Genomic DNA, 57671 nt, shown 5'->3' on the forward strand with positions numbered 1-57671 from the left:
TCCCTCACGTTGGATAAAGCGGCAAGAATGGTGTTTCCAGGAAAAGGAGGCCAGTTGGCAGGCTACGTTGCGCAAGGAGTGATTGTTCCGATTACAACCACAATCAGCGCAGACAATCAGATGGCCGCTGACTATGAAATTCCGGCTGGAGGGTCCGCAATCATTACCGTAGGAAATGATCTGGTGCTTTGGACGAAACACTTTACCTCGTACATTACCTATACGGCATTAAGCAGCGGAGGCGGTCATGAGGGCAACCACAGCAATGGAGAAGGTAAGCCAGCCAATCCGCCAGTTAACCCACCGGTCAACCCGCCGGTCAACCCGCCCGCTACGCCCGATGGCGCACAGGAGCAGCCAACGGAGAGTAAAGGAGATCTGACGGATTTAAAAGGGCATTGGGCGGAGAAAAACGTTCAAGAACTGATCAAAACTGGAGCCATTGAAGGCTATCCGGATCATACGTTCAAACCGGATCGTCCGATTTCAAGGGCGGAATTTGTGTCCATCATCGTTAAGGCTTTCAAGCTCAAAGGGCAGAACAGCACCGTCTTTGCAGATACCGGCAGTCACTGGGCTAGCGAGTCGATTGCCATAGCAGCTTCGCTAGGTATCGTTTCAGGCTATACGGAAACAACATTCGGACCGGATGATGACATTACTCGCGAGCAGATGGCCGTCATCATTGTCCGTGCTGCGCAAATCAGCGCTGTAGAGGCAGGATTATCCTATGCGGATGGTGCATCCGTATCCGAATGGGCGAAAGCTGCCGTCGCTGCTGCTACAGCGAATGAACTAATGGAAGGTTACCCGGACGGTACGTTCAAGCCGCAGGGGCAGACTACCCGTGCAGAAGCCGCAACGGTCATTCTGAGAGCTCTTGGCATGAAGAAATAAAACAGTAAAGTTCTATTTATAATGTTAGCGAGGGCTGTCCCAAAAACCATGAAAATGGCTTGGGACAGTCTTTGTATTTGTGCCAAAGAGCAGGCGTAGGCTTAATGCTGACACCTAAATAAATGAAAGATAATAATCGTACAAAGGTTATCAATTTATAGATAACGGTTTACAATTAAAACATGATAGGATTTGAAAACACTTACATTAAAGAAAGGAGAAAAAACCATGCTAAGAAAAGCAGCGCTGGCCATCGACACCTTATTTGAAAATTTGGCTTTAGTGGCGCTAACCTCCATGACACTCATTGTTTTTGTTCAGGTTGTTACGCGAAAGCTGTTCAATTTTGTGTTTTTCTGGTCGGAAGAAGTGACCTTACTATTAATGGTTTGGTTCTCGTTTATGGGGTTTGCACTCGGCTTTCGTGAGAAGCTGCATATTGCGATGGATAGTGTAACTCAGCATTTCCCAAAAAGAGTTAATAAAGTGCTGGGGAAGATTATCGATATTTGTATCTTTGGGTTTGGACTTTACTTGGTTATGAATGGGTGGCAGTTTACTGAGTTAATGAATCAATCCACTTTGCCTGCTACGAAATTACCAACAAGTTTCATGTATGTCGTGATGCCGATCTCCGGGATTATGATTTGTATTTACTCGACACTACAATTACTCGGTATTCAAACGATTCGTCATAAAGGTATTGAGGAGGAAGTTCAGTAATGAGTACAACGTTGGCCATACTTATTTTGGTAATTAGCTTTGTAGGCCTCATTGTACTGAGGTTTCCGATCGCCATTACGCTGGCAGGTTCGACACTAATTACACTAATGTATTTGAATGTACCTTGGATAGTTGTTGGACAAACGATGGTTCAAGGCATTAATTCCTTTCCGCTGCTGGCCATACCATTCTTTATCCTGGCAGGACAAATTATGAGCGTAGGCGGTATGGCGCTTCGGATCGTTAATCTGGCACAAATATTTGTCGGCGCGGTACGAGGCGGTCTAGCACTCGTGAGCTGCGTAGCTTGCATGTTTTTCGGCAACATTTCGGGTTCTGCTGCAGCAGACGTCTCTTCTGTCGGGTCTGTCCTCATACCGGCGATGAAGAAAAAGGGATACGACGCTGACTTTGCCGTAGCTGTCACCACATCGGCATCCATTCAAGGAGTCATTGTACCGCCGAGCCACAACCTCGTTATGTATTCGCTTGCTGCTGGCGGCATTTCTGTTTCGGCCCTGTTCTTAGGCGGGATTGTTCCTGGCTTGATTCTTCTCTTTACCTTGATGGTTGTTTCCTACGTAATAGCAAGAAAACGCCAATATGTTAAAGGGGAGCCGGTCAAGTTAAAGGATGTTCCCAAAATTCTGCGTGATGGTTTCCTATCGTTGCTTACAGGCGTTATTATTCTAGGAGGAATTTTATCCGGATGGTTTACCGCTACGGAGGCGGGAGCGATTGCCTGTGCCTATGCATTTATTCTTACGTTCTTCGTATACCGTGACGTACCGTTGTCCCAATTCTGGGTTGTCATGAAAAGAACGCTTCGTACCGTTTCAATGGTGCTGTTCTTAATCGCGGCATCCGCATCATTCGGGTATGTGTTAGCGTTTCTGAAAGTACCAGCATTGGTAACGGATCTATTCCTGAGTGTATCAACAAACCCAATCATCATTTTGATGATGATCAACGTGCTGCTGTTGCTGCTCGGTTTTCCTATGGACATGGCACCTATGATTTTAATTATGACACCGATCCTGCTTCCAATTGTTACGTCGCTTGGCATCGATCCGGTTCACTTTGGTCTGATCTTGATTCTAAATTGCGGCATTGGATTAATTACGCCACCTGTCGGAACCGTCTTATTCATTGGATGTGCCATAGGCAAAGTATCTGTAGATCGAGCTACGAAAGCGTCATTGCCATTCTTCTTTGCGATGATTGCGGTATTGCTGCTCATCACCTATGTGCCCCAGATTACACTTTGGCTGCCGAATCTAGTACTTAAATGAGATCCCGGAAGATAGTTTTACCTCTGGTATGTAAACGCTTAAATGCGTTCCACATAAAACAAATTATGGATTAAAGGGGAGACTTACAGTGAAGAAAGGTAAATTTGTTTTAGGCGTTACAGCTATGGCGTTAATGACGGGAACCATAATTTCCGGGTGCAGTGCGAACCAAGATGCCAAAAGCAATGCCCAGGGAAGTACAGGGGAGACCAAGAAGAGCTATACATTCCGACTGGCTGACTCACAACCACCTGATTATCCAACAACAATGGGTGATAAAAAATTTGCTGAATTGGTGAATCAGAAATCGGACGGGCGAATCAAGATTGACGTATTTCCATCCGCTCAATTAGGCGAGGAGAAGGCGGTTATCGAGCAAGTACAATTGGGTGCGCTCGATTTCACCCGTGTAAGTACAGGACCAATGGCAGAGTTTAATAAATCGCTCGGCGTATTTAGCTTGCCTTATATCTTCGACAATGATGAGCATGAGTGGAAATTCCTGCAGGGCGCTGATGGTCAAAAGCTACTTGACGGACTTTCGGCATCTAAGTTTGTTGGACTTGCTTATTACGACTCCGGTGCGCGCCACTTTTATTCGCGGAAACCGATCACCAATGTTAGCGACCTTAAGGGGCAAAAAATTCGTGTTCAGCAAAACAAAATTAATATTGATTTAATCGAAGCTCTTGGAGGCAGTGCAACGCCAATGCCATTTGGAGACGTATTCAATGCACTGCAAACAGGGGTTATTGATGCAGCGGAAAACAACTGGCCAAGCTTCGATACTTCCAATCATTATCAGGTTGCCAAAAATATTGTTCTTGATGGACATCAACGCGTACCGGAAGTCCTGATGATGAGTAAAGTAGTGAATGATAAATTGTCTGAAGAAGACAAGAAGATTATTAAAGAAGCAGCCATGGAATCAGTAAGCTACCAACGCGACCAATGGAAGCAATATGAGAAGAAATCGGAAGATAAAGTGAGAGCTGCGGGTACGAATGTCGTGGAAGTCAAGGATTTAAAGCCATGGCAGGCAGCAGTAAAGCCGGTTATCGACAAGTACCGTCCGGAGTATAAGGATGTCCTTGATGCCATTGATAAAGCTCGTACAGCGAAATAAGATACTCGGCATCAAAGCGCATTTTACTGTTATGAGTAAAAGTAGTAGGGGCTTCCTAGTGAAGCCTCTTTCTAGATGTTGAGCTAACACTTAAGAACAGGTGAACTGTAAAGGATGATAAAGGTGGAACTATGCAAATAAAATGGCAGATCGGAATGAACATCGTACTGCGTTATTTGTTTTTAAAAGATCAATCCTTAATTACGAAGCTACTTGTATTCTCAGGGTTATTGGTCGTTGTTCAAATGGTTACAGTAGGTAGTATTTCTTATCTCCGTTCATCTCAAGTGTTAGAGCGAGAAGCCGGAGATTATAGTTGGCAAATTATTGAGCAAGTAAAATCACATATCGAATATTACGTTTTAGACTTTGAAATCGGTACGTTGAAAATGATTAATCATCCAGATATGGGATCTTTCATGAGAAAAGGGATATGGGAAGAAGGGGAAAAAAACAAGCATTCGTAACTCGCTACAAACTCTACTTAACAATACTTCTTATTCAAGATCGGACATTTCCGGGATCACAATAATACTTGATAATATGGAACCTGTAGCTACTTCTTTTGGGAAGAGTATAGAGCCGATGGCCGATCTGTCACAAGAGTATTGGTACAAGTCGGTTCCCACTAACGGAGAAGATTTGCTAGTCAGTCGATTTGTTAAACTACAGGACAGGAATGAACCTGTTATTTCTATCATCAAAAAACTTGTAAATCCGTATACACTGGAATCATTTGGCTTAATTATAACGGATGTTAACTTCAGAAGGCTGAAGGATATTGCTGAAAAAGTGATTATCGGGCGGACGGGAGCTATGTATATTCTAGATTCGCAAGGGCATTATGTTTATCACCCAGATGTTAATGAAATAGGCAAGAAGGCAAGTATTGACAACTTGACTGAAATGCTGAAGCAGGGTAAAGGCACTCTGATAAATGAAAAAAAGGACGAGTTTGTGACTTATAGTAAATCACAATTTCTCGGGTGGACCTTGTATATGGCTGTGCCTTATTCAGAACTCAGTCAAGGTACGGGGTATATAGGGAATACGATTGTATGGACAACCGTAATCACGCTATGTATAGCTTACATATTTGGGGTAGGCTTTGCATCCAGCATCATTCGACCTATTCGTAATTTGCAGCATTTCATGAAAAAAGTGGAGATCGGTGTTTTCTCACAAAAGGTTGCTGTCGAATCCAGAGATGAGATCGGGATGTTAACAAATGGTTTTAATAAAATGGTCGAAAAGCTGAAGAACCTGTTGGAGGAGATTTATTTTTCGAAGCTCAAAGAAACAGAGATGTCTCTGCGACAGAAGGAAACTGAACTTAAGGTGCTTCAATCACAAGTAAATCCCCATTTTCTCTTTAATTCGCTGGAAACAATACGTGGCATGTCCTTAGAATATGAAAAGGAAGATATTGCGGATATGGCATTATCACTTGCAAAATTACTACGCTATAATTTGAAAGAAACATCCCAGCTAGTCACGGTCAAAGAAGAACTATCGGTTTGTAAAAGGTATTTACGTATTCAAAAGTATCGTTTTGACAATAAGTTGGAATATGATTTTAATATGCCCGACTGGGTCCTGGAGCAGAAAATTGTAAAGTTTTCTCTACAGCCAATTGTGGAAAATTGTGTAATTCATGGTATTGAGCCTAATCTGGGTACAGCAAAAATTTCGATCTCAGCTACAAGCCAATTGGATCATAGCTTTCATATCACAGTGAGCGATTCTGGGGCGGGAATTGAGCAGGAGTTACTTAGATCCATAAACGAAGATTTGCAGCAAAAAGATATTTTATCTGGAGGATCCCATATTGGCATTATCAATGTACATCGGCGAATTGAATTGTTGTGCGGCGAAGGGTACGGATTATTTATTGAAAGCAAACAGGGGAAAGGTACCTCGGTGAACATAAAGTTGCCTAAAAGCGAATATTGGGACCGCTTGAATAATAAGGAATGTGCTACAACTGTAGAAATTCAATAAAGTTCGATGATTTACAAAGGAAATCATATTGTTTGGGGTGTTACAATAAGTTGATTAGATAATTATGAAAGCGCTATTATGTAAAAGATTATTCGGATCCGATGAAATTTCTCCTTAATCGATTCCGAAAAAAGTGATTGTGAAGGGGAGAGACCATGCACACAATTTTGGTCGTAGATGATGAAAAATGGATACGGACCGCATTGAAGCACTGTATTGAACGTACCGGACTGCCGTTCTGTGTAATTTGTGAATGTGCCAATGGGCTTGAAGCACTAGATTGGTTAAAAGAAAATGAAGTGGATTTGGTTATTACGGATGTTCACATGCCTGTTATGGATGGGCTAACGTTGGTAAGGGAGTTGTATGACGGTAACAAGGGTCAGGCAATGGTTGTTGTTAGCGGTTATGATGATTTTGTATTTGCCCAAGCGGCCATAAGGTTTGAAGTTAGAGACTATTTACTAAAGCCTGTCGGTATTGAGGATATGAATGCGTGTTTAAGCAAAATACTAGAACGGATAAAGAAGGAATCTAAACAAGATGTTACAAACGAATCGCGTAGTTTATCTGAACTGACTTCAATCGAACAAGTTATTCAATTCGTTGAAAAAAGTATGCCAAGAGATGTGACGCTTAACGAAGCAGCAGCTAAGGTTCATTTGAATCCAAGCTATCTAAGTCAAATGTTTAAACAGAAAACAAAGGTTAATTTCGGGGACTACGTGCTAAATCTCCGGATGGAAGAAGCCAAAAAATTATTGAGTCAAACATCGCTGCGAATTACTGAAATCTCAGATCGATTAGGATATACAGATGTTTCGTATTTTGGGAATGCCTTCAAACGAGTTTCGAAACTAACCCCTTCGCAATACAGAAAAACTTACGAAGAGCTGAAAGCTGTTATTGTGGAGTATTAAAACTCTGTAGATATTCAAGATATGTCCGTAAAGATTGAAGGTTTAATTCAAATACTCTGTTTTATAATGAAGGAGCGAAAGATACAGAGGGGAGTTTCAATCTCGCCTAACTTTCGCTAAATAAAAGCATGAAAGGATGGGGGAATCCTCCATCCTTTTTCATTAGGAGGTGCCGTGATGAAGACCATTATCATTCTGATGGATTCTCTGAACAGACATTACTTAAATTGCTATGGCGAGACATGGGTGCAGACGCCAAACATCGATCGGTTGGCAGAGCGAGGGGCAGTGTTCGATAAACATTTTGCCGGATCACTGCCCTGTATGCCCGCCCGTCGGGATATCTTTACTAGCAGACTTAACTTTCTTGAAACACCATGGAGTCCGCTTCAACCCTTCGATGAATGTTTGGTGCGCGAGCTGCGGAAGCAGTGCAGCACATACTGTCATATGATTACCGACCACTTTCATTATTTCGAGTGGAACGGTATGGGTTATCATACTGGTTTTAATACTTGGGAATTTATTAGGGGGCAAGAAGGCGATCATTGGCATCCCAGAGTTCAGGATCCGGTTATCCCGGTATATCGCGGGAAGAACAGAAGGCAGGATTGGGTAAACCGTTCTGCCATGAACTTGGAGCGGGAAGAAGATTATCCAACACCCAAATCGTTTATGAGAGCAATCGATTTTCTTAGACACAACCATGATCAGGATAACTGGCATTTACATGTAGAGGTATTTGATCCTCATGAGCCTTTTATATGCCCACAAAAATATGTAGATATGTATGAGGATACTTGGGACGATAGGTATCATTTTGATTGGCCAAGTTATGGGCCTGTTGATCACGATCACGAAGGAGAAGATGCGATTCAGCACATCCGCAAATGCTATGCAGGCACATTGACGATGGCAGATTCTTGGCTGGGTCAATTGATGGATACGATGGATGAGTTGGACCTATGGAAAGACACTGCCGTTATTTTAACAACCGATCATGGGCATTTGTTAGGCGAGAATGGTTACTGGGCCAAAAATTATATGTTTGATTATGCTAAATTGGCACACATCCCACTTATCGTTTATTCCCCTCATGCAGCGAACAATGGCAAGCGAGTGGATGCCCTTACTACGACGATTGACCTAATGCCTACGGTGATGGAGTTTCATAGAGCCGAGCCAACCCGCATGATGCAAGGCAAGTCACTTGTACATTTGCTTAATGACGATCAATATCAATGCCACCATGATGCTGTGCTATACGGATATTTCGGTAAGGATGTCAACCTTACGGACGGCAGGTATACCTATTGCCTGCAGCCTATAGAAGGAAGTATCGTTCATCACCATACGGCTATGCCGGTTGGATTCAGATCTGACCCCGAACGTTTCGCCCATGTAGAAGTAGGAAGTTTTCTTAAGCAATCGCCACTACCGGTTTATCGCTTTACGGAAACATCACGCAGGCATCATAATGCTACTGGTTCTGCACTTCTTTATGATTTGATTAAAGATCCGGATCAGCAATCTCCTATATGCGACCAAGAGTTGGAGGAAACAATGAGGAGCAAAATGAAGGAGCTTCTGATGAGATATGATGCGCCAGCAAGCCAATATGTAAGAATGGGTCTTCTTTAATCTGAGTGAGATGAATAGGGACCGGGACCCGTTGGGTTTCCGGTTTTTAATTTTTTCTTGTAAAATTCCACGTGAACATATGTGTCGCAGTCTCATAATTCGGTTAAAAAGCAGATTTGATTAAATAACAAAAATCGTACAGAAAGACCTAAAGATCCTTAAGGCCTGGAATGGAGGAATCGCAGTACAGTGAAAGCATCCATGGAGCAAAGCTTTTACAAGAAATGAAAGCGATTAATTTTGAGCGATCATTCCCTGTCAGCAAAAAACTCCAAATAAAATTTCTAAAGGAGGAAATTGTTGCAATAAGGACAAAAATAATGACTCGCGCTACAGTCCCACAGGCTTACGGCGGTAATTACGCTCTTGTTTGAACAATCATTTTGTGTTGAGTAACTATTTTTTAAAGCGGTTACAAAAAAATAAAGATTGTACATTTTTATAAGATTCTTCAAAAGATAGAATGAGAAAAAAGGAAAAAAACCAATACAACCCATCAGGGCTGAAGGGTCACAACACGATGATATGATTCCAAGGAGGATTGTACATGGTCAAAAATAAGTTCAGACATCTGCTGCTTTTTCTTGCAGTACTGCTAATGCTGCCACAATGGAGCGGAATGGCTGCGGCGGCAGAACCGAAGACAGCCAAGATGGATTCGACATTCGCGCAGGAGGGAAAGAATGTGTCGGATTTCTACAATGTAATCATGCAGACAGGAGCCGATCCGTGGGTTTATAAGCACACAGACGGCTACTATTACAACGTATTTTCGAACTCCAGTGGTATCGTGATCCGCAGAGCGAAAACGATCACCGGCATTGAGGCTGGTGAGAGGAGCTTGGCCTGGACGCCGGTTAAGGGCAGCATGTACAGCTCCAATGTTTGGGCGCCTGAAATGCACTATCTCAAGGATACTGACGGCAAATCCAAATGGTATATTTACTTTGCGGCTGACAACGGAACTAACGCAAACCACCGTATGTACGTGCTGGAGAACGACAGTGAAAATCCGTTAACCGGCATCTGGGAATTTAAAGGGAAGATTACTGATTCTACCGACCGTTGGGCGATTGACGGCACTGTGCTGACCGTAAATGAGAAGCACTATTTCATCTGGTCCGGTTGGGAAGAAACAGACGGAAGCTTCCAGAATTTATATATTGCGCAGATGAGTGATCCTCGGACTATCAGTTCAGAGCGGGTATTGCTCTCGACGTCTGAGTATGATTGGGAATCGTCCCCGGCCAGAATAAATGAAGGTCCGGAAGTCACGATCAAGGGCGACACCATCAATCTGGTCTATTCTGCAAACGGAAGCTGGACAGACAGTTATTGTCTCGGGCTGATCACGGCCAAGATCGGCGACGATTTGATGAATCCCGACTCGTGGGTGAAGAAAGACACACCGATCTTTTCCAGCGCCAATGGCGTTTATGGCCCTGGCCATCACAGCATCGTCACGTCTCCTGATGGCACAGAGGACTGGATCATCTACCATGCCGCCCGCTGGTCGGGATCGGGATGGACTCGCAAAGTTCACACGCAGAAATTTACTTGGAACGCAGACCATACGCCGAACCTGGGAGAGCCTGCCGATCCGAACAAACCGATTGCCAAACCTTCAGGAGAGCCGGTTCGGAAGCGCTATGAAGCGGAAAACGCACTGTTGGTGAAAGCTCTGAACGGTGAAACTTCTCCTGCTGTCCGGTTGGAAAGCACCGCTTCCGGCGGGATGAAGATCGCCAATCTAAAGAACGCTAACGATTATGCCCAGTTTACCGTAAACGTGCCGGAGGCAGGATTTTATCTGCTGTCCGTGCGCAATGCCAACAGCTCACCCAATGCTGCCGATGCTTCCCATATCTTGTCGATCAACGGGAGTTCCGGCGCCAATTTGAACATCGTCTATTCCGGCCTGAATCGTTGGGGACTCTCCACAGCGAAAGTCTATCTTAGAGAAGGCAACAATATCCTCCGCTTCTCGAAGGGGAACAACTTTGCCGAAATTGACAGCATGGATATATGTAAATTGGATGCATCGGAAATGTTATTTGATGCCCCAGGTTACACGTTGGGGTTGGGTGAAACACGCAGCTTGCCCCTGTATACCGTAACAGGCACTACCTATACCACTGTTGACACAGGAGCAATCTTCAGTTCTTCCGATACGAAGGTCGCCGTGATTGACGGAGGCGTTAGAGTCAAGGCTGTAAGTGCGGGCAGTGCAACAATCACCGCCACATATAATGGAAAAGCGGCCACAGCTACGGTTACCGTTGTTGCGGAGCCTAAAGCTGTGCAGTCCGTTGTCATCAGCGGATTGGACAGCATCCTGACCAGCGGGCAGACAAGCGGGTCAGTGCAGGTAACGGCACGCTATAACAACTATGAGGTTCAGAATGTGACAGCGGCTACCCAATTTACCAGCAGCGATCCTGGGGTGGCCAGGATTGATTCAGATTCTGTAACCCAATGGGTATATGCAGTTAGACCGGGCACAGCGCTTCTTACAGCCGAATACAACGGCAAAAAAGCAGCGCTCAACTTGAACGTTATTGCCGCTTCCGATGCGGTTCAGGTTACCTCTGTAGTAAAGATTCCTTCCGGAGTGGCTCCTAAGCTGCCTAGCGTTGTTGATGTTGTCTACAACAGCCAGTCGAAGAAAGCCGAGGTTGCCAGTTGGGAGCTGGAGGGACTTGATTTCAGCACGCTTGGCACCGTTCAGGTGCCTGTCACCCTAAAGCTGGATGGCCGTGATGTTCCTTCCACCATTGCCGTAAATGTTATTCCGGGATGGGGCCTTGACGAGATTGTGAATCAGCTCCGCGACAAGCTAACTAATTTCTCTTATCCTTTGGGCAATGGGCTGGGCAACTATAGCCAATCCAAGTATGATGCCTTCGTGGCCGAAGTCAACAAGGCGGAAGAGATGGCCGTAAACGCCGATTTGAGCAAAGAAGAATTTGACGAGGAACTGGATAAGCTTACTCAAGCGGAAGCAGCATTGTTAAGCTCGCTGAACAGCATTCAGGAAGGAGTACTCTATAACGCTTACCGGGATTTCAGCGGCGATACGGTTGGCAAGTACCCTTATGGCATTACCACCGAAGATTTGACCAACGGGGCTGCCGCAACTGTGCAGGAAGAGGCAGGGAATAAATTCCTTCGTCTGACCACAACCGCTACTTCAGGCAAGGCAAACTTGTTTCTGCCGTATGCAGGCGAGGTAAAGGCTGAGGCAGATCAACGCATCGTCATTGAATATCGCGCCAGACTAAACACCAGCTTCCCGTACGCCAATGGCGCCATGATGCGAAATGACAGCGGTACGGGCAATTATTCCATGGTCACGGCTTTTGATACGGGTAAAATTATAGTCCAAAACGGACCGTCTGCGAAGGTCAAAGTCAAAGATTTTCAGAACAATACATGGTACAAAATCAAAATGGTGGCGAACGGGGACGCCAAGACTTATACCGTCTATGTTGACGACGTTGAGGTGGCCACTGACTACAACTTCCGCCATACAGGCGGCGACAAGCTGACCGGCCAGCGGTTCGGTATCGATGGCTATGCCAACGCCTCCATCGATTTTGATGATTTTAAAGCGATGGTTACTGGTGGGCCGAAGACTGCGCCCGAGGGACTCAAGATCACCAATGAATCAGCGGTTGGGGCTAAGGATGGACGCATCACGGGGGTCACGTCCTCCATGGAATGGTCCTCCGACAATGGGAGCACCTGGTTAAGTGTCGAAGGGGATGCCATCGCGAATCTCTCACCCGGGACGTATTGGGTTCGTTACGCTGAGACTGTTACCCATAAAGCCAGTCCACATGTGGTCTTGGACATTACGGTCTACACTCAGTCGGTGCAAGTCACCGGGGTGAGCCTGAATCAGACCATCGTTCAACTGTATACCAACCATGGAGACTCGTATGTCCAGCTCACCGCAAATGTGGAGCCTGTTGATGCAGCCAATAAGACGGTGACTTGGAGCAGTTCCAATCCGGCTGTAGCTACCGTGGATCAACATGGGCTTGTGACGGTTCATGCCTCGGGTAAATCCGTTATTACGGTAATCGCTGAAGACGGCGGCTCTACAGCTTCTTGTATTGTCACTGTGGGTGTATATGATAACGACAGAGAGGATAGCGGCCGAGGCGGCAGCAATTCCGCCGTCCCAACTGCGCCATCTGCTGGGGTCAAAAACGCGGATGGCAGCACGACTACCACCATAACCGATCAGACAACCGGTGCATTGACGGAGACTACGGTCTGGCCGAATGGCAGCAAGCGCGAGACCGTGAACATGCCGGGTGGAAGCAGCCGCCTGGTCACCACGGATACGCAGGGAGTCAAGGTAGAGACCGTCACGACTTCTCTAGGGGGAGTAGCTTCCACTATCTATATACCTGAAGGCGTAGCACAAGCGCGAGTCACGATTCCGTTCAAGAATGCTTCTGCATCCACGGTAGCCTTTGCGGTTCGGGATAACGGAACTAAGGAAGTGATCGGAACGGTCATTACTGAAGCAGGATTGAGCTTTACTGCCAAGGGGAATATGACTGTGAAGCTGGTCGACAACAAAGTTATTTTCCGGGATGTGCCAAACAGTCATTGGGCTGCGGAGGCGATTGCCTTCACAGCAAGCCGGGAATGGCTGCTCGGAACGGAGCAGGGAGTCTTCGCTCCCGAGGTTTCCTTGAGCCGAGCTATGTTATTTACCGTGCTGGCCCGCCTGCATGGCGTTGAAACCGAAGGTGGGGAATATTGGTACAGCAAGGCGAGAGACTGGACTACCACATACGGATTCAGCGATGGCAGTACCCCAGAAGCTTCGATTACACGGGAACAACTGATTACTGTCCTGTACCGTTACGCCGGACAGCCTGCTGCAAGTAGCAATGGCAAGAGCTTTGCGGACAGCGGCGATGTGTCCGCCTGGGCGACTAATGCCATCGATTGGGCTGTATCGACAGGTATTCTTAACGGTAAACCGGGGAACCTTCTGGAGCCTGCCGGTACTGTTTCCCGGGCGGAAGTATCCGCCATGCTTGCACGCTTCATAGCGTGGCGCAGCAACTAACGCGGTTGAGTGGATCACAGGTAAAAAAGACCAAGGGGCAAGCGGGAACCTCCGCCCGGCCCCTTGGTTTTTTGCATCCAGTGCTGGTGGATGTGTTGGGTAGATTCTCACTATTAACAAAAATCGTACAGAAAGACCTAAAGATTCTTAAGGCTCGGAATAGACAAACCGCGGTACATTATAAGCATCACATCGAACAAAAACTTTCAGCAGGAAAGAGGGGGAGCCATGAAAACTACGCCTGCCGCCGTAGGAACGGTTAGAACACCGGCGGCCAAAGAGGCTTTTTACCAGACAAAACGGTTTCGGCAAAATATTCCGCTATTTGTCATGCTTATACCGGGAGTTCTTTATTATTTGATATTCCGTTACTTGCCAATGGGCGGTCTTGTGATTGCTTTCAAGAACTACAATTTTCACGATGGCATATGGTCAAGTCCGTGGGTAGGGTGGAAATATTTCGAGATTTTATTCCAGTCCCGCGTCACGCTGCAAATTATCTGGAATACCCTTACCCTGAGCGTTCTGAATCTGGTCTTTGGATTCCCTGCGCCGATTATTATTGCCATTGCCTTGAATGAGGTACGGAAGAGCTGGCTAAAACGCTGGATCCAAACCATTATTTATCTGCCGCATTTTTTGTCCTGGGTGATCGTTGCAGGTATTATCCTGACCCTGTTCTCCATCGATGGGGGCACCATCAACAAGCTGTTGGGCCATTGGGGGATGGAGCCGGTGCCTTTCCTATACCGCTCAAACTCATGGATCTCCATCTTTATCGGCTCTGGCATGTGGAAGGAGATGGGCTTCGGCGCTATTATCTATCTCGCTGCTCTCTCTGGCATTGACCCCAGCTTGTACGAATCCGCGGGGCTGGATGGGGCAGGCAAGCTTAGGCAGATTTGGCATATCACCCTGCCGGGCATTCGTTCTACGATTATCCTGCTGCTGATTCTTGGAATGGGTCGCCTGATGGAGGTTGGGTTTGATCAGGTTTACAATTTGCAGAATCCCACTGTCATGCAGAATGCGGAAGTAATCAGCACCTATGTGTACAAAGTGGGTCTGCAGCAGGCGCAGTTTGGTCTGACCACAGCCATGGGCTTGTTTGAATCCTTTGTCGGCCTGGTGCTTGTGCTGTCGGCCAATGCATTGGCCCGTAAATTTGATCAGGGGTTATTCTGAAGAAAGGAGGGAATTCCTCTTGAAGGAATCCACAGGCGGGAAAATTTTTGTAAGTTTTATTTACGTGGTATTAATCATTATTTCGCTCACCTGCATCCTGCCTTTCCTGCATTTGATTGCGCTGTCCGTGAGCTCGGGGCATGCGGTTGACTTGGGTCAGGTGTGGTTCTGGCCGGTGGGGCTTGACTTCACTGTTTATAGATACTTTTTTGAGAACACACCGGCCTTGCGAGCCTTTACCAACAGCGTGATCATTACCTTATGCGGCACGGCCTTGAGCATGCTGGCCACAGTGCTGACGGCCTATCCCTTATCTCGCCGTTACCTGTACGCTCGCAAGCCGATCACAACGGCCGCATTGTTCACCATGCTCTTTAGCGGAGGCATGATCCCGACTTATCTGGTCATGAATAGCCTGCATTTGACCAATACGTACTGGTCGCTTTGGCTTGGTGGGCTGATTAGCACCTATAACATGCTGATTATGAAAAGCTATTTTGAGAGCACCCCGGGAGAAGTGATGGATTCCGCCCAAATTGACGGTTGCGGCGAGGTCCAGCTGCTGTTGCGCATCCTATTGCCTCTGTCTCTTCCCATGCTGGCTACGCTGACGTTATTCTACGGGGTGGGCTACTGGAACATGTTCATGAGCGTTATTCTTTACATCAGTAAGACGAATTTGCAAAATCTTACTGTCATCGTACAGGGGATGCTGCAAATTCAGGGGAACTTTAATATGTCGGCAATGGATATGATGCAGCAGCAGGAAATGGTTTCCGAAAAGCTGAAAGCAGTTGGGGTTATGGTTATGGTTGTGCCCATGCTGGTGGTATACCCGTTCCTGCAGAAGTATTTTGTCAAAGGTATTATGCTTGGCTCTATCAAAGGTTAGCAGCAACAACGAAATCAATCATAGATTGAGGGGGATTCCACATGTTTAGACAAACATCCGCACCAAGAATGAAGATCACGTTGGCACTGGGACTGACGGCGGTTATGGCAGCAGGGGCAGCTGGTTGCAGTCAGAAGGAAGAGGGGACAAAGGGACAAGCCGAAAGAAAAGCGACAATTACCGTTTCCAACTATGACAGAGGCAATATTCCCGCAGCGGAGGGAACGGTTGAGGAGAACCGTTGGACCAAGTGGATCAATGAACATTCTCCCGTTACGGCCAAGTATGTGCCAGTGGCCCGGGCAGAGTCGGTCAAGAAGCTGAATGTGCTGTTCGCATCGGGCAGTGCACCGGATATTGTCAATGACTTTGATACGGGATTCCGGAATTCCCTGTACCAGCAGAAGCAATTGCTGCCTCTGGACGATTACTTGCAATATGCGCCTGAATACCAGAAGCTGCTGGAAAAGTACCCGCAGCTTCGCAAGATAGGCACCAAGCCGGACGGCAAGCTTTACGAAATCGGTAAAATTAATGAGCCCCATTTGCAAAGTGTGGCCTTTATCCGGATGGATTGGCTGAAAAAGCTGAATATGGAGGTTCCGAAGACCACCGACGAATTGCTTGTCGTTTTGAAAGCATTCGTTGAGCAGGACCCTGACGGCAATGGGAAGAAGGATACTTACGGAACCAATATGAGCTATACTTCGGACGGCATGGTGGATTCCATGTTCGGCTCGTACGGCTGGAAAATCTCCAATGATGATAAAATTATCAGGACTTGGGAAAATACGCTGGAGTCTCTTAGATTCAAGAAAAGGTTATTTGAGGAAGGGCTTATCGATAAAGATTACCTAGCGGACAAGAATGGGGCCAAAGCCAAGCAGGATTATCTGAATGGGAAAATAGGTGTTTATCTTCCTCCTGTTGTCAGCAACTGGTTTGAGAGTACGGTAACGGACCTCCAAACGCTCCGCAAGGTTGTTCCGGGAGCGGAGATCGCGCCGATGGCAGAACCTAAGTCACCCATGGGGCAATTCGTTCATCATGTGGTAAATCCGGTTCAGATGACCACGGTAATCAATGCTGATGCTAAAGATCCGAAAGCCGCTATGGAATATATTAACTTCATGATAAAGCCGGAGAACAGCCTGATTCTAAAAAAAGGAGTGGAGGGAGAGCATTGGAAAAAAGGTGCGGACGGCTTTCCTAAGGTCATTGATCCTGCGAAGAATGCCAAGGAACTGGATTGGGCCATGGACTACACTATGTTCTACTCGATCCCCGAGAATCCGCTTCTTATTTCTACCACTGCGTTCGACGTGAGTGATCCTGACCAAAAGGCAGGTCTGGACATGCTGAAGAAAGCCGACGAGTTTCTGCTTAATCCCGAGGCCCAGTATCCGGCGCTAAGTCACTACGAACATATGCCTAACTTACCGAGCGATTTGGTCGTGATCAATACCAATATCGACAAGGAAATGAAGGACATCTATGCCAAAGGCATTATCGGCGGGGCCAAATATACCCCTGAGCAGGCCGCCGCAGATGCCAAGGCTGCCTGGGAGAGAGGCGGAGGCAAACAGATCGAGGAATTCATGAATACCTGGTACAAAGAAAATAAGGACAGAGCTTTTCTGGGTAAGGATATCCTGGAAATGGTCCGCTCCCAACACAAATAAGAGCTGAAGTGCCTAGAATAATAAGATGAATGCGGACTTGGTCCGGCAAAGGCCGGGCTAAGTTTGCTTTCGGAACATTGTATATGAGAAGGAGTATATGAATCATGACAAATGAAGTGCTGCTTCAAAAAATTGCATTGGTAGTAGACAAACTTATGAATCTGGGCGGCAGCGACTATGAAAAAGATAAAACCGTGGTCCAGGCTGATACAAGAAAAGGAATTGTCCAACGGGATTTCGGAATTGAGGAATGGGACTGGCCACAGGGTGTTGGTCTTTATGGTCTGTACAAGCTGCAAAAGTATTACAGCGATCATCGCTATCTGCCGTTTTTACAGAACTGGTATTCCCGCAATTTGGAGGTTGGTCTGCCGTCAAAAAACATTAATACGACCGCTCCTTATCTGGCTCTGGTTCTGCTTCTAGATCAGCTTGAGCCTTCCAACCAGCTGGAACAGCTATGCAAGGATCATGCGGACTGGCTCATTCATGAGCTCCCCAAAACCAAAGAAGGAGGGTTCCAGCATACCGTCACTGCCATTGGCAATCGTGATGGAATCCACTTGCACAATGGGCAGTTATGGATTGATACGCTCTTTATGGCGGTTCTGTTTCTGAACCAGGCTGGGCGAAAGTTCAACCGGCCGGAGTGGGAGCAAGAAGCCCTTCACCAGATTCTGCTCCATATCAAGTACTTGTTCGACAAACATACCGGACTGTTCTTTCATGGCTGGAGTTTCGAGCGCAATGATAATTTCGGCAGCATCTTCTGGTGCCGTGGCAATTCCTGGTTCACCTACGGCCTCGTGGATTATCTGGAAACCTGCCAGGATACGATGAACCCGGGAATCCGTCAATTTCTGGTTGACACGTACAAAGCTCAGATCAATGCTCTCGTTCCGCTCCAAGCTGCGTCCGGTCTCTGGCACACAGTCCTGCAAGACACTACCAGCTATGAAGAGGTATCCGGTTCGGCCGCAATTGCTGCGGGTATCCTAAAAGGCATAAAAGCGGGTATTCTGGAATCCACCTATCAGGCTGTTGCAGACAAGGCTATTCAGGCTGTTTGTCTAAATATCAGCGGGGATGGAACCGTGCTGAATGTGTCGGCTGGAACCGGTATGGGCATGGATAAAGATCATTATAAAAATATTACCATCATGCCGATGGCATACGGGCAGTCCCTTGCTCTTATTGCGTTGTATGAAGCCTTAACATAATAGGGGTAAACCGGACCGGAGCGTGATGCGCTTTCTTCCTACGCAGACAGGTGAAATGAAAACCTTGTTTGCTTGGAAGGAAGCGTTTTATAATACAAGATGAAATTCAAGGGGGAGGGGAGCCGACTGCATCCAACAAGCTGGCCTGGTAATATAACCGGAAAAATAAAGGGCAGCTTCAAGTTTAAACTGATCGTGCTGCTCTCGTGTATGGTAACACTTGCCTTCGCCTTGGCAGGCTGGATGGTTTACCGGTCAAATATCCAGTTAATGGAGGGGGAAATCAGCAGGCAGTTCTCCATCGCCAACGAACAGGCATTGGCCCGATTGGAGATGTCCTTCCAGGAAATCAACCGAGTATCCCAATCCATTATCCTGAATCCGAACATCGAACTATTCCTCAGGGAGAACACCGTTCCCGCAAGCGATTCTTACACCCAATTCAAGAACCGTAAGTATGTGGAAGAGCAGTTGAATATGCTGCTGGTGGATGCACCGTCCATCCGTTCCGTTTTCTTATATAATGAGAACGGGGAAATGACGGTTCTCTCCAAAACCGGTGCGTCGGGAGAGCCGGGAACGGAAGACTTGACCAGAATGATGGAAAAGCTTAAGCCCAATCGAGGGAATATGGTCTGGGGCCGGGCCGAGGCGGCCAGCACCATTGATCCCGACGGCCGCAGAACGGTTCTGGTTGCTGCAAGACGAATGCTTAATGAGAAGCTGATCCCGTATGGCACTATGGTATTGGTGATGGAGGAGAGCTTGGTATCCAAGGTGCTGCGAGATCTTACGGAGAACGGCAGTGGCAAGGTGCTGCTACTGGAGCCTATGGGCGGCATACTTTACTCCAATACCGACCAGAGCGAGAAGGAGCAACTCTTGCAACTGACAGAAGCGAATTATCCCCGTTATGTCAAAATGAATGGCATCAGCTATCTGTTTGTCCGCCATGAGTTGATTCCGGCAGGATTTACCCTATATGGAGGGGCTTCCTTGCAAGAGATACAGCGGAAAAATAAAGACATCATTCAGGTATTGGCATTTGCCGGAATCGGTGTGATCCTGCTAAGTGCTCTGCTGATTACGATTTCCACCCGGACACTCCTGACTCCTCTGGCCCATCTGATGCAGGGACTGAGGTTACTGCGTTCCGGTGATTTCACGGTCCGTGTCAGAGTGGATTCCGGTGATGAGTTGGGCTATATCGGAGACAGCTTCAACAGCATGGCGGAGCAAGTGAGCGAGCTGATCAATAAGGTATATTTGGCGCAAATCAGCCAGAGGGAATCAGAGTTGAAGGCCATTCAGGCACAGCTGAATCCTCATTATCTGCACAACTTGTTCAATGAGTTGTATTGGAAGTTGTACAGCGACGACCAAGAGGAGGCGGCTCTTCTGATCAACGCCATCTCGGAGATGCTGAAGTATTCCCTTAAATCTATTCAGACGGATACGACTCTTGGCGAAGAACTGCATCAAATTCGCAATTACATCAAAATCCAGACAGAGCTGTTCACCGGCGAGATTGAAACCATTATTCAAGCGGAGGAGTCTTTGCTGAATTTGCGAATGATGCGATCCCTTTTGCTGCCGGTGGTGGAAAATGTTTTTGTGCACGCTTTTCGTGACATGGAGAGTGACCGAGTACTGCGGATTAAAGCGTTCCTATTACATGAGGCGCTGCATATCGAGGTAGCCGATAATGGATGTGGCATGGATAAAGAAACCCTCAGAATTTTGACAGAGGAGAAGACTGATCTACCGGACGGCAATAAGACGGGAATCGGCTACAATAGTGTGTTGCGGCGCATTCAACTGGTATACGGACCTGCTTATGGAGTGGAAATTACCAGCAGTAAAGGTAAAGGAACGCTTGTTCACATGTCGCTCCCTATTAAGTCTGGGACACTGGAGAGTCATGAGGAGGGAACGGATGAAGGGTAAGATGTTTATTGCAGAGGACCAGCCCAACTTTCGTAAGGGATTGCAGAGACTGGTGGGGAAGCGGTCTGCTGAGTGGGTGGTAATGGGGGAAGCGGGAAATGGCCGGGACGCCTTGTTAATGATGGAGAAATGTGTCCCGGATCTCTTGTTAACCGATATCCGGATGCCCCATATAGATGGTCTGCGGCTGGCAGAAGAAATCAGAAACCGCGGTTGGCTAACGAAAATTGTGATTGTAACCGGATTCAAGGATTTCTCCTATGCCCAGTCCGCCGTCAAGTTCGGGGTACTGGACTTTATCACGAAGCCCTGTGTGGAATCGGATATCTTAAGCGTACTCGACCGAATTTATGTGCAGCTGATTGAAGAAAGCCAGTCCCAGCTCTTGGTGGAGGGATGGAAGCGCCAGCATGAAGACAGCGAGCTACGCTCGGCGATCATGGGTATGCCCTGCAACGGTGAAGAGGTGGAGGCTCTGTTGAAACGGATGAAGCAATGTGAGCTGCACTTTCTCCATATTCCTACCTATTTCCCGCCAGAGAAACATTATTCAGATCAGGATGTGCCGCTTTTGCAGTTTGCTTTTGCAAATATAGCTGGGGAGCACTTGAATAAATGGTTTCCTGATGGCTTTCGCCTGTTTCCCTTGAACGCTTCGGAGTGGGCTTTATTGGTGGATCGGAGTGCTTACCGGCCGGATGCACCCTCCTCTTGGCTGCAGTTAATCACCGATTCAATCCATCATTATCTGAGGCTGGCTCTTGAATGCAACGGACAAGGGCTATGCGCTAGTACGGAGGAATTACATCAGGGCTACAGACGATATTGCCGGGATGGGGATAGGGACCATGGTTCTGCCAATGATTCACTTCTCAACCAGACAGCGCTTTACGAGAAGGAGAAGGAAATTGTAACTTGGCTTATGTCGGAGGATAACAGTCTGCTGAGCAGGGAGATGCAGGGGCAAGCCGTCCGGATTAGCTATTTACCCCCGCAAACCGCAAAAATCGAAGCGCTATTGTTGGCTGCTGCCATTCTCCGGCTGGTGCAGGTCCGGTTTCCCGAATGGAAAATGACTGTTGGGCCTATAAAGTGGGATTCTGTCTACAAATGTGCGACGCCCGAGGAAATTGCTGCATGGCTGAATGGATATATCCATGAATTCTTGCAGTCCTACAATAACTGGCTTGCTAGCAAGAATGATAATCCGGTCAAGCAGGCCATTCGGTTTATTGAAGAATCATACATGGGGGTATGTGGCTTGGCTGAAGTGGCAGCCCATGTGCATCTCAACCCTAGCTATTTTAGCAATCTGTTTAAAAAGGAAACTGGGGAAAGTGTAACCGTCTATGTCCAGAACCTGCGCGTACAGAAAGCGAAGCTTCTGCTGAAAAGCACAGAAATGAGAATATTCGAAATTTCCGAGGCCACCGGGTTCAACGATTCTAATTATTTCACACACATATTCAACAAAATAGCTGGGGTCTCCCCCAAGGAATACCGCAAGCAGATGGCTGGCCAGTGACATTCTGAACGGCAGATTGCGCAGCAGGCGAAGCGGGTAGTGCATTTTCGGGATGGGAAGTTGAGTGAGATTGGATAGGATGAGGGCCGGGACCTGCAGGGGTTCCGGTTTTTGCTTTTGTTAGTATAGCCTCAAAACATTTCAAATTGACACGTTTTAAACCTATGCTATTCTTAATAGAGAACCCCCACATTGATTTCTTATATGTATGTCTCTCTCCACGAACTTCAGATCTAACTTTTTGCATAATAAATGTATCCACTTAAAAAGAAAGGAAGTAATCACGTGATGAGTGGTTTCTCGAAGTATATAGCCGGGATTTCCATTAAAAACAAAATATTCATAGCGAATATATTAATCATTGTCGTATTTATTTCCACTCAGTCATACTTTGCCAACACGATTTCACAGAAAGCTCTTATCGAGAAAGAAATCAATAATTCATCCCGAGAGCTTGTGCTCATCAAAAACAACCTTCAAACTTTGGTAGCCACAATTGAAGACTATTCCAAAATCTTGGCCAGCGATTATCGATTGCAGAACGTCCTTTATAACGATTTATTATTAAATAGTGAGTTTCATGCAAGCAGGCCGGTTGAAGGATTAAATAACCTTTCCATGAAAAAGACCCTTTCAGAAACGATCAGCAATATTGTGGAGCCTAACACAAAAATTAAAGCGGTAAGCATTCTCACCTCGAATCATCACTGGGTGGACGTCGGGTTTGCCGATAATGCATATGCTTCCCGTATATTCGGTGATGATTATGGAGCGGATGATCGTTACTACTTACCCACTTGGACGAGCTTGATCAAATTCGGATTCTTGTATGAAGGTGAGCACAACGTAATTGCGGTTTCCAAATCGGTCATTCATAAAGATACCGGTAAAATGGTTGGCAGAGTTTTTTTATATGTGAAAGAAGCGACGATTGCTTCCATTTACGAAGGGGAACATAAGGGAGGGGAATTTTATATCGTCGATTCCGCGGGCCGAATTATTTCCTCGCAGAATAAAGCCATGTTATACCGGGATTTCAAGGAAGCCGTCTCCATAACTATTCCCGAGAATGGTAAGGATACAGCATTTACCCAGGGCAGCGGAAGCCAAGAAATGTTGATATTCACCCAGCGCTTCGAACCGTTGAAATGGACAATTGTAAGCGTTATCCCTATGGATGATATTTCTTCAGATCGGAAACAAATCAATCAATTGATGATCGGGATTGGCGCAGCATGCCTGCTATTAGCATTAATTGTGTCCTTTCTATTGTCGGGATCGATTACGCGACCCATCTTCCAGCTTGCTAAGACTATGCGAGAAATCCGGACGGGGAAGATGCAAGTTAGAAGTACTTACCAATCCAAAGATGAGATCGGATATTTAAGCGAGGGCTTTAATAACTTAATGAATCGCATTGAAGCGCTTATGGCTGAAAATGTCGAGAAACAAAGGACAAAGGCCGAGATCGAATTTAAATTGCTGCAATCGCAAGTAAAGCCCCATTTTTTATACAACACGGTTGAAACCATTATTTCGCTCATTAAGTTGGGCTTAGGGAAGCAAGCCATACAGGCAGCCCAATACATGGCGAATTTCTATAAGATTTCGTTAAGCAAAGGTAACGACATCATATCGATAGGCGAAGAGATGCGTTTAACGGAAAGTTATTTGGAAATTCAGCAGCTGCGTTATGTGGAATATATGTCGTATACGATGGAAATTGATAATGAAATTCTGGCGTATTCGATTCCGAAGTTGACCTTGCAGCCCATTGTGGAAAATGCCATCTATCACGGATTAAAGCTCAAAAAAGAAAAAGGAATCATACGTATTACCGGAAGGCGAAGCGGCAGCAATGTGGAAATTGAAATTTACGATAACGGGGCGGGTATGCATAATAATCAAACCAAGGTGATATTGGCGGGATCCAGTGTTCTTGATGAAGCTGGAGGTTTTGGGATTAGCAGCGTATCCAATCGAATCCGAATGCTGTATGGGGATAGATACGGACTCCAGGTTGAAAGCGAATACGGCGTTTATACTAAAATTAAAATCGTATTGCCTCTTCGACATCATTAGCTCCTGCTCGCATCCATGAGGGTGGCATTTCTATTATCCGCAAGATAAAGGATTGAATAGAATAGGGGGAAAGACCATGTACAGAGTGCTTATTGTCGATGATGAATATTACTTCAGGCAAGCCTTGAAGATTTCGCTGCCGTGGAGTGAGTTGGGTTTTCAAATCGCGGGGGAAGCAAAAAACGGGGCGGAAGCTCTGGAACTGATGGCCGAAATAGAGCCTGATGTCGTGTTGGTGGATATGAATATGCCGATTATGGATGGATTGGAGTTTATACACAAAGCCAAGGAGCGCGACCGGAAATCAAAATTTCTGGTGTTGTCAGGCCACAGCGAATTCGCGTATGCCAGACAGGCTGTGCAATTAGGGGTTATAAATTACGTGCTGAAACCTATTAACGAAGAAGAACTCCAAAGTTCCTTACTTGATATAAAAGAACTGATACGATCGGAGCGTCTTGGCGAACTTGAGTTGGATGATTTAAGAAAGCAGGCAAGTGAAGGCTTATCTGTCCTGAAGGAGCAAGTGCTGAACGGTTTGCTGCAGGGCAATGGTATCTCTAGATCCGGTTCCGAAAGGGGTCGATTAAGCGATTTGGGAATAAAGTTGGAAGGGTTGCATTACAGCGCGATTGTCGTTGATCTGGATTCAAGTGATGAAAGGAATCTTGAGGAGGATATGCGGATACGCAAAGCCAAAGTACAAGAAATCGCTCAAAATAATATGCAGAGCGCCTTTCAGTGTGTCGGCTGTCATGATCATGAGGCTCACCTGGTTCTGATCATAGGCTCGCCTGACGGCAATTTCAATAAGTTGGAAACAATTTGCGAACGGATTCGATTGAACATAGAGAACGACTTGGGCTGTACGGTAACAATTGGTTTAGGGAATGGCTGCGAAACGTTTGAGTCGATTTCAGCATCGTATAAGGAAGCGTTAATCGCATTGAAGCAGCGGTTTGTATGGGGCGGCAACAAGGTGTTCGCATATTCCATGATTGCGGAAACCGGGATGAAGGTCGGATTGTTTTCGGTGGAAAAAAGAAGCGGTTTGTTAATGTCGATGCGAATCGGGAACATCTCCGAGACGGAAGAATGGCTTTCGCGCTTTTTTCATGATACTCGCCTCCGAAAAGCTTCAATGGAAATGCTGCTTCTCGCTGGAATCGAAATCGTAGCCACATGTCTGGAATTTTTGGCCGAAGCGTCGCAAAGCTCTGAAGATGTCTTCCGAAACATGACACATCCCGATTTGATACAACATGTTCAACGCATAAAAACCTTCCACGAGTTGGAGGTTTGGATCCGTGCTTTCATTCTAAAGGCCATGGATCATGTGCATAGCCGCAAAACCAATAGAGCCGTAAAAGTTATAGAGGAGGTCAAAACCTATATTTCGAGGCATTACGGCAATGAAGAACTGCGAATCGAAGATATCGCAAAGAGCGTTCATATGAATTACAATCATCTTTGCTTCGTGTTCAAGAAAGAAACGACTTGTACAATCAATGACTACCTGACTGAAATACGGATTATTAAAGCAAAAGAACTTTTTGATCAGGGAGAAAAGGTTATCCAAAACGTAGCGAATCAGGTGGGATATGCGGACGCCAACTATTTCAGCAAATGCTTCAAAAAACAGATGGGAATCACACCTAGCAAATATGTGAATCAAATCAGTTAGACTATATACTTCCATGCAGACGTTAGGGGGAAAGTGAAAACTTTGCCTATAACGTCTATTTTTTTACCGTTAATTTTACTACTGGTCCGAGAATAATCTCTGTACTAAAATTGGCAATATTCGTAAAATTAACTCAAGGTTGATACCGCTTTCAGGATCTGAAGTCAATCTGATATCCGCTTTCACAAATAGGGGAGGTAAACAATGAAAACGAAATCAAAGGCAGCAGCTATGTTCCTTATGGCAAGTACGCTTCTGGCTGCAACGGCATGCAGCAGTGGGGATGAAACAAAATCCAGCCAGCCGTCCGACAATCCGTCACCCTCGGCAACAAGCAAGGAGGATAACAAGAATACAGCGAAGACGGACAGCAAAAAAATCAAGATGAAAGTCATAACGATTACGACGGACGAAAATCGCAATAAAATTATGGAAAAATTCATTAAACCTAATATTGCTACAGCGCTTCCCAATCTTGAAGTCGAGTTTGAGCCCGGCGGCGGCGGCGAGGATATGGCAAACAAATTGAAGACGTTGAACGCATCTGGGGATATGCCGGACGTATTCTGGAATGATGCAGGTTATTTTACGCCGTTGAAGAGCACAGGCAGCATTCTGGATTTGACACCTTATATTTCCAAAGACGGTTTCTTAGGTAAATACGCGGTACCAGATGCGTTAAAGCATGTAGATAACGGGATTTACAGCTTGTCTTCCGGAGCGGACACCTATTTCACCCCTGTCATCTTCTATCATAAAGATATGTTCGAGAAAGCCGGGGTTAAAGTGCCAACCACGTTTGATGAGTTGATTCAAATCTCGAAGACGCTCAAGAGCAAAGGCATGGTACCGGCTGTAACTCCTGGCAAGGACGGGTGGGGACCGAAGCTATTCATGCTGCAGCAAATGATTCAAACCGGAGATCCGCAGGCGATGGCAGACCTTGTCAGCAACAAAACGGACTTCAACAATCCATCCGTCAAGGAAGGAGCGGCTCGCATCGAAAAGCTGGTCAAGGAAGGCGTGTTCCCAGACGGAATAGCCAATATAGATTACGGTCCAGCGATGGAAATGTTTACATCCAAAAAGGCGGCTATGTTATGGCAGTTTACTTGGGAGTTGCCAAATCTCGCAAAAGACGAAACGGTTGATTTCTTCCCATTTCCAAGCGCAAGTGATAAGTATAACCCTACAAAGAATGTACAATTCTGGGGTTCTCCGGTTAACGGTTATGCGGTCAACGGCAAAACCAAGAATCCGGAAGAGGCCGTCAAACTTGCCGAATTTCTAGCCATGGCGGATGCATTATACTTTGAATCTACCGGCGCTCCTATATCTTTGAAAACAGGAAACAAGGCAATGGATCGGAGCCCGCTAATGCAGAAGTTCGTTGACTGGTACAATCCGATTCCTAATAAAATCCCTTCCTGGGCTCTTAATTCGCTAGATGCAAAGACGTCTGCTGAAATATCTACGCAAGGAGCGAATTTATTAACGGGCGAGTACTCAGCGGATAAATTTAATGATGCGATGAACAAGATCTGGAGCCAGAATACGTGGTTTGCCAAATAAAAAATAATTGAATCGCTAAATCCCCTTGGGATAGATCCAAGGGGGTTTAGACACAAATTAAATGGTGGAGAGAGCGATGAACAAGTACTTTAGCACCAAAGTGTCTATCTTTGTGTTTGCTTTCCCGGCATTGCTGCTGTTTACCTTATTCTGCGTATACCCTTTGCTGCCGGAGATCTGGATGAGCTTGCATAAGCATGACGGGTTTAGAAATTTGGGTTTTGTTGGTTTAAATAATTACAAAGAAGTGATATTATCCCCATCCTTTTGGACCGCTCATAAAAATACGTATCTCATTGTAGCCATCTCATTGTTACTGGGGCTCCCCCTATCCATGATGCTTTCGCTTTTTATGGATGCTCAGACACCGAAGTTTCGTCGATTCTTCAAGACGGTGGCGATGTTCCCTGCGATCTTGTCGGTCACCGTTGTATCTCAGATTTGGTTGGCGTTCTACGAACCCAATTGGGGCTTATTTAATGCGATTCTCAACTCTTTAGGGTTGAGTTCTTGGACACATTCGTGGTTGACGGAAAAGAAAACGGTCATGCCCAGCATCGGTTTGACATTCCTGTGGCAATATATTGGACTGAACGCGATGCTGTTTTATACAGGAATCAAGACCATTCCCAAGAGTTACTATGAGGCGGCATTGATTGATGGAGCTAATTTTTTTCAAGTTAGCTTACGAATTACGATCCCTTTGCTGCAGAATGTAATCAAATACGTGCTTATCCTGTCTACATTAGGCTCAATGGCATTTTATTCGCATGTACGAGTCATGACGGCAGGTGGCCCGGGAGATCAGTCCAGAACGGTCATCTACCAGATGTATTACACGGCATTTGATACTTCCGAATTTGGCAAAGGCACTGCGATCGCCGTCATTTTTATTCTGGAATGCCTTTTGATCTCCTTTTTCATTCAAAGGTTCGTTGCCAGAGAAAAACTGGAGTTTTAAGCTGGAGGGGAGCTTTCTGAAATTATTAAGTCGAGTGTTTTGGGTAGTTGTGGGATGCACGTTTTTGTTTCCTTTGTATTGGATGGTAACAATGTCGTTGAAGTCCAAAAGCGAAGCTTACAGAAATCCTTTTGGGATACCGTCTTCCTGGGACTGGTTGAACTTTAGCGAAGCGTTGTCCAAATATCATTTTTATACGTATTTCGAGAACAGCGTAATTTATACCGCAGGCACAATCGTCATTACGTTGATAACCGGCAGTATGCTTGCTTATTGCCTCAGCCGTATGCAATGGAGATTCAACTCCGCGATGTTGCTATATGTATCTATGGGTTTAATTGTCCCAATCGAAGTCGTCGTTATTCCTTTATTCCAACTGGTTAAATGGCTGCATATCAAAAATAGTTATTTGGGCCTTATCTTGCCGTATTCCGGCTTCGCCATTGCATCCTGCGTATTGATGTTGTATGCCTTTCTCCGGTCTTTGCCTAATGAGCTGGAAGAAGCGGCATGCATCGATGGAGCGAATGTCTATCAAACGTACATGAAAATCATTTTCCCAATCGTAATGCCGGCGCTTATGACGCAATGCGTTCTTATATTCATTAGAATCTGGAACGAATTTCCGCTTGCTTTTATTATTGCTTCCAAGGATCAATTACGGCCGCTTACGGTGGGGTTGCTTGGATTCTTTGTCAATGTGGGAGTTGCGGATTGGGGGCTCATTGGCGCGAGTATGCTGTTATCCAGCTTGCCTATGATTATCGTTTATTTAATTGGGAACGAAAAGATCGAGAATGCATTGACTGCAGGTGCAATTTTGAAGTAACGAATGTGAAGGGGAGGAAGGGATGCCAGCTAAGGTGTCCCTTCTCCGTATCTGCAGGCTAACGCAGCCGACTATCTTTTCTAATTTACCCGAGAATTTTCCTTACGGTCCAATAATAGTCTCTGGGAATATTCGTACAGACTGGTATCATGAAAGCATTAATTGACAGCGCTTCCATTGTTGGGGTTCGAACAGCTTAGTCGGAATCTGCAGAGAGAAGAAGACGGCACTAATACCGCCCAGGCGGTAATGTGTATAGCAGTTTACTTATATCCAAGGAGGTTTTATGAAAGTGAGAAAAAGATCATTCATTTGGATTCTGACTTTGGTAACGGTATTTTGCATGCTACCATTTTCAGGGTCGGTACTCGCAGCTGACAGTGCGGCAAATGCAACTGCGGCTGGCGGTACGCCAAGTGCAACTATCTATGTTGCTACAAATGGCAATGATACCACAGGTGACGGAACGCAAGGAAAGCCGTACAAAACGGTTGCCAAGGCAAAAGCAGTCGTAAGGACTCTGCCTAAGACCGGCGGGGATATCGTCGTTCAAATTGCGGATGGATTTTATTCCCTTGATGAGACCCTGGTATTCAACAAGGATGATTCCGGAAGTGCAAGCAGCACGATTCGCTATGAGGCGGCGCCGGGTGCGAAGCCGGTAATCAGCGCGGGTGAAATGTTGGGCAAAGGCGTATGGACAGAAGCTGTTGGCCTTACCCAGACTGGCGGTTTGAAGGCGTATAAAACGACCCTCAACCGAAGCGATAAGTTGCGGGCGATTTATGTCAACGATAAGAGAGCCAACATGACGCTGAGCCCGCAAGTCGCTTCGGCCAACAGAACCGTCACCGGCACTCCCACAGCCAGCTTTACCACTGCCAATAACCCTTGGGCGTGGCAGAACGGCAGCAACATCCGGGCGGGTATCGTATTCGATGCCAGCGTGGGTCTGACAACGGCAACGAAAAATCCTCAGAACATCGAAGCTGAAAGCATGGGCGGCTCCACCGCCAGATGGGCGAGGCCTTTTGTCACCTTCGCGTCAATTGAACAGGCGCCGGCAGCCAGCAACAAGCCCGGTGGTGTCATGCTCCGGTTCCAGATGCCATATGCGGCGATTTCACAGTCTTTAAGTAATAATACGCAATACAATCCAGGTAACAATCAAGTCATCCGCAACGCTTTCGAGTTCTTCAACAAACGCGGAGATTTCTATTTCGACCAGGCGGAAAGTACGCTTTATTACATCCCGCTTGAAGGCGAGAATATCAATACCGCCGACGTGGTTATTCCAAAGCTTGAGACGGTTCTCGATATCAGAGGGATTCCTGTAGGAGATCGGTTGAACCCTGTTGCAGGCTCGGATGATGGACGTGTCAAATACATAACCTTTAGCGGCCTGAAGTTTGCCCATACCGACTACAAACTGACTGAACTGACGGGCACATATACACTTAGCGACGGATCCGGTCCGGTAACGACCAGTTCCCGTGGCTATGCGTCCGTTCAGGGCTCTATCGTGAACAAAGTTTACTTCCCCAGCAGCATAAACTGGCATGAGACTTTCTACAGAGGGTATGACATACCGCCAGCAGCGATAATCATCAACGCGGCGAGGAACATCAAAGTGCTGAACGGCGAGATCGGGCTTACCGGATTTAATGGCATCCATGTAGAAAACGATGCCAAGGATATTGAAATCTCGGGCAACTATATCGTAGATACGCTTGCTTCCGGCATTGTAATCGGACATCCGCAGCATATCTATGAAAACGATGTGGCGATTACGCATGAATCCAGTGCTTCGGTCTCTGGCACACCAATAAGGAATTGGGCTGGCGTCGATAAGGAAAAATTTACGGCGGGTACGGAAGCCGTGCCTGAGAATATTTATATAACGAATAACTTTTTGTATAGGACCTGCTACGGATTCCCGGGCGCTAACGCACTGGCTTCTTTCTACACAACGAATATGCAGGTACTGCACAACTACATTTATGACACTACTTACGGCGCCATGAGCATCGGCTGGGGTTGGGACGAGTATGATGGGTTCGGCTTTACTGCTCAAGGTACCAACAAGACCGGCGGCCCTTACAATGGTACGAATGAAACGAGCATCGCAAGGTCTCCAGCCATATCTACGACCTCCAGGAATAACAAAATAAACTATAACCGGATAGAGCAAATTTGCACGGTAGTTAACGACTCCGGAGCCATTTACTCACTGGGCCGGCAGGGCGATCCGGGTAATTTGCCGGGCGGAGGGACATGGGACACCATCAACACCGTCTACCCGTTAACAAACGACCCCGTCACGAACAAGAATAGTAACTGGAATTCCGACAACTGGACGAATTTCACGGAGATGAACTACAACTTCCTTAACCCGAATCCAACTGACAAACCTACGGACTCTAACAACTGGATGAACGGGTTCCATCCTGACGAAGGCAGCACGTTCATCAAGATGATAGGTAACGTTGTGCAGGCAAAGCTCTCCTATGCCGTGGGGCAAAGCCGTCTTATTGAGTTTAACAACTGGAAGCGCAAAAGCGATATGATTATGGTCCAAGGTTACGTAGACGGGGATAACAACCAGAATGGCGCCCCGAGGACTACTTATGACAATTACAAAAGCACAAGCCGCATTTGGCCACTTAAGGGTAACGAAATCGTTTTGAACTCGGGCCTTACGAACGAATACACGAAGATGATCCCAAGGAGCCTCATTGCTGATACAGAGTTTGAGTTGGCTTCCAACGTCATCATGGGTAAAGGTGAAAAGCTGAGCCGCAGGGGTCTGCTCCAAGCTCAAGACACAGTTTGGCTCGCACCAGCGAATACAACTGTCTTTAATGAAGGCAATACGATGACAAAAGCTGCCGGCGACGTAAAGTCAATCAACGCTCCGTCTGTCGCAGGAGAATACAAATTATATATTAAATATGGAGACGGCAGAGAAACAGCCACTTCCAAGTATACGGTATATGTCGACGCGAGCGGTTCAGCAACCAATGTGGAAAATGGGAAAAACTACGAAGTTTCAGCGGTACGTCCGCTTAAACTGACATTGAGTAACGATTACACCTTTACGCTTAACGGCAAGCCCGTAGCGAATGGGTACGAAATAAGCACTGAAGGAAGTTGGACCTTGGTAGGCAGCACTTCAACTCCTGCAATAACTCTCAACTTTACCACCACAGTATCGGAGGCGAATAGGTTGCTACCGGCTGACGTGTCGGTAGCCCCCGGCGGGAAAGTCAGGTTAGCGTACGATTTGGACGATGCCACAAAACAGATATGGATTTCCTCATCGAGCGACGGTAATTTTATTGAAAGCGACAAAGAAACAATGGCCTCCGGCAACATGATAGAAATAACCGCGCCAAAGTTGCCAGGTCCATACATTATTTATGTACGGTCGAAAGAAGGCGATGTTCTCAGCCTGTCGCACGCTCGTATAGTGGTGCGCGATATGACGCCTGTCGATATTCCTAGAAATGGTCTTGACTTATGGCTCAAGGCTGATGAGGGCGTGGAAAAAGATAGCAATGGCAATGTGACTGGATGGACAAATATGGGAAGCGTTCAGGCGAAGCTTGTTCCAGCGAACGTCCCCGGTAGCGGTGGCGATAATCTTGGAACACCAACCGGCAACCCTACGCTAAAGAACGATGGATACGACTATGTAGATTTCGCAGCAATGTCAAGGCCGCTAAAAGCTGCAGGTTTTAAAAATTATAACGGCAGTACGCAGATGACGATATATGCGTTGGTTAAACCAACAACCACAGCCAACAACTCCAGTGACCAAAATGGTCTTGTTTATTTCGGAATGAACGAGGCTTACCAAACTTGGGCGGCTAACAGCGGTTGGAGTGGTATTAATTTGGGTGTAGGAACAAACAGAGTTAATGTCCGCTTTGGTAACACGGATGGCAGCGTATCGGGCGGCGGGCAACAAATGACAACAACAGCCCCTGACGGTTTGGCCAGCGTTCGGGCCCAGTTAAATGGAACCAATAGAGCCGTTTTTGTTAATAACAATGTCATCGGCACTGGAACCAACGCTAAGGCGCTTTTAGGGAACAGCTCGGATCTGGGCGTAGGTTACACGATGGCGGCTGTAACCCCCTATCGCTTCCTGGGCGGAGTCTCGCAGATTCTCATCTACGACAGGGTGCTGACAGCTGACGAAATTACGAAAGTTGAAACATATTTTAACAATTTCAAAGCGGGCCGTGGTGGACCTGCGAACCCAATTGTCTCAACGGTCGACAAAACCCTGCTGACAGCCTTGATTGAGGCCGCCAATAAAAAGGACTCTAGCATCTATACAAGCAATTCATGGAATGCTTTTGCAAGCGCATTAAATGATGCCAAAACTGCCGCCTCAAATGGTGAGATCGGGCAGGCAGTAGTAGACAATGCCTATTATGCGCTGCGTAACGCGATTAAAGAGCTTCAATTGATACCAAGCGGAGTTAGTACCGCCGTATACGGAACGCCTGTTATCGGCGGCTCCGAGCTCGACCCACTCTGGAATACGACAGCCACGCTGCCGATTCTTAAGCATCTGACCATGGCGAACGGTCCGACGGACGGCTCAGGTAAAGTGCTATGGGACAATAATAACCTGTATGTACTGGTACGTGTAAAAGACCCTGTTCTGAACAACAGCAGCAGCAACGCTTATGAGAAAGACTCTGTCGAAATCTTTGTGGATGAGACTAACAGTAAACAAACCACTTACGGCACAGGTATGGGACAATACCGTGTTAACTATCTCAATGAGAAGAGCTTTAATCCAGGCAGTATCAGTGCGGGGGTTGAGTCTTTTGCCAAAGTCGTGGATGGCGGCTATTACATTGAGACTAAAATTCCTTTTAAGGCAAGTGTTCCTGCGGCTAATCGTGTCATTGGATTTGATTTACAGATCAATGATGCGAAAGCAACAGGCGGCCGTCAGGACATTATCATGTGGAACGACGTGACCGGACAGTCCTATGCCAACGGTTCACAATGGGGTGTGGTTACTCTTCTGGGCGAACAGAAGCTGACGGTGACCGGAGCGGACGGAGCGACCTCCATCACAACCAAAGACGGCACGCTGCAAATGTTGGCGGGAGTGCCCGTCATATGGTCGGTAACCGCAGAAGACGGTTCGGAGACGAATGCGGCGATCATCAGTGAGACGGGATTGCTATCGGCCAAAAAGAATGGCGTCGTGAGAGTAACGGCGCAAGCCATCGGTTCCAGTCTGAAAGGCAGCGCGCTGATCTCAATCAGCGGTCAAGAAGGCGCGGTGCTGACAGGACCATCGAGCGTTGATGGCGGCAAAACCTTTGATGTAGATTTCAGCTTGGCGGGTTCTGGGAAAGATGTTATCGCGCTAGATACTACGTTTAATTATGATTCAGATAAGCTGGAGCTGGTATCTATGGACTCGCTCCAGAAAGATGATTTCAATCTGGTTGGGGAAGTTAAATCTGATGGCAAGATCAGAACCATCGCGGCTAATATTGGAAAAACGGATATGGCGAATGGATTGATCAGGCTTAAGTTTAAAGCTATTGCATCGGATAATTCGCAAATCGCTTCAATTCGCGTCACTCAGTTAACGGTTGCTAATGGCGTGGGCCAAGAGGCAGAATGGGCTGGTGCAACTCACACAGTCCAAATTAATAAACTTGATAAATCGGGCTTACTGCGTCTGATTGCGGAAGCGCAAAGCGCGCATGATGCGGCAACGGAAGGCGCATATCCTGGCCAATATCCATCAGGTTCGAAAGCAACTCTGCAAGCAGCAATCAATGCCGCTCAAGTTGTGGCATCGACTCAGGGAGTAAGCCAGGCTGAAATTGAAGAGGCGATCCTGAGCCTGAATGCAGCACTGCAAAGCTTTAATGATTCAGTAATTAAAGGTATCGATGGAGATTTCAATAACGATAATAAAGTCAGTATTGGTGACCTTGCGATGATTGCTTCTGCTTATGGTAAAAATGATCAAGAATCAGATTGGAATCAGTACAAAGCGTTGGATTTGAATAACGACGGTAAGATTGACATCGTTGATATCTCGATTCTGGCTCGTAAAATTCTGAATTAATAACATGTAAAAAAGAAATGGTGGCTCTAGTTGAAATTAACTTGAGCCGCCATTTCTTTTTTTGTGCTTCCTATTTGTTGTGGGAGACCTAATCCGAGCGATATGAGAATAGATCAATAATCGATGAGGATAGGTCATTGTTTTGAAAAAATTGATATTTTATAATTGCTGTAATGAAACGGGATGAAAACGCTGTCAACGGAAGGCGCATCCTTTCATCTATCGATTGACCTGTTGCGCTATGACCTATTGTACTACAGTAGCGGAAATGGCTATCTCGGTATTCGATATATATTTATAGATATCGTAATGTGTCAATAAACTCATTGAATATACCATTAAAAAGGGAGTGTTACATGGTGCAAATACAAAAAAACAGCCTGACAAGCAGTTCAATAAGAAAATTTCTTTTTATTCTCCCTTTTATGATCTTGCTTGGTATCTTTGCCTATTACCCGTTATATGGTTGGGTTTATGCATTCTTTGACTACACGCCGCCAATTCCGCTATCCCAATCGCCATTTGTCGGTTTGAAATGGTTTCATACCTTGGTCGAAAACCAAGTAAAGATCGATCAAACCCTTCAAATCCTCAAAAACACATTCGGGATGAGTGGCCTAAATCTGCTATTCTCCTGGCTTCCAATGATTTTTGCCATATTCCTGACGGAAATCAAGTCCGTACGGTTCCGGAGGTTCATTCAGACGGTAACAACCTTGCCGAACTTTATCAGCTGGGTATTGGTCTATTCACTGGCATTTTCAATGTTCTCTAGTGACGGTATAATCAACGGTCTTTTGAAACAAATTGGACTTATTGATTCCCCGATTTTACTTCTTCAAAATTCCGACCATGTTTGGGTGATGATGTGGATATGGACAACTTGGAAAACATTGGGTTGGTCAGCCATTTTGTATATAGCAGCAATTATGGGTATAGATGATGCTCTATATGAAGCGGCCTATGTAGACGGTGCGACAAGAATGAGGGTGATCTGGCATGTCGTTTTGCCAAGCATGGTGCCAACCTATTTCGTCTTGTTGATGCTGCAAATTGCGAGTTTTCTGAATAATGGATTAGAGCAATATTTTGTATTTCAAAATGCATTTAACAAGGATTCCATACAGGTTTTAGACTTATATGTTTACAACCTTGCAATGGGGGGCGGAAGCTATTCGGTGTCGGTTGCGATTAGTGTGCTTAAGAGCTTGATCAGTGTTGTGCTTCTCTTTTCTGTAAACGGACTATCAAAAAGACTAAGGGGAGAGAGTATTGTATGAGTCATACAGCAGCAGGGTTGGCGTCGAATGATAAAGTGCCCGGCAGTCATCTCACCAGAAAAATGAAAGTCCAAGTCAGCGCAACAGACAAGATGATGACTGTTTTAATATATGGGTTGTTTTCTCTGTATGCGCTTATATGTGTATATCCATTTTACTCGATCATTATTAATACCATAAGCGCTAATGATATCAGTGCCAAAGGTGATGTTATCTTCTACCCGATTAATATCCAATTCCATAACTACGTGGATGCGTTTAAAATACCGGGATTGTGGGATGCAGCCATTATTTCTATAGCAAGGACCGTGATTGGAACCACTTTGACGGTAGGAGCTTCCGCCTTTCTGGGATTCATGTTTACCCAGGAGGATATGTGGAAGAGAAAATTTTGGTATCGCTACACGGTTTTAACCATGTTTTTTAATGCCGGCGTTATTCCTTGGTATTTGACCATGAGGTCTTTGCATCTGACAAACAATTTTTTGGCCTACATTCTGCCGACGATTGTAGCTCCGTTTTTCATCATTCTTGTTAAAACTTTCGTGGAATCAACGCCGAAGGAATTGCAGCATGCGGCAAGTATCGACGGCGCCGGGACCATGACTCTTTTTTTCAAAATCATGTTGCCTATTTGTAAGCCCATATTAGCTACAGTTGCGATATTCGCAGCAGTGGATCAGTGGAATTCCTTCCAGGACACGTTGTTGTTAGTCACGGAGAGCAAACTTTATAGCTTACAGTTTATTCTCTATAACTATATGAATCAGGCAAGTTCCTTATCCAGCATGGTAAACCTGCAGAATGCCGGCTCCACAGCGATGTCAAGTCTGGCAACGAAGCAAACGACGACTTCCATTCGGATGACGGTGACTGTTATTGTTGTTGCGCCTATTTTGTTGGTTTATCCGATTTTCCAAAGGTTTTTTGTCAAGGGGATTATGATCGGTGCAGTGAAAGGATAATTGCGCCGGATTAATAAATTGAATAATTATGGGGGTTGAGTATGCGTAAACCTGGTAAAGCAATAAAAAAATCGGCGTTGTTATTGTTTGCTAGCCTCTTCATGGTGTCGGTCGCATTAACCGGCTGTGGAGATGAATCTAGCAATAAGACGGCATCAACGGAACCAAGCAAGTCGCCGAACTCCGGTACTGAAGCTACATCCAAGGCACTAGATCACAGTAAACCGCTGACCATCACTGTTTTTGACAATGCAGCCAATTATCAAGGAGAGCAGAAAGGGTGGTATGGAAAGCTTATTAAGGATAAGTTCAATATCACTCTGAACATTCTTGCTCCGCAGATTGCCGGCGATCAGCTATACAAGACAAGATCGGCAGCAGGTAATTTAGGAGATCTCCTGATCGTCAACAACAATCAACTGGAAGAATTAATTCCAGCCGGTTTGATTATGGACCTCTCGGATAAGATCAAGAGTACGCCGAACCTGTCCAAATATGTGGACAATCATTTCAAACCTTTCAATGCTGCATTCGAAAAAGTAAATCCTAGTGGCAAGATTTATGCTTTGCCGACCTTTGAGGCCGATACTTCACCAACGACATACTCGGAACAAATTCCTTACTCAAGCCCAATTATGCCTTGGGATTATTATAAGGGCGTCGGGGCTCCCAAGCTGAACAATCTGGATGACCTTCTGAATGTACTGAAACAAATGCATGAGAAATATCCGAAGACTCCGGACGGTAAGCCGATCGCTCCAATCACGCTGTGGAAGGATTGGGACAGCAGAGGGACTATGGAAAATGCACGCTGGTTGAGCAATTGGTATGGTTACGAGCAGCCAGAAGGAACCACGACTATGCAGTTGAATGCAAAAGGCGACGTCGTTCCCCTCATCGATGACAACAGTATGTACAAGAAAATTCTGCAATTTTACTATAAAGCCAATCAGATGGGTCTGGTTGACCCTGACTCGCCGACCCAGGATTGGAATAAAGTATCGGAGAAGCTGACCAACAAGCAGGTACTTCTTTTGTGGTACTCATGGGAAACAGGGTTCTACAATACGATTGAAAGAGGTAAACAGGGGGACGGGAATGTGGCTATTCCAATCGCTGACACGCACATCATTCAGTCAAGCGATGCCTATTACGGCAATGGAAGAGCGTTTGCTATCGGTTCCAAAGCCAATGATCCCGATCGGATCATGGAATTCATGGATTGGTTAGCCTCTCCTGAAGGCTTGCGCTACTATGTGAATGGATTTGAAGGCTTCAACTATGAAAAGACGGCAGATGGCAAATTTAAGCTGACCGAAGTAGGTCAAACCGCATTCCAGAAAAATACACCTGTTCCGGATCAGTATGGAGGCGGCGGATATCAGGACGGACAAAGCAAACTCAATACAATGATCATCAGCGATTTTGCCAAAGATCCATTGACAGGGGAGTTCTATAATAGCAATTACTGGGCTGCAACCATTGAAGCGAATAAGACAGCGCTAACGACAGATTGGCAAAACACCTATAAAGCAGAAAACGCCACAGACTACTACCTGAAAAATAAGATGATCGATATCGTCCCCAATATCAATACTAGTCTGGGCAGCGATTTATCAGAGATTAAAAATAAACGCAGCCAGATTTCTGACTATGTAAAGAACACATCTTGGAAAATGGTATTTGCAAAAAATCAAGCAGAGTTCGATAAACTTTGGGAAATGATGAAGAAAGATGTAATAGGCCTAGGTTGGAATGATGTCTTTGCCTCAGATACGGAAAAAGCGCAAAAGATTGTTAAAATGCGTGCTGATGCACTAGCTAAAAAGTAAAAAATCTAATTTTAAATGAGTGAGGGATATGTATGATTTTATATATCCCTTATTCATTTTCTAATTCTAAGGAGGAAGTTTTATGAAGCTGGAATTCGGCAATTATATCCTGATCTCCAAAGAAGGTGGCATTGAGGTTCAGAAAAACGGCAAGCGGCTCTATTATAACAAACGGCCGATGTTCGTAACGGTAAAGACCGCCTTTGCCGTCAACGAGTTTTACGACCAAGCATACGCCAAAATCACCGCTTACGGTGATAAAATCGTGGCTGAAGGTACGATAATTGTCCCGACAGGCTCAGAATTCTTTTTCTCTGACGTATATGAAGCGGTCAACACAGGGTTCAAGGTAAGCAGGAACGTCAAGGTGTTGAAAGCGGGAGACGACCTTGGCTTTTCTACTAAGATCTCTTTGACGATTGCGGAATCGGATGACGTTCATGACTATCACTGCTTCGCACCCGGTGTTTGGTATAAGCAGAACGAATTCGCGCCTGATTACGCAATGGGCAAAGACCTGGACAACGAATATTTCTGGCGGATGGAAACCAATTACGCCTTGCCGTTGTTCGCAATGCAGCACATCGCTTCAGGAGAAGCTGCGGCTCTCTCTCGTTGGGCTGCGGACGCAACCTTGCAGTCTTCGGACATCGTAAGGTCCGAGAATAACACGGACCTGAAGTGTACCATCGGAGCCATTGGAATGAGCAAGCCGGAGAACAAGACGCTGAACTATTTGTATTATGGTTTTGGCGTACGCAAGGCGCTAGAGATAGAGATTGATGGCTTGTCAATCGATTATGTGTATCCGGGCTGCGATGGCGAGATGCCTAGAAGAAATCAATATGAGGGTCTGGACTACAGTCAGAGAACAAAAAGGTTTCAACGCATTAACCATCCCGTAGAGGTTGGCTTTGAGCAACATTATGCCGTAGGCATTCAATTCGGTCATTACGGCAGCTTCCAGTCGATGATGAGAGAAATTTGGCGGGACACCTATTCCCGGCTGCGCGACAAGTTATTCGAGGTAGATAACAAACTCCATTTTCATAATTGCATGAATATTCTGACTAAATTTACGCGTCAATACGGGGATTCGTATGGTTTGCCTTTTTCCTGCCAATTGCCAAACATGGATATCTCTAGCGTTTCTTTCCAGTTCGGCTTCGTTGGGCAGCAGCCCGGGATCGGCTATCAGATGCTTCGTTACGGTGATAAAGACGGCGTGCCTGAGGCGTTTGAGAAAGGCGTAAATGTCATCGACTTCTGGGTGAGAACGGCTATGACGGATTCGGGCCTGCCGCAAATGTGCTATAACCCGAACATCAGCGGATTCGAGCCGTATCCCCACTACATCCGGATGCTGGCCGATGGGATTGAGCCGATTCTGGACGCCTTTCTCTACCTGCGCGGAAAAGGAGACCTGCGTCCATCTTGGCTGGAATTTTGCAAAAGAACAGCCGATTCAGCCTCGATGAGGGATCGACTTCCACATAGGTACACCAGGGCAGCCAGTGGTAGTGGCTTTGCAGGGTTTGCGTCGTAAAGTTGCCGCTTTCATGACCCAAGCCGGGCATGGCGTATCCGACGCTGCCATCCACGTCGCTCGACTGCCTGGTATTTTTATGGATGAATTCGGCGAAATCGAGGTAATGTTCATCCCCTGTAATGATATACAACCTATAATAGGTGTATGAGCAAGCGGCCATATATACGTCGGCCCCCCCTCCGATCGTGATAATGCTCTGGCCGCTGATCGAATAGCGGTTGAACGGATGTTTCGGCCAGGGTGTGCGTACCGGGAATGACCAAGCATAAGTCCACGTCTCGGTATAATCAGCAGCGCCGATCGCTCCTTCCAGCCACTTATCCTCGCCGGTCAGATCATATAGGGCAAGGAATCCGAATAAAGCATAAATGCCAGCCTCTTTATCCTGAATGTCGGAGTTGTCGCAGGTACCGCCCCGATACTCCATATTGCGGTAATTACAATCAAAGGACCAATCTCCGGCACGGATCGCTGCAGCCTTATATCTCTCGTCTCCGGACACAAGATAGAATTGGACCAGGAAACGAATCACGCTGGGCGTGTTGGCCTTCGATTCCATGCGGATGGAACTGTCGGTATGATAAGCCCGGTAATAGCTGCCATCTTCATTCTGAATATCCACGAGCCAATCACACCTTCGGAGGCTATGAAATTGCGGATGCGCAAAAGCTCAGCACAGAGGAGCGGGCGAAGAAAAACCGCATTTATGAAACCTTTACAAGGGGCGTTCTTTCTTGACACATTGACCAGCACAACGCCAATAAAGCGTTGTTCCTTTGCTTCGTTGACTGTTTTCAATCAGTCATATATGCTAATAAATAATTGATGCAATGTTATTTTTTGGATACTGGAGGATCATGATGACCAACATTTTTTATGTTGAGTATGATGCCGCTCACGCAAGCAATTTTGTGTTCGATATCCCAGAGGGCCATCATTGCTGGCTGCTTGTCGTGACCCATACGCCTGCCCTGTTTTGGGTTAACGGAGAATTGAAAGAGTACCCGGCTCACAGCGGGGTTCTATACCATCCCCACCAAAAAATTTATTACCGGGCATGTGCGGAACAATATAAGAACGACTGGATTCGTTTTGAATCCAAAGAATCCTATGTCATGGAAACTTCGCTTCCATTCGGAGTGCCCTTTTCGTTAAATGACCCTGAATATATCCATAAAATTTTCCAACTTCTCGTCAGCGAACACTCTTTTCAAAAAAATTATAAAGAATCATCCATTGACTGCTTACTGAGAACCCTGTTTAACAAGTTGCTGGAATCTTACTTTCAAGAAGTCATTACGCCTCAATACTACAATTTGTTGACGCTTCGGACCGCCATTTACAGTAATCCTAGCCAGGATTGGGCGGTTCCGAGAATGGCTGACTCGATTCGAATCAGTCCTGGGTATTTGCAGACCATATACAAGAAGACATTCGGGATTTCTTGTATGGATGACGTAATTACAAGCCGGATCCGCCAAGCCAAGGAGTATTTGTTGCACGGCTCGCTATCCATCGCGGAGGTCTCTTTACGCTGTGGGTACAACAACGTGGAACATTTTTGCCGTCAATTTAAGCAGATTACGGGCTCTACACCAAGAAAATTTCACAAGCAGCTGGAAGGCGCGTCTGTTGAGAGGACCGCTCGAACTTAACTTACACAACCAAACAGAAGAGAAAGCAACGGTTTACAACAGGCAAAAGAGACAGCTTAAAAAGGGGAATTTTTCTAATTAAGTAAATGGCAACCGGTAGGGACAAATATGTCTCTACCGGGTTTTGTTTACTTATGATAGGTTTAGAGATATGAGAGTTTGGTTTGACAACAAGCATTACTTCACGAAGGGTTTTCAAAAGAACGGCTTCACTCTGTGAGGCTGGAGTAACTGAACTTAGCGATGGAGGGGAAGCAGTTGACAGATCTTAAGCTGTTATTTAAGAGTCCAGCAACGAAATGGAATGAGGCATTGCCAATCGGTAACGGCAGGCTGGGAGCGATGGTATATGGACAGACGCAACAGGAACGATTGCAATTAAACGAGGATTCCGTCTGGTACGGGGGATCCCGTGACCGTAATAATCCGGATGCAAAAGCAAATCTTCCGGAAATTCGCCGCTTAATATTTGAAGGCAAGTTGAAGGAAGCAGAGAAGCTCGCTGTCATGGCGTTGTCCGGTTTGCCGGAATCGCAGAGGCATTATATGCCTCTAGGCCATCTTTTACTTGACTTCTCGCTTCCAGAGGGTGAACCGGACCATTACGAGCGTACGCTAGATTTGGAAAACGGCACTGTTACCGTCACTTTCAGTCAAGGCGGTGTTTCATTTAAACGTGAGATTTTTGCGAGTTACGTAGATCAGGCAATCATCCTGAGGCTTACAGCAAACCGCTCTGGTGAAATCGGTTTCACTTCACGTCTCGAGCGTGGCCGTTGGCGCTACGCCGACTATGCCGGAAGAGAGGGAAATAACACGATTTGGATGAGCGGTAATTGTGGCGGTGAGGGAGGCAGCCGATACGGTACAGTGCTGAGAGCAACAGCTGAAGGCGGCACGGTGAAAGCGATTGGCGAGCACTTGGTCGTGGAGAATGCAAATAGCGTGACACTTGTTCTGTCCGCTGCAACGACATTCCGGTTCCATGATCCTTTGACGGAAGCAAAGGAGAAAACGGAGAGTGCCGCCAATCTGGGTTATCATGCGCTCTATCGGAGACACTTAGATGACTATACCGAATTATTCGGACGAGTGTCGTTGTCTTTGACGGAAAACTTGGAAATCGGACGTATGAGTCTATCAGATCGCATGGACAGGCTTAGTGTTGGAGAGTCCGACCCGGCACTTTTTGCGCTTTATTTTCAGTTCGGCCGTTACCTGCTCATCTCCTCCAGCCGACCTGGCTCGCTGCCCGCCAATTTGCAGGGCATCTGGAACGAGCACTTCCTTCCGCCGTGGGACAGTAAATATACGATCAACATCAATGCGCAGATGAATTATTGGCCGGCGGAATCGTGCGCGCTTTCTGAATGCCACGAACCTCTCTTTGAGTTGCTGGAACGGATGCGCGAGCCTGGCCGCCATACGGCATCTGTCATGTACGGCTGCAGGGGATTCACTGCTCATCATAATACCGACATTTGGGCGGATACTGCGCCGCAGGATACATGGCTGCCCTCTACTTACTGGCCGATGGGAGCCGCATGGCTTTCGCTGCATCTATGGGAGCATTACCAATTTACAATGGATGTGGAATTCCTCGGTAGGGCATACCACACCATGAGGGAAGCGGCGTTATTCTTGATTGATTATGTTGTGGAAACTCCGGGCGGTGAGCTGGTTACGTGCCCATCTGTGTCACCAGAGAATACATATATCCTTCCAACTGGAGAATCCGGCGTATTATGTGCCGGACCATCGATGGACACACAGATCATTCGAGAGCTGTTCACAGCAGTGCTAGAGACAGAGCTGATACTCGGCATCCAGAAAAGTGAGACACTAGGACCTGAGCTACAATTGGTACTGAAGAAGCTTCCTCAGCCGGAAATTGGAAGGTATGGGCAACTTCAGGAGTGGTATGAGGATTACGAAGAGGCGGAGCCCGGTCATCGCCACATCTCCCATTTATTTGCCTTGCATCCGGGGAGCCAAATCACGCCCGACGGCACGCCTGAACTAGCGGCAGCTGCACTGTGCACGCTGGAGCGGCGTTTGGCAAATGGCGGAGGCCATACGGGCTGGAGTCGAGCGTGGATCATTAATTTCTGGGCTAGGCTTAGGAAAGGCGAGGAAGCGATGAACAATCTGCATGCGCTTCTCACCCACTCGACGCTGCCGAACTTTTTTGACAATCATCCGCCCTTCCAGATCGATGGAAATTTTGGCGGTGCGGCTGCGATTGCTGAAATGCTTCTTCAGAGCCATGCAGGGGAGATCCATCTGTTGCCTGCGTTACCTGAAGCATGGCGCTCAGGGAGAGTGGCTGGTCTTCGCGCAAGAGGCGGCTTTATAGTCGACATGGAGTGGGCGGAAGGAGTTTTGAAATCCGCTCGTTTAGTTTCTGATAAAGGCACTGCTCTCTGCAAAGTGCGTAGCGGCATTCCAGTAACGGTGACGGCAAATGGTGCACCAATTGATATTTTGCAGAAGGATGGGGTCATCGTTTTTGAGACTGTTGTTGGAGGCGTATATAACCTTCAGGCCGCGATGACTTAAATTGCTTGGGCCATCTGGGTTCATGTTCATGGATGTAGCAGCAACCCAAATAACATCAGCTGAAATAATCCGGCAGAAAGCCGGATGTCACATTATTTTGTAAGCGTTTCCATTTTAAGTCGGCGATTATATTGCTTGCAACGGAATTGGATGGCTTCATAAAAGCAACATGTTGGCCGCCTTCGCTGCCCGCGGGTATCTACAATTCAGGAATGTGTCCAACAAAAATACAATAAAATAAAATTAGTCTACACAAGGGGGAGAATATGGGGATTAGCTTGAACCGTTTCATTCGTAAAATGAATATTCAAAACAGACTTGTAATCTCTTTCGCGATACTTTCCTTGATACCCCTACTAGTTACAGGTTATTTTGCATACTACACTTCAAGCCAGGCTATAAAAACGAAAATTAGCACTTCTTCCATCCAGCTAATGAATCAGGTCAGTGAAAATATCCAAAATGAACTCACGAAGCTTGAAAATGACAGTGTGGATATTGCATTTTCCGACATCATCCAAAATACGTTAATTGATTTTCATACAATGGATGAGTGGAAGAGGAATGACGCGGAGCTAAAAATGCAAAGTATGTTAGCAAAAAGGTTTTCATTCAATCATAGTGTTTCGGATGTTCTTGTATATACAATGCTGAAAGAAAAAATCATCGCTTATGGCGACGTTAGCTTCAAATTTAATCTTACCTCGGATTTTTTGAACGGTATCTTTGTCCAAACGGCAACGAATAACGGTGTTCCGCTATGGACAATCGAAAGCAGTGAAGACGAAGTAAGGGAGTCGAACTACCGGATTACCAATTACGGCAGTGTAGGCATATTGTTGACTCGAAGCTTTAAATCTTTTGATGGAATTCCGATCGGATATATGATTATGAGGATTGATGAAAAGCATATCTTAAAGAAATTTAAAGATATAAATCTTGGACAAGGGTCAGATATATTCATAGTAAATGGTAAGGGAACCGTTATTTCGGGCCAAAACCCGGAAATGAAAGCAGCTAAGCCTTATCTCGATCAATCGTTGATTGAGGAGCTTAAAAAGAACAAAGAAGATGATTCATATTCCTTCACCGGCACAATTTCAGGAAAACGAAATCTGATCGCTTATAACTATATACCCAGTGCCGACTGGTACGTGATCAGTATCATTCCGTTTACGTATTTAAATGCTGAGTCCATAAAGACAAGTATCTATATTATATTTTTGGGAATCTTCTGTTTTTTGCTTGCGTTGATTCTGTCTTACTACGTTTCCAAAAGTATTTCGAAGCCTCTAAAGCATCTATTAAATTCAATGAATAACGTGAAAATCGGCAATTTAGTTACTCGGATTGAAGACAACAGCAGCGATGAGCTAGGAAAGGTTGCGACAAATTTTAATCATATGGTGGCTGAAATTAAATATCTGATCGATGAGGTGACTAAAAAAGAAAAATTGAAAAGGGTTGCAGAGCTGAAAACACTGCAAGCCCAGATTAATCCGCATTTTCTCTCCAATTCACTGAACACTGTCCGGTGGATGGCCAATATTCAGAAGGCAGAGAGCATTTCGAGCATTATCACTTCCTTGATCCAGCTGCTTCATGGATGTATGGGAAAAGGAAGCGTTCTGATCAGCCTGCAGGAAGAAATCGAATATGTAAAAGACTATCTAAATATAATGGCCTTCCGGGATTATGATAAGTTTAGGGTACATTACGAAATGGAAGAAAGCATTATGGACTTTCATGTCCCCAAATTTATTCTCCAACCGATCGTGGAAAACTGTTTGCTTCACGGGCTTGAGCCGAAGGAAGGCCAAGGACTGATTATCATTAAAGGCTACAGAATCGGAGAGGATTTAAAAATTATCGTCACCGATACGGGCATCGGCATAAAAAACATAACGTTAACCGATCTCATGGGGGAACCGTCATCCAACAAAAAAAATGGACTAAGTGGGATAGGCATTCGAAATGTGGATGAAAGAATCAAGCTGTACTTCGGAGAAAAATATGGAATTGCCATTCAAAGCATTCCGAATCTGTACACAACCGTAGAAGTTACTTTGCCTGCTGTGGGAGAGGAGAATCTGGGGAAATATGCTGAAGGTACTTATAGTCGATGATCATGCGGTTTCAAGAACGGATTTAAAGACGATGCTCGATTGGGAGAATTGCGGGTTTTATATTTCCGGTGAAGCGTATAACGGGATGCATGCCATGCAGCTTATGGAAGAGGATGTTCCGGATATCGTTATTACGGACATCAACATGCCTGGAATGAATGGGCTCGGATTGATCCAGCAGCTGGAAACTGAGTATCCACAGGTTAGAATTGTTGTGCTAAGCGCTTACGACGATTTTGATTATGTCCGGCAGAGCATGAAGCGGGGAGCAATGGATTATGTGCTGAAGCATAGGCTGAATGCTTCCGTATTGCTCGATATTTTAAAAACGGCAGAAGGCTCGATTCTTGCCTATCGAAATGAACGTGACAAGCAAAATGAGATGTATCACGAACTTTTGATCGGCAAAGATCGTTCTCGCCATGAATTTATTAGAAAGCTCCTAGAGGGCAGCCATTCGGGACGGGAGGAAATATTAAGCGAGATCAACCTGTTAGACATAACGATGGACACGGAAAACTTGATCGTGACAGCTGTGGAGATCGACGATTTTCGTTTCATTGAAGAGAGATTTACTATAAAAGAAGTCGATGTGTTCATTCAAACCTTTCTCGATATTTCGAAAGAGATTCTTAGCGATTGGGACAAATCGGTTATTGTCCATACAAGCAGAGGAAAGTTTGCGTTGATTTTTTCACTGGGACATAACCATAGCTGGATGTATATCCACAATCAGGTGTATACCTTTCTCAACCGAATCAAATCGGAGATTAAAAAATATTTGAATATCACGGCCAGCTTTGGTGTAAGCAAGGTATGCCATGATATAAAGCAGCTCCACCACGCATATTCCGAAGCCGCATTAATCCTGGAGGACAAATTTCATAAAGGGAAGAATGGAATTTTTATGGAAAGCACAATTAACAAGCATGAACAAGGATTTTTCTGCCTGGACATTAAGGATGAGAAAGCCATTTACGCAGCCCTGAAAAATCAGGATTTCGAAACGGTGAAAAGCTTAATTGATACCGTTTTTAACAAAATTTCGAGCTTACGGCTTAGCAGTAAATCAACCCAAATTATCTGCGCGGAATTGATTAATATTGTGAATAAAACGTCTAAAGACGCCGGCATTGAGATGTCGAAATTGTATACGGCGGGGGACATTCCATACAATTTAATGCAGAAATATGAGGTTCTTCAGGATATTAAATCCTGGATTATGGATCTATATCTTAAGCTTATTGAAATCCTGAAACGGATGAAATACCGAGATTCACTTAGCGGCATTACCCATAAGGCGATGGAATACATCCAGAATAATTACAAAAACGATGTTTCGCTCCAGGATGTGGCCGAATTCGCCGGTGTTAGCAGCTCATATATCAGCAGGGTTTTTAAGGAAGAGTGTCAGATGGGAATAACCGAATATTTAAATCATGTGCGCGTTGAACACGCTAAACAATATATGGAGTATGGCGATTTAAAACTGAAAGATATTGTAAATGATGTAGGATTTAACAATTATAACTACTTCTTTAAGGTATTTAAAGAAATGACGGGCATGACTCCTCTGGAATATGAGCAGGCGTGCAGGAAATAAACGAGCGAATGCGTTTTTTATGGATAGCAAAATGTTGTAGTGGAGTGCAAAATATTGGAGTTCGGCCATGAAACGCTATTTGTATAATAGGTAACAGGTGAGTGGCGCTGCCCAATTAGTAGCTGTCACCAAGAAATAATGATGAAGGGGGCAAGAGTGTATGAAAAAAGCTTTATGTACAGCTGTAGCTTCAATGTTCCTGTTGACTTCCTTATTGTCGGGCTGCAGCAGCGATGAAACGGGGCCGTCAAAAGGAGACACACCAAATGCTAAAAGCGCGGTTAAGTTATCGCTGTGGACATTCCAGGACCTACATAAGAAGTATTACGAAAAAACAGCTGAGCTCTGGAATAAAAACAACCCCGATCAGCCCATTGAATTGTCGATTGACACCTATCCCAACGCAGAAATGCACAATAAACTTTTAATTGCGTTGCAATCCGGCGTGGGTGCGCCTGATATTGCCGACATTAACATCAACTTCTTTCAGAACTTTCTTAAAGGCGATATTCAGCTTGTGGAATTAAACAAAGTGATCGAGCCCGAGAAGGACAAATTCATTCAGTCCAGATTCGATATCTATAGCAAAGGCGGAAAATATTACGGCATTGATTTTCATGTAGGCGCAACGGTTGTTTACTACAATAAGGATCTTATGGACAAAGCCGGCGTGAACGTGGATAACATTAAAACTTGGGCTGATTATACCGAGGCTGGGAAAAAAGTTGTCGCTGCGACAGGAAAGGTGATGACCGCTTTTGAGGTTACCGGACAAAGGCCCTTCTGGCCAATGATTGTGCAAAGAGGTTCCGATTATTTAGATAAAGACGGCAACGTTACGCTGGATAACGATACAAATATTAAGACCCTTCAGGCAATGAAGGATATGATTTACAAGGATAAAATTGCGGTTCCTATGCCTGGAGGCAATACCGGGGCTGAAGAATTTTTCACTTATATGAACAAAGGAGAAGCGGCTTCACTTATCATGCCAATGTGGTATATGAGCAGATTCCTGGAGTATATGCCTGATTTAAAAGGGAAAATATTGGTGCGGCCAATGCCGGTATGGGAAAAGGGTGACGTAAGATCCGCAGGTATGGGTGGAACAGGTACAGCCGTTACCAAGCAAAGTAAGAACCAAGATACCGCTATGAAGTTCCTCGCCTATGCGAAGTTAAGCAAAGAGTCGAATATAAGAATTTGGCAGGAGCTGAAATTTGATCCAATCAGGTGGGATGTTTGGAGTGACCCGGAGCTGCAGAAGCCCGATCCTTATTTCAATAATGAGAAAATATTCAATGTGCTACTAGACATGAAAGAGGAAATCAAATCTCCGAATATGAGTGAGTTGAGCTCGGCTTCCCAAGATTTGGTCAATTCCAATGTGATGTTCAAGTCGTTAAAGGATCAGTCGCAAACGCCAGAACAGGCATTAAAGGCTGCTGCTGACGAGCTTCGTAAGCAGAAGAAATAGCAAATGGGCAGAATGTAGGAATGACGGCTGCAGAAACAAAGGAATGAAAACGGTTTCGGCAGCCGTCAAGCAGGGAGGTATACGATTTGAATCATCGGTTATTTTATTCAGAAAAGTGGGCTCCTTACTTTTTTGTATCTCCATTTGTGTTAGCATTTCTCATCTTTTTTCTGTACCCTACGGCATCCACAATCAATATGAGCTTTCACGAGGTACTTGGGCTTAGCAGCAGTAAATTTATAGGTTTTGACAACTATAGGAGAATGTTTGATGAGCATTTTTTCAATGCGCTGCAAACCAATACGATCTACACCGTTCTGTCGCTGTTATTGTTAATACCGATACCGATCATCTTCGCTGTTCTTCTGAATACAAAATTGGCTAAGGGAAAATCGTTTTTTAAGTCGGTTATTTTCATTCCAGCCTTAACGTCTGTGATTGTAGCCGGTGTTTCTTTCAGGCTTATGTTCGGAGAAGCGGATACGGCTTTGATTAATTCCTTTATCTCTAAACTCGGTATTTCGCCGCAGAATTGGATTCTGAATTATAGTACAGGCATGATGCTGATGGTCATTCTCAATACGTGGAGAGTCGCAGGGATTAATATGATTTATTACCTTGCCGGTCTACAAAGTATCCCCGAAGAATTATATGAATCTGCTGAAATGGACGGGGCTAATGTCTTTCGCAAGTTTTATTGGATTACGCTGCCGCTTTTAAAGCCAATTATTATCTATACGTTAACGATAGGCATTTTTGAAGGATACAGAATGTTTGGAGAAAGCTATGTATTCTGGAATGAAGGAATGCCGGGGGATATCGGGCTTACCATCGTGAGGTTAATTTACCAGCAGGCATTTCAGCGAAATGATATGGGTATGGGATCGGCCATCGGCATTACCCTCCTCGTGATCGTACTCACCGTTAATCTGGTGCAACTGAAATTGTTCGGGCTCTTCAATAAGGAGTGAACGGATCAATGAATACTAAGCTAAGAAGAAAGCTGTTGACGGCACTCATCATCATTTTCTTTCTCATCGTATGCTTTATTGTCCTGTTTCCGCTGTACTACATGTTTATGGCTTCTTTTAAGAGCTCCAAAGAGTTATTTCGTAATGGTATGGATTTCAGAATCATCCCGAGCCTTATGAGTCTTGACAACTACAAGCTACTGTTTTCGGGTAAAGGCAGTATTTATTTGTACTGGTATAGAAACAGCCTTGGCATCACAGCCCTTCATACTGTAGTTTCACTATTTCTATCCTCGTTAGTTGGCTATGGCTTAGGTGCATATAATTTTAGAGGGAAAAATATTGTTTTTATGCTGGTCCTGTTTGTCATGATGGTACCACTTGAAATACTCATGCTTCCTCTCTATAAACTTATTGTGAAAATGGGCGTCATTAACACGTATTACGGAGTTATTTTACCTTTTGTCGTATCACCTATGGCGATCTTCTTCTTTCGGCAGTACATAACGGGCATTTCCAAAGATTATATGGACGCGGGAAGAATCGACGGATGCTCGGAGTTTGGGATTTTTATCCGAATTATGGCGCCCTTGATGAAGCCGGCTTTCGGTGCAATGGGGATCCTGCTGGCGATGCAGAACTGGAACAGTTTTATATGGCCATTAATTGTGCTGCGTACGAATAAGATGTTCACGATTCCTATAGGTCTTGCTTCGTTGATGTCACCTTATGGCAACAATTACGATATGCTGATCGCTGGAGCCGTGCTTGCTATTATTCCTGTTATTCTTTTGTTTCTGGTCAATCAGAGGGCTTTTATTTCAGGCTTGTCCAGTGGCGGTGTTAAAGGCTAGAACCAAATAAATCAATCTACTCAGGAGGCAGATAAGTATGAAAAGCAGTATGAAGATTAATCCAGAAGCAGCGGTTCACAAAATTGACAGAAACATTTACGGGCATTTCGCCGAGCATCTGGGCCGTTGTATATACGAAGGGATTTGGGTCGGCGAGGACTCTGACATCCCCAACACACGAGGTATCCGCAATGATGTCGTTCAGGCGTTAAAAGATATGAAAATCCCAATCCTGCGCTGGCCAGGCGGATGCTTTGCGGATGAATATCACTGGAAGGACGGCATCGGTTCTAAGGAATCCAGAGCGCGAATGATTAACACGCATTGGGGCGGCGTGGTTGAGAATAACCATTTCGGGACCCATGAATTTTTCGACTTGTGCGAAATGCTGGAGACTGAGCCTTACATATGCGGGAATGTTGGCAGCGGAACGGTCTATGAGATGCAACAGTGGGTCGAATATATGACCTTCGACGGCGAATCGCCGATGGCCGATCTGCGGAAAGCGAACGGCAGGGAATTGCCGTGGAATTTGACTTATTTCGGCATCGGCAATGAGAATTGGGGCTGCGGTGGCCGGATGAGAGCGGAATTTTATGCAGACCTTTATAGACAATACAGCACATATGTTAGAGATTATGGGGAGAATGCGATTTATAAAATTGCTGCCGGCCCAAGAGGGGACAATTACCACTGGACGGAAGTGATGATGCGGGAAGCTGGCCATTTCATGGACGGACTGGCGCTCCACTACTACACGAGGCTGAAGGATCACAGCATCGTTATCCAAAATCCTGACGGTAACCGAATTTACTTAAAAGATCCGAATGCAGTAAGAGGCCAGGCCGTCGACTTCGAGGAAAGTGAATGGTTTGGCATCATGAAGGCGGCGTATTTCACAGAAGAGCTTGTGACAAAGCACTCGGCGATTATGGATAAATATGATCCCGAGAAGAAGGTTGCGCTTATTATTGACGAGTGGGGCACATGGTTTGATGTTGAGCCGGGAACCAATCCGGGCTTCCTCTTTCAGCAAAATACAATGAGAGATGCGGTTTCTGCAGCGATTAGCTTAAATATCTTTAACAATCACGCTGATCGCGTAAGAATGGCGAATATTGCTCAGACAATTAATGTACTCCAGGCCGTGATTCTAACAGAAGGGGAAAAAATGATTCTGACCCCTACCTATCATGTCTTCGAAATGTTTAAGGTACACCAGGATGCCATCCTGCAGCCGCTTGACATTCAGTGCGGCACTTACAAGTGCAATGGGGAAGAGGTGCCGCAGCTTAGCGCGTCCGCTTCCGTAGATGCTGAGGGCAAGCTGAATATTACCATTTGCAATACCGATCCCCACAATGCTGCTCCCCTTGATTGCAATATTGGAGGATTGAGCGGTAAACAAGTAACGGGAAGAATTTTAGTTTCGTCTACGATGAGCAGCCATAATTCTTTTGAAAATCCTACTCAAGTTAAGCCCGAGCCATTTATAAGTGTAGAGCTGAATCAAGAAGGATTCCATACGGATATCCCACCGATGTCTGTTGTAGTCCTGACGATCCATTAAATCGGAGGGAGCTATCCGATGGCTAATAAACAGGGTCCCTGCAAGGACTGCTCGGAGACGATAGATGTCTCACCGGAAAAGGTTGAGGCAATGCTGCAATTGCTGATTCATTCAAGGCACATTGAGCTTGTAGATGAAGAAACATGGCATAGTCGGCTAGCTGAGTGTAAGGGCTGCACGGGTTATATACATGGAGGAACGTGTAAATATTGCGGTTGTCTTGTACAAATACGGACTAAAATAAAGGATAGGGCATGCCCCTATCCTTTATTTCCCAAATGGTAAGAGCGGGAGAAAAATGATGACCATAATCGACATTTGGCTGAATGAAGAAATAGGGCAGATTAATCCCAATATTTATGGACACTTTATTGAGCACTTAGGCGGAGTTGTATACGATGGGATTTGGGTAGGCGAGGACTCCGATATTCCTCATATAAAGGGATTCAGACAGGAGCTTATTGATAAATTAAAAGCAATTCACCCATCTGTTATCCGCTGGCCGGGCGGCTGCTTTGCGGAGACGTACAACTGGAGAGACGGCATCGGCCCAAGAGAGAAGCGACCCACAACCGTTAATTGGTGGTATATGAACGACGGGAAGCTAGAATCTAACCAGGTGGGTACCCATGAGTTTATTGATTTTTGCAATCTAGTAAATGCAGAGCCGTATTTTGCAGTTAATGCAACGACAACAACTGTTCTAGAAGCTAGAAATTGGATTGAATACTGTAATATGATGCAAGGTACGACTACACTGGCGCAGGAGCGGGAGGAGAACGGAAGCCCGGAGCCTTTTAACGTTAAATATTGGGGGCTTGGCAACGAAAATTGGGGTGGCGGCGGCTGCATGACACCTGAGGATTACTGCCATATTTACAGAAAGTACGGCATCATCAGCAAAAGTGCAGGGCAGGATCTTCAGTTCATCGCATGCGGACCTTATGAAGATATTCCCGAATGGACAGCTAAATTTTTTGACAAGTACAAACAGATGTACACGGTGGGGCGAGTTGCTCCCATGTTCGGATACTCACTTCATTACTATGTGACGAATACGGGAAGAATGGGTACGGAGCTGGCGTATAATGATGCGCAGTGGTATGAAATGATGCGAGTCGGACTGGACATGGAACCGTTCATCCAATCCCAGTTTGAAATGATTCGCGCTGCGATGCCCGAAACCTCGATTGGACTCGTCGTTGATGAGTGGGGGGTGTGGCATCAGCAGAATGGCAGGCACCCGTTGCCGGGCAAATACTTATTTGAGCAGATGAGCACAATGAGAGAGGCAGTCCTGGCTGCGCTTTCGTTAAATATTTTCAACAATCACTGTGATAAAGTGGTTATGGCTAATGTGGCTCAGCTTGTCAACTGTATCCATTCCCTATTTCTTGCCAAGGGGAACGCCTGTGTGGCAACTACAAGCTACTACGTGTTCGATATGTTTAAAATCCACCAGCATGCAATAGGCCTTAAAACGGTAGTCAATTGTAAAAACATTACCTATACTCTAGAAGGAAACTCGTATGATATCCCAAGCATCTCCTGCTCAGCATCGGTCAAGGACGGTATACTAGCAGTTACACTTGCGAACTTATCCGTGGATGAAGATCAAGAGATCATGTTGAATCCGATCGGTGGCCAATATACGGGCAACGGGAGAATGGTCGTATTAGCTTCTAACCATCATCAGGATGGCAATTCTATTGAGGAACCCTATAAAGTTACACCGGTGGAACAGGCCATTTCATCCGAAGGATTCGAACTTACGGTTACAGTTCCTAAAGCATCTGTAGTATTATTAACGTTGGATGTTGCTAGCTCTACCTGAAATAAATATTGACACTGAAGCAGCCGACCTAATCGGCTGCTTTTCTCATGAATACCTTTAATTTATAGGGGGAAGACCTTTATTTTATGAATTGTAAGCGCATTCCAAGTCGATATAATTAGATATATCAATATGTAAGCGTTTAAAGGGAGATATGAAAGGGAGGAAAAAGAAAATGGCATTACTAATGAAGCGTACTACACTACGGTTGATCGTTCCTGTTTTGACTTTCGGTGTCATCTTATCAGGATGCAATGACGCAGGCAGCGGGTCAACTGTTTCTAGCACTTCTCCAACTACCACAGGAAGCGCGGTAGCTACGCAGGGTACGGAAGCTATTAAACCGATGACGATTTCTATGTTCATTGGCAACTCCTATCAGCAACCTACGGCAGACAATCGCATTTATAAGATGATTAAAGATAAAACAGGCGTCAGTTTAAAAATGGAATTTCTGGTCGGCGACCTGACGCAGAAACTAGGTGTTATGATTGCCGGCGGTGATTATCCGGATGTGATTACGGGCGATGACAAGCTGATTGCTGCAGGCGCATTCGTACCTCTGGAAGACTTGATCGAGAAGTACGCACCGAACCTGAAGAAGCATTACGCGGATGTTTGGAACCAGATTAAGGATCCGGCAAGCGGTCATATCTACGCACTTCCGGGTTACAATGCCTTCACTGGAACATTTACCGAAACGACTTACGAGGGTCCTGGTTTCTGGTTACAAAAAGACATTCTGAAGGAGCAGGGATGGCCGACTCCGAAGACGCTGGAGGATTACTTTGCCATTATTGAAAAGGCCAAACAGCAGCACCCGGACAGGATCGGTTTCGAGACGCTGAATTTTGACTGGAGAACCTTCCCTTTGCAGAATCCTCCAGAGCATTTGGCAGGCCATCCGAACGATGGCGGGGTAATTGTAGATAACGGCAAGGCATCTATTTTTGCTGACAAGGATATAGCTAAGAACTATTACAAGAAGCTGAATGAGATAAACAGTAAAGGACTGTTGGACAAGGAAGCACTTGTGCAGAATTATGATCAGTATTTGGCCAAGATCGCCAGCGGTCGTGTTATCGGTATGTTTGACCAGCATTGGAACTTCAGTGATGGCGAAAAGTCGTTGATTTCTCAGGGGAACTTTGGCAGCACCTACGTAGGTTTCCCATTGCTCTATCCGGGTGCGACGGAATACTACCGGGATCGTCCCGCTTTAACCATCAATCGCGGTTATGGCATTTCAGTTAAGGCCAAAGATCCGGTCGCAATCATAAAATTCCTTGATAGCTTGATGACGGAAGATTGGCAGAAAACGCTGCAATGGGGTGTTCAAGGTCAGGACTATCAAGTGAAAGATGGCAAATATTATCGCACTCCTGAACAGCGTGACCAGCAAAATGATAATACCTGGAAATTAGCCAATAAAGCAGAAGCGTTCTTCTTTAATTTGCCCAAAATGCAGGGTACTTACATCGATGGGAACGCGACTGACCCGAATACGCAGCCGCAGGAGTTCTATGACAGCTTGAAGCCAGTGGATCAAGAAGTATTGAAGGCTTACAATCATAAGACTTGGGCCGAGTTCTTCAAAACTCCTGTTGATAACCCGGTTTATTATCCAGCGTGGTCCATCGACTTGATTGATGGTTCCCCAGCGAAAGTAGCCCAAACCAAGATGAACGATCTGGCTGTGAAGTATTTACCGAAAGCCGTCTTGGCGAGCGAAGCGGATTTCGAAAAAGTATGGAAAGAGTATACCGATCAGCTTTCCAAAGCGAACGTCAAAGCCTACGAAGATCGAATCAACGATCAGATTCAATGGCGGATCAAGAATTGGAGCAGTAAATAATTCATATTCACTTACCGAGGAGCGGAGAAGACGAATAGGTCTTCTCCGTTTATAGACGACAAGTTTCGGTTTGGGAGGGATCATAATGGAAGAAGCTATATTGAAGAAACAAGATGCGAAAGCAGCGGTCAGGAGAAAGAGATGGATCGATCCGG

At 45.7% G+C, this 57671-nt stretch carries 37 protein-coding genes (2 of these 37 cut by a window edge); all 37 read left to right on the forward strand.

Annotated elements, in window-relative coordinates; genetic code table 11:
- A protein-coding gene (locus tag AC3WTJ_RS02315; RefSeq protein WP_492520383.1) for a glycosyl hydrolase 115 family protein crosses the window boundary here: on the forward strand, positions 1-897 show its end. Its footprint begins 7299 nt before the window's first position; the window shows 897 of its 8196 coding nt (coding positions 7300-8196); its start codon lies off the left edge, out of view; it ends in the stop codon at positions 895-897.
- 228 nt (positions 898-1125) lie between these two features.
- A complete protein-coding gene (locus AC3WTJ_RS02320; protein ID WP_157318981.1) occupies positions 1126-1620 on the forward strand; it encodes a TRAP transporter small permease in 495 nt (164 codons plus the stop codon).
- On the forward strand, positions 1620-2912 hold the full coding sequence (locus AC3WTJ_RS02325) for a TRAP transporter large permease (protein ID WP_157318980.1): 1293 nt from the start codon (positions 1620-1622) through the stop codon (positions 2910-2912). Before AC3WTJ_RS02320 ends, AC3WTJ_RS02325 begins: the two co-directional genes overlap by 1 nt.
- An 88-nt stretch (positions 2913-3000) precedes the next feature.
- Positions 3001-4038, forward strand: coding sequence for a TRAP transporter substrate-binding protein (locus AC3WTJ_RS02330; RefSeq protein WP_492520384.1), 1038 nt, complete (start codon positions 3001-3003; stop codon positions 4036-4038).
- A gap of 131 nt (positions 4039-4169) precedes the next feature.
- Positions 4170-4505 (forward strand): hypothetical protein, encoded by a 336-nt coding sequence (locus AC3WTJ_RS02335; protein WP_492520385.1) that lies wholly within the window; start codon positions 4170-4172, stop codon positions 4503-4505.
- A gap of 55 nt (positions 4506-4560) precedes the next feature.
- The gene (locus tag AC3WTJ_RS02340) at positions 4561-6039 is read left to right on the forward strand and encodes a sensor histidine kinase (protein ID WP_492520957.1); all 1479 of its coding nucleotides are present in this window, start codon (positions 4561-4563) and stop codon (positions 6037-6039) included.
- A 155-nt stretch (positions 6040-6194) separates the two neighbouring features.
- The gene (locus AC3WTJ_RS02345; protein ID WP_157318978.1) at positions 6195-6959 is read left to right on the forward strand and encodes a response regulator transcription factor; all 765 of its coding nucleotides are present in this window, start codon (positions 6195-6197) and stop codon (positions 6957-6959) included.
- Positions 6960-7136: 177 nt separating this feature from the next.
- Positions 7137-8600, forward strand: a complete 1464-nt coding sequence (locus AC3WTJ_RS02350; protein ID WP_492520386.1) for a sulfatase — start codon at positions 7137-7139, stop codon at positions 8598-8600.
- A 547-nt stretch (positions 8601-9147) separates the two neighbouring features.
- Entirely contained in the window at positions 9148-13692 is a 4545-nt protein-coding gene (locus AC3WTJ_RS02355; RefSeq protein ID WP_492520387.1) for a family 43 glycosylhydrolase, read from the forward strand.
- A gap of 228 nt (positions 13693-13920) precedes the next feature.
- A complete protein-coding gene (locus AC3WTJ_RS02360) occupies positions 13921-14877 on the forward strand; it encodes an ABC transporter permease (RefSeq protein WP_492520388.1) in 957 nt (318 codons plus the stop codon).
- A 19-nt stretch (positions 14878-14896) separates the two neighbouring features.
- Positions 14897-15769 carry a carbohydrate ABC transporter permease gene (locus AC3WTJ_RS02365; RefSeq protein ID WP_492520389.1) on the forward strand — a complete coding sequence of 291 codons (873 nt, stop codon included), beginning with the start codon at positions 14897-14899 and terminating at the stop codon, positions 15767-15769.
- Between the two features lie 41 nt (positions 15770-15810).
- Positions 15811-17451 carry an extracellular solute-binding protein gene (locus AC3WTJ_RS02370; protein WP_492520390.1) on the forward strand — a complete coding sequence of 547 codons (1641 nt, stop codon included), beginning with the start codon at positions 15811-15813 and terminating at the stop codon, positions 17449-17451.
- A gap of 104 nt (positions 17452-17555) precedes the next feature.
- On the forward strand, positions 17556-18671 hold the full coding sequence (locus tag AC3WTJ_RS02375; RefSeq protein WP_492520391.1) for a glycoside hydrolase family 88/105 protein: 1116 nt from the start codon (positions 17556-17558) through the stop codon (positions 18669-18671).
- 99 nt (positions 18672-18770) lie between these two features.
- Entirely contained in the window at positions 18771-20618 is a 1848-nt protein-coding gene (locus tag AC3WTJ_RS02380; RefSeq protein WP_492520392.1) for a cache domain-containing sensor histidine kinase, read from the forward strand.
- Positions 20608-22143, forward strand: a complete 1536-nt coding sequence (locus tag AC3WTJ_RS02385; protein WP_492520393.1) for a response regulator transcription factor — start codon at positions 20608-20610, stop codon at positions 22141-22143. The genes AC3WTJ_RS02380 and AC3WTJ_RS02385 overlap by 11 nt, the downstream gene beginning before the upstream one ends.
- Positions 22144-22431: 288 nt before the next feature.
- The gene (locus AC3WTJ_RS02390; RefSeq protein ID WP_492520958.1) at positions 22432-24225 is read left to right on the forward strand and encodes a cache domain-containing sensor histidine kinase; all 1794 of its coding nucleotides are present in this window, start codon (positions 22432-22434) and stop codon (positions 24223-24225) included.
- Positions 24226-24301: 76 nt separating this feature from the next.
- Positions 24302-25909 (forward strand): response regulator, encoded by a 1608-nt coding sequence (locus tag AC3WTJ_RS02395; protein WP_492520394.1) that lies wholly within the window; start codon positions 24302-24304, stop codon positions 25907-25909.
- A gap of 204 nt (positions 25910-26113) precedes the next feature.
- Positions 26114-27481, forward strand: a complete 1368-nt coding sequence (locus AC3WTJ_RS02400; protein ID WP_492520395.1) for an ABC transporter substrate-binding protein — start codon at positions 26114-26116, stop codon at positions 27479-27481.
- 76 nt (positions 27482-27557) lie between these two features.
- Positions 27558-28442 (forward strand): carbohydrate ABC transporter permease, encoded by an 885-nt coding sequence (locus AC3WTJ_RS02405; protein ID WP_127452675.1) that lies wholly within the window; start codon positions 27558-27560, stop codon positions 28440-28442.
- Between the two features lie 91 nt (positions 28443-28533).
- Complete coding sequence (locus tag AC3WTJ_RS02410; RefSeq protein ID WP_407868928.1) at positions 28534-29271, forward strand: carbohydrate ABC transporter permease; 738 nt, start codon at positions 28534-28536, stop codon at positions 29269-29271.
- Between the two features lie 286 nt (positions 29272-29557).
- Complete coding sequence (locus AC3WTJ_RS02415) at positions 29558-35386, forward strand: sugar-binding protein (protein ID WP_492520396.1); 5829 nt, start codon at positions 29558-29560, stop codon at positions 35384-35386.
- Between the two features lie 356 nt (positions 35387-35742).
- Positions 35743-36666: an ABC transporter permease subunit gene (locus AC3WTJ_RS02420; protein ID WP_492520397.1), complete on the forward strand. Its 924-nt coding sequence runs from the start codon at positions 35743-35745 to the stop codon at positions 36664-36666.
- A complete protein-coding gene (locus AC3WTJ_RS02425) occupies positions 36663-37631 on the forward strand; it encodes a carbohydrate ABC transporter permease (RefSeq protein ID WP_492520398.1) in 969 nt (322 codons plus the stop codon). Before AC3WTJ_RS02420 ends, AC3WTJ_RS02425 begins: the two co-directional genes overlap by 4 nt.
- 41 nt (positions 37632-37672) lie before the next feature.
- Positions 37673-39463: a type 2 periplasmic-binding domain-containing protein gene (locus AC3WTJ_RS02430; RefSeq protein ID WP_492520399.1), complete on the forward strand. Its 1791-nt coding sequence runs from the start codon at positions 37673-37675 to the stop codon at positions 39461-39463.
- Positions 39464-39545: 82 nt separating this feature from the next.
- Positions 39546-41009 (forward strand): hypothetical protein, encoded by a 1464-nt coding sequence (locus AC3WTJ_RS02435; protein ID WP_492520400.1) that lies wholly within the window; start codon positions 39546-39548, stop codon positions 41007-41009.
- A gap of 863 nt (positions 41010-41872) precedes the next feature.
- Entirely contained in the window at positions 41873-42667 is a 795-nt protein-coding gene (locus tag AC3WTJ_RS02440) for a helix-turn-helix transcriptional regulator (protein ID WP_492520401.1), read from the forward strand.
- 243 nt (positions 42668-42910) lie between these two features.
- Positions 42911-45226, forward strand: a complete 2316-nt coding sequence (locus tag AC3WTJ_RS02445; RefSeq protein WP_492520402.1) for a glycoside hydrolase family 95 protein — start codon at positions 42911-42913, stop codon at positions 45224-45226.
- 266 nt (positions 45227-45492) lie between these two features.
- Positions 45493-47352, forward strand: coding sequence for a histidine kinase (locus AC3WTJ_RS02450; protein ID WP_492520403.1), 1860 nt, complete (start codon positions 45493-45495; stop codon positions 47350-47352).
- Positions 47327-48955: a response regulator gene (locus AC3WTJ_RS02455; protein WP_492520404.1), complete on the forward strand. Its 1629-nt coding sequence runs from the start codon at positions 47327-47329 to the stop codon at positions 48953-48955. Before AC3WTJ_RS02450 ends, AC3WTJ_RS02455 begins: the two co-directional genes overlap by 26 nt.
- A gap of 160 nt (positions 48956-49115) precedes the next feature.
- Positions 49116-50432 (forward strand): ABC transporter substrate-binding protein, encoded by a 1317-nt coding sequence (locus AC3WTJ_RS02460; protein ID WP_492520405.1) that lies wholly within the window; start codon positions 49116-49118, stop codon positions 50430-50432.
- A gap of 86 nt (positions 50433-50518) precedes the next feature.
- Positions 50519-51403, forward strand: coding sequence for a carbohydrate ABC transporter permease (locus AC3WTJ_RS02465; RefSeq protein WP_492520406.1), 885 nt, complete (start codon positions 50519-50521; stop codon positions 51401-51403).
- 8 nt (positions 51404-51411) lie between these two features.
- The gene (locus tag AC3WTJ_RS02470; protein WP_492520407.1) at positions 51412-52257 is read left to right on the forward strand and encodes a carbohydrate ABC transporter permease; all 846 of its coding nucleotides are present in this window, start codon (positions 51412-51414) and stop codon (positions 52255-52257) included.
- A gap of 37 nt (positions 52258-52294) precedes the next feature.
- Positions 52295-53827 carry an alpha-N-arabinofuranosidase gene (locus AC3WTJ_RS02475; protein WP_492520408.1) on the forward strand — a complete coding sequence of 511 codons (1533 nt, stop codon included), beginning with the start codon at positions 52295-52297 and terminating at the stop codon, positions 53825-53827.
- Positions 53828-53845: 18 nt separating this feature from the next.
- Positions 53846-54112 (forward strand): DUF6171 family protein, encoded by a 267-nt coding sequence (locus tag AC3WTJ_RS02480; RefSeq protein WP_492520409.1) that lies wholly within the window; start codon positions 53846-53848, stop codon positions 54110-54112.
- A gap of 13 nt (positions 54113-54125) precedes the next feature.
- Positions 54126-55661: an alpha-N-arabinofuranosidase gene (locus AC3WTJ_RS02485; RefSeq protein ID WP_492520410.1), complete on the forward strand. Its 1536-nt coding sequence runs from the start codon at positions 54126-54128 to the stop codon at positions 55659-55661.
- A 175-nt stretch (positions 55662-55836) separates the two neighbouring features.
- A complete protein-coding gene (locus tag AC3WTJ_RS02490; protein ID WP_492520411.1) occupies positions 55837-57516 on the forward strand; it encodes a type 2 periplasmic-binding domain-containing protein in 1680 nt (559 codons plus the stop codon).
- Positions 57517-57601: 85 nt separating this feature from the next.
- Positions 57602-57671: the beginning of an ABC transporter permease gene (locus AC3WTJ_RS02495; protein WP_492520412.1), read on the forward strand. The gene runs 920 nt beyond the window's last position; only the first 70 of its 990 coding nucleotides appear in the window; its start codon is at positions 57602-57604; the stop codon falls past the right edge of the window.

The organism is Paenibacillus sp. FW101-FHT12H11 (assembly GCF_058790355.1).

Bases quoted from the DNA above. Each gene is read 5' to 3' on its own strand.
- AC3WTJ_RS02320 (WP_157318981.1), top strand. From the start codon at position 1,126: ATGCTAAGAAAAGCAGCGCTGGCCATCGACACCTTATTTGAAAATTTG.
- AC3WTJ_RS02325 (WP_157318980.1), top strand. From the start codon at position 1,620: ATGAGTACAACGTTGGCCATACTTATTTTGGTAATTAGCTTTGTAGGC.
- AC3WTJ_RS02335 (WP_492520385.1), top strand. From the start codon at position 4,170: ATGCAAATAAAATGGCAGATCGGAATGAACATCGTACTGCGTTATTTG.
- AC3WTJ_RS02345 (WP_157318978.1), top strand. From the start codon at position 6,195: ATGCACACAATTTTGGTCGTAGATGATGAAAAATGGATACGGACCGCA.
- AC3WTJ_RS02350 (WP_492520386.1), top strand. From the start codon at position 7,137: ATGAAGACCATTATCATTCTGATGGATTCTCTGAACAGACATTACTTA.
- AC3WTJ_RS02355 (WP_492520387.1), top strand. From the start codon at position 9,148: ATGGTCAAAAATAAGTTCAGACATCTGCTGCTTTTTCTTGCAGTACTG.
- AC3WTJ_RS02360 (WP_492520388.1), top strand. From the start codon at position 13,921: ATGAAAACTACGCCTGCCGCCGTAGGAACGGTTAGAACACCGGCGGCC.
- AC3WTJ_RS02370 (WP_492520390.1), top strand. From the start codon at position 15,811: ATGTTTAGACAAACATCCGCACCAAGAATGAAGATCACGTTGGCACTG.
- AC3WTJ_RS02375 (WP_492520391.1), top strand. From the start codon at position 17,556: ATGACAAATGAAGTGCTGCTTCAAAAAATTGCATTGGTAGTAGACAAA.
- AC3WTJ_RS02380 (WP_492520392.1), top strand. From the start codon at position 18,771: ATGAAATTCAAGGGGGAGGGGAGCCGACTGCATCCAACAAGCTGGCCT.
- AC3WTJ_RS02385 (WP_492520393.1), top strand. From the start codon at position 20,608: ATGAAGGGTAAGATGTTTATTGCAGAGGACCAGCCCAACTTTCGTAAG.
- AC3WTJ_RS02390 (WP_492520958.1), top strand. From the start codon at position 22,432: ATGAGTGGTTTCTCGAAGTATATAGCCGGGATTTCCATTAAAAACAAA.
- AC3WTJ_RS02395 (WP_492520394.1), top strand. From the start codon at position 24,302: ATGTACAGAGTGCTTATTGTCGATGATGAATATTACTTCAGGCAAGCC.
- AC3WTJ_RS02400 (WP_492520395.1), top strand. From the start codon at position 26,114: ATGAAAACGAAATCAAAGGCAGCAGCTATGTTCCTTATGGCAAGTACG.
- AC3WTJ_RS02405 (WP_127452675.1), top strand. From the start codon at position 27,558: ATGAACAAGTACTTTAGCACCAAAGTGTCTATCTTTGTGTTTGCTTTC.
- AC3WTJ_RS02410 (WP_407868928.1), top strand. From the start codon at position 28,534: ATGTCGTTGAAGTCCAAAAGCGAAGCTTACAGAAATCCTTTTGGGATA.
- AC3WTJ_RS02415 (WP_492520396.1), top strand. From the start codon at position 29,558: ATGAAAGTGAGAAAAAGATCATTCATTTGGATTCTGACTTTGGTAACG.
- AC3WTJ_RS02420 (WP_492520397.1), top strand. From the start codon at position 35,743: ATGGTGCAAATACAAAAAAACAGCCTGACAAGCAGTTCAATAAGAAAA.
- AC3WTJ_RS02425 (WP_492520398.1), top strand. From the start codon at position 36,663: ATGAGTCATACAGCAGCAGGGTTGGCGTCGAATGATAAAGTGCCCGGC.
- AC3WTJ_RS02430 (WP_492520399.1), top strand. From the start codon at position 37,673: ATGCGTAAACCTGGTAAAGCAATAAAAAAATCGGCGTTGTTATTGTTT.
- AC3WTJ_RS02435 (WP_492520400.1), top strand. From the start codon at position 39,546: ATGAAGCTGGAATTCGGCAATTATATCCTGATCTCCAAAGAAGGTGGC.
- AC3WTJ_RS02440 (WP_492520401.1), top strand. From the start codon at position 41,873: ATGACCAACATTTTTTATGTTGAGTATGATGCCGCTCACGCAAGCAAT.
- AC3WTJ_RS02445 (WP_492520402.1), top strand. From the start codon at position 42,911: ATGGAGGGGAAGCAGTTGACAGATCTTAAGCTGTTATTTAAGAGTCCA.
- AC3WTJ_RS02450 (WP_492520403.1), top strand. From the start codon at position 45,493: ATGGGGATTAGCTTGAACCGTTTCATTCGTAAAATGAATATTCAAAAC.
- AC3WTJ_RS02455 (WP_492520404.1), top strand. From the start codon at position 47,327: ATGCTGAAGGTACTTATAGTCGATGATCATGCGGTTTCAAGAACGGAT.
- AC3WTJ_RS02460 (WP_492520405.1), top strand. From the start codon at position 49,116: ATGAAAAAAGCTTTATGTACAGCTGTAGCTTCAATGTTCCTGTTGACT.
- AC3WTJ_RS02470 (WP_492520407.1), top strand. From the start codon at position 51,412: ATGAATACTAAGCTAAGAAGAAAGCTGTTGACGGCACTCATCATCATT.
- AC3WTJ_RS02475 (WP_492520408.1), top strand. From the start codon at position 52,295: ATGAAAAGCAGTATGAAGATTAATCCAGAAGCAGCGGTTCACAAAATT.
- AC3WTJ_RS02480 (WP_492520409.1), top strand. From the start codon at position 53,846: ATGGCTAATAAACAGGGTCCCTGCAAGGACTGCTCGGAGACGATAGAT.
- AC3WTJ_RS02485 (WP_492520410.1), top strand. From the start codon at position 54,126: ATGATGACCATAATCGACATTTGGCTGAATGAAGAAATAGGGCAGATT.
- AC3WTJ_RS02490 (WP_492520411.1), top strand. From the start codon at position 55,837: ATGGCATTACTAATGAAGCGTACTACACTACGGTTGATCGTTCCTGTT.